40 protein-coding genes (1 of these 40 running past the window's edge) are annotated in these 57671 nt (G+C 73.2%); 18 read left to right on the forward strand and 22 right to left on the reverse strand.

Annotation, left to right across the window (positions count from 1 at the left end; translation table 11 throughout):
* Positions 1-462: 462 nt before the first annotated feature.
* Both ACH4SI_RS35095 and ptsP read left to right on the forward strand, forming a co-directional pair.
* The gene (locus tag ACH4SI_RS35095) at positions 463-912 is read left to right on the forward strand and encodes a PTS glucose transporter subunit IIA (protein WP_398303035.1); all 450 of its coding nucleotides are present in this window, start codon (positions 463-465) and stop codon (positions 910-912) included.
* A 94-nt stretch (positions 913-1006) separates the two neighbouring features.
* Complete coding sequence (gene ptsP, locus ACH4SI_RS35100; protein ID WP_398303037.1) at positions 1007-2677, forward strand: phosphoenolpyruvate--protein phosphotransferase; 1671 nt, start codon at positions 1007-1009, stop codon at positions 2675-2677.
* Positions 2678-2767: 90 nt separating this feature from the next.
* On the opposite strand, the gene ACH4SI_RS35105 is transcribed toward ptsP, so the two are convergent.
* From ACH4SI_RS35105 to ACH4SI_RS35130, 6 genes are all read right to left on the reverse strand, one after another.
* On the reverse strand, positions 2768-3706 hold the full coding sequence (locus ACH4SI_RS35105; protein WP_398303039.1) for a hypothetical protein: 939 nt from the start codon (positions 3704-3706) through the stop codon (positions 2768-2770).
* 85 nt (positions 3707-3791) lie between these two features.
* Positions 3792-5051, reverse strand: coding sequence for an NAD(P)/FAD-dependent oxidoreductase (locus ACH4SI_RS35110; protein WP_398303041.1), 1260 nt, complete (start codon positions 5049-5051; stop codon positions 3792-3794).
* 34 nt (positions 5052-5085) lie between these two features.
* Positions 5086-5946, reverse strand: coding sequence for an amino acid ABC transporter ATP-binding protein (locus tag ACH4SI_RS35115; RefSeq protein WP_398303043.1), 861 nt, complete (start codon positions 5944-5946; stop codon positions 5086-5088).
* The gene (locus ACH4SI_RS35120; protein WP_398303045.1) at positions 5943-6728 is read right to left on the reverse strand and encodes an amino acid ABC transporter permease; all 786 of its coding nucleotides are present in this window, start codon (positions 6726-6728) and stop codon (positions 5943-5945) included. The genes ACH4SI_RS35115 and ACH4SI_RS35120 overlap by 4 nt, the downstream gene beginning before the upstream one ends.
* Before the next feature lie 13 nt (positions 6729-6741).
* Positions 6742-6897: a hypothetical protein gene (locus tag ACH4SI_RS35125; protein WP_398303047.1), complete on the reverse strand. Its 156-nt coding sequence runs from the start codon at positions 6895-6897 to the stop codon at positions 6742-6744.
* Entirely contained in the window at positions 6848-7681 is an 834-nt protein-coding gene (locus ACH4SI_RS35130) for a transporter substrate-binding domain-containing protein (RefSeq protein WP_398303049.1), read from the reverse strand. Before ACH4SI_RS35130 ends, ACH4SI_RS35125 begins: the two co-directional genes overlap by 50 nt.
* A gap of 240 nt (positions 7682-7921) precedes the next feature.
* On the opposite strand from ACH4SI_RS35130, the gene ACH4SI_RS35135 reads away from it, so the two are divergent.
* Positions 7922-9151, forward strand: a complete 1230-nt coding sequence (locus ACH4SI_RS35135) for a CdaR family transcriptional regulator (RefSeq protein WP_398303051.1) — start codon at positions 7922-7924, stop codon at positions 9149-9151.
* Here ACH4SI_RS35135 and ACH4SI_RS35140 read toward each other — a convergent pair.
* A complete protein-coding gene (locus ACH4SI_RS35140; RefSeq protein ID WP_398303053.1) occupies positions 9148-11166 on the reverse strand; it encodes an acetoacetate--CoA ligase in 2019 nt (672 codons plus the stop codon). The two genes, ACH4SI_RS35135 and ACH4SI_RS35140, sit on opposite strands and share 4 nt — an antisense overlap.
* Positions 11167-11363: 197 nt before the next feature.
* Here ACH4SI_RS35140 and ACH4SI_RS35145 point away from each other — a divergent pair, with 197 nt between their 5' ends.
* Entirely contained in the window at positions 11364-13769 is a 2406-nt protein-coding gene (locus tag ACH4SI_RS35145; protein WP_398303055.1) for a glycoside hydrolase family 31 protein, read from the forward strand.
* A gap of 10 nt (positions 13770-13779) precedes the next feature.
* A complete protein-coding gene (locus ACH4SI_RS35150) occupies positions 13780-14583 on the forward strand; it encodes a M15 family metallopeptidase (protein WP_398303057.1) in 804 nt (267 codons plus the stop codon).
* An 18-nt stretch (positions 14584-14601) separates the two neighbouring features.
* Here the strand turns inward: ACH4SI_RS35150 and ACH4SI_RS35155 are convergent, their stop codons facing one another.
* The 4 genes from ACH4SI_RS35155 to ACH4SI_RS35170 all read right to left on the reverse strand — a co-directional run bounded on the left by ACH4SI_RS35155 (position 14602) and on the right by ACH4SI_RS35170 (position 18626).
* Positions 14602-15414 carry an ABC transporter permease gene (locus tag ACH4SI_RS35155; protein WP_398303059.1) on the reverse strand — a complete coding sequence of 271 codons (813 nt, stop codon included), beginning with the start codon at positions 15412-15414 and terminating at the stop codon, positions 14602-14604.
* Positions 15415-15425: 11 nt separating this feature from the next.
* A complete protein-coding gene (locus ACH4SI_RS35160; protein ID WP_398303062.1) occupies positions 15426-16271 on the reverse strand; it encodes an ABC transporter permease in 846 nt (281 codons plus the stop codon).
* A gap of 1 nt (position 16272) precedes the next feature.
* Positions 16273-17454 (reverse strand): ABC transporter substrate-binding protein, encoded by a 1182-nt coding sequence (locus tag ACH4SI_RS35165; RefSeq protein WP_398303064.1) that lies wholly within the window; start codon positions 17452-17454, stop codon positions 16273-16275.
* A gap of 131 nt (positions 17455-17585) precedes the next feature.
* On the reverse strand, positions 17586-18626 hold the full coding sequence (locus ACH4SI_RS35170) for an ABC transporter ATP-binding protein (RefSeq protein ID WP_398303066.1): 1041 nt from the start codon (positions 18624-18626) through the stop codon (positions 17586-17588).
* A gap of 96 nt (positions 18627-18722) precedes the next feature.
* On the opposite strand from ACH4SI_RS35170, the gene ACH4SI_RS35175 reads away from it, so the two are divergent.
* A complete protein-coding gene (locus tag ACH4SI_RS35175; RefSeq protein ID WP_398303069.1) occupies positions 18723-19175 on the forward strand; it encodes a Zn-ribbon domain-containing OB-fold protein in 453 nt (150 codons plus the stop codon).
* On the forward strand, positions 19172-20362 hold the full coding sequence (locus ACH4SI_RS35180) for a lipid-transfer protein (protein ID WP_398303072.1): 1191 nt from the start codon (positions 19172-19174) through the stop codon (positions 20360-20362). The genes ACH4SI_RS35175 and ACH4SI_RS35180 overlap by 4 nt, the downstream gene beginning before the upstream one ends.
* A gap of 77 nt (positions 20363-20439) precedes the next feature.
* Here ACH4SI_RS35180 and ACH4SI_RS35185 read toward each other — a convergent pair whose 3' ends face one another.
* Genes ACH4SI_RS35185 through ACH4SI_RS35200 form a run of 4 tightly spaced genes read right to left on the reverse strand, consistent with a single transcriptional unit; the run spans position 20440 to position 24438 of the window.
* Entirely contained in the window at positions 20440-21033 is a 594-nt protein-coding gene (locus ACH4SI_RS35185; RefSeq protein ID WP_398303074.1) for a GTP-binding protein, read from the reverse strand.
* Positions 21014-21409, reverse strand: a complete 396-nt coding sequence (locus ACH4SI_RS35190; RefSeq protein ID WP_398303076.1) for a DUF742 domain-containing protein — start codon at positions 21407-21409, stop codon at positions 21014-21016. Before ACH4SI_RS35190 ends, ACH4SI_RS35185 begins: the two co-directional genes overlap by 20 nt.
* Positions 21410-21424: 15 nt before the next feature.
* Complete coding sequence (locus ACH4SI_RS35195) at positions 21425-21850, reverse strand: roadblock/LC7 domain-containing protein (RefSeq protein WP_398303079.1); 426 nt, start codon at positions 21848-21850, stop codon at positions 21425-21427.
* Entirely contained in the window at positions 21847-24438 is a 2592-nt protein-coding gene (locus ACH4SI_RS35200) for a nitrate- and nitrite sensing domain-containing protein (RefSeq protein WP_398303081.1), read from the reverse strand. Before ACH4SI_RS35200 ends, ACH4SI_RS35195 begins: the two co-directional genes overlap by 4 nt.
* Before the next feature lie 319 nt (positions 24439-24757).
* Between ACH4SI_RS35200 and ACH4SI_RS35205 the strand changes: the two genes are divergently transcribed.
* On the forward strand, positions 24758-25222 hold the full coding sequence (locus ACH4SI_RS35205; RefSeq protein ID WP_398303083.1) for a hypothetical protein: 465 nt from the start codon (positions 24758-24760) through the stop codon (positions 25220-25222).
* Here ACH4SI_RS35205 and ACH4SI_RS35210 read toward each other — a convergent pair.
* Both ACH4SI_RS35210 and ACH4SI_RS35215 read right to left on the reverse strand, forming a co-directional pair.
* Positions 25170-26393, reverse strand: a complete 1224-nt coding sequence (locus ACH4SI_RS35210; protein WP_398303297.1) for an NAD(P)/FAD-dependent oxidoreductase — start codon at positions 26391-26393, stop codon at positions 25170-25172. The genes ACH4SI_RS35205 and ACH4SI_RS35210 overlap by 53 nt on opposite strands.
* A complete protein-coding gene (locus tag ACH4SI_RS35215; protein WP_398303085.1) occupies positions 26393-26731 on the reverse strand; it encodes a bifunctional 3-phenylpropionate/cinnamic acid dioxygenase ferredoxin subunit in 339 nt (112 codons plus the stop codon). Before ACH4SI_RS35215 ends, ACH4SI_RS35210 begins: the two co-directional genes overlap by 1 nt.
* Before the next feature lie 149 nt (positions 26732-26880).
* Between ACH4SI_RS35215 and ACH4SI_RS35220 the strand changes: the two genes are divergently transcribed.
* From ACH4SI_RS35220 to ACH4SI_RS35245, 6 genes are all read left to right on the forward strand, one after another.
* Positions 26881-27678: an IclR family transcriptional regulator gene (locus ACH4SI_RS35220; protein WP_398303087.1), complete on the forward strand. Its 798-nt coding sequence runs from the start codon at positions 26881-26883 to the stop codon at positions 27676-27678.
* Positions 27679-27985: 307 nt separating this feature from the next.
* Positions 27986-29071, forward strand: a complete 1086-nt coding sequence (locus ACH4SI_RS35225) for an S-(hydroxymethyl)mycothiol dehydrogenase (protein ID WP_398303089.1) — start codon at positions 27986-27988, stop codon at positions 29069-29071.
* Complete coding sequence (locus ACH4SI_RS35230; protein ID WP_398303091.1) at positions 29071-31557, forward strand: FAD-dependent oxidoreductase; 2487 nt, start codon at positions 29071-29073, stop codon at positions 31555-31557. Before ACH4SI_RS35225 ends, ACH4SI_RS35230 begins: the two co-directional genes overlap by 1 nt.
* 84 nt (positions 31558-31641) lie before the next feature.
* A complete protein-coding gene (locus tag ACH4SI_RS35235) occupies positions 31642-32799 on the forward strand; it encodes an aromatic ring-hydroxylating dioxygenase subunit alpha (protein WP_398303093.1) in 1158 nt (385 codons plus the stop codon).
* Entirely contained in the window at positions 32796-34265 is a 1470-nt protein-coding gene (locus ACH4SI_RS35240) for an aldehyde dehydrogenase family protein (protein ID WP_398303095.1), read from the forward strand. The genes ACH4SI_RS35235 and ACH4SI_RS35240 overlap by 4 nt, the downstream gene beginning before the upstream one ends.
* A 429-nt stretch (positions 34266-34694) precedes the next feature.
* The gene (locus tag ACH4SI_RS35245; protein WP_398303097.1) at positions 34695-44243 is read left to right on the forward strand and encodes an Ig-like domain repeat protein; all 9549 of its coding nucleotides are present in this window, start codon (positions 34695-34697) and stop codon (positions 44241-44243) included.
* Here the strand turns inward: ACH4SI_RS35245 and ACH4SI_RS35250 are convergent.
* The 5 genes from ACH4SI_RS35250 to ACH4SI_RS35270 form a co-directional block, all read right to left on the reverse strand.
* Positions 44240-50203, reverse strand: coding sequence for a hypothetical protein (locus ACH4SI_RS35250; protein ID WP_398303099.1), 5964 nt, complete (start codon positions 50201-50203; stop codon positions 44240-44242). The genes ACH4SI_RS35245 and ACH4SI_RS35250 overlap by 4 nt on opposite strands.
* A 47-nt stretch (positions 50204-50250) precedes the next feature.
* Positions 50251-51144 carry a hypothetical protein gene (locus tag ACH4SI_RS35255; protein WP_398303101.1) on the reverse strand — a complete coding sequence of 298 codons (894 nt, stop codon included), beginning with the start codon at positions 51142-51144 and terminating at the stop codon, positions 50251-50253.
* Between the two features lie 56 nt (positions 51145-51200).
* Entirely contained in the window at positions 51201-52736 is a 1536-nt protein-coding gene (locus ACH4SI_RS35260) for a hypothetical protein (protein WP_398303103.1), read from the reverse strand.
* A gap of 176 nt (positions 52737-52912) precedes the next feature.
* Entirely contained in the window at positions 52913-53557 is a 645-nt protein-coding gene (gene pcp / locus ACH4SI_RS35265; protein ID WP_398303105.1) for a pyroglutamyl-peptidase I, read from the reverse strand.
* Positions 53558-53620: 63 nt separating this feature from the next.
* On the reverse strand, positions 53621-54325 hold the full coding sequence (locus tag ACH4SI_RS35270; protein WP_398303107.1) for a GntR family transcriptional regulator: 705 nt from the start codon (positions 54323-54325) through the stop codon (positions 53621-53623).
* Positions 54326-54519: 194 nt separating this feature from the next.
* Between ACH4SI_RS35270 and ACH4SI_RS35275 the strand changes: the two genes are divergently transcribed.
* The 4 genes in view from ACH4SI_RS35275 to pxpB are tightly spaced (at most 50 nt apart) and all read left to right on the forward strand, a layout consistent with a single transcriptional unit that may run on beyond the window.
* The gene (locus tag ACH4SI_RS35275; RefSeq protein ID WP_398303109.1) at positions 54520-55833 is read left to right on the forward strand and encodes an MFS transporter; all 1314 of its coding nucleotides are present in this window, start codon (positions 54520-54522) and stop codon (positions 55831-55833) included.
* Positions 55834-55883: 50 nt separating this feature from the next.
* Positions 55884-56672, forward strand: coding sequence for a putative hydro-lyase (locus ACH4SI_RS35280; protein ID WP_398303111.1), 789 nt, complete (start codon positions 55884-55886; stop codon positions 56670-56672).
* A 34-nt stretch (positions 56673-56706) separates the two neighbouring features.
* The gene (locus ACH4SI_RS35285) at positions 56707-57489 is read left to right on the forward strand and encodes a LamB/YcsF family protein (RefSeq protein ID WP_398303113.1); all 783 of its coding nucleotides are present in this window, start codon (positions 56707-56709) and stop codon (positions 57487-57489) included.
* A protein-coding gene (pxpB, locus tag ACH4SI_RS35290) for a 5-oxoprolinase subunit PxpB (RefSeq protein WP_398303115.1) crosses the window boundary here: on the forward strand, positions 57486-57671 show its 5' end (the start). Its footprint extends 534 nt past the window's final position; only the first 186 of its 720 coding nucleotides appear in the window; the start codon lies at positions 57486-57488; its stop codon lies beyond the right edge, outside the window. Before ACH4SI_RS35285 ends, pxpB begins: the two co-directional genes overlap by 4 nt.

Consider the following 57671-nt stretch of genomic DNA (forward strand, 5'->3'; position numbering starts at 1 on the left):
CACATCAGTGATGTGGACGGGGTATCAACATATCTGGCGTTGACTTTTGGCACGCTGTTGAGTTCTCAAGGAACGGACGCTTCCTTTGAAACCGTGTCACCGGTTTCTCCGGGCGCTTCCCTTCGGTGCTTCACACGCTATCAGACCCTTTTCCGCTTTCCGAATCCGTGTCTTTCACATGGCATGCGAAAGCGGATCCGAGATTTGGATCAAGTGACTGAAGGTGCCGCCCTCACCTGGACGAGGTCGCAGCTGACTGCGATGCTTCATCCGGATGGGCAGGAGTACGACAGTACAGCGCCCCACGCGGCCGTGGCAAATCGATTCGGGGCCCGTGGGGGGTCTCCGGCCTGCGCCGCTTGTACGGAATCCCAAGTTCCTATGACTTACGCTTCTGGGCAGTGCGCTGCCCGGGACAGCCGGTGACAGCACGAGATGGATCTTCACCCCGGGAGGCTTCCCATGACCACCGTGACGTCTCCGCTCGCCGGGCGCGCGATCGGACTGACAGCGGTTCCCGACCCGGTGTTCTCGGGCGCGATGGTCGGTCCGGGGACGGCGATCGACCCGGTGCTCGAGACCTGTGTGGCGGTGGCCCCGGTCGACGGCATCGTCGTCTCGTTGCACCCGCACGCGTTCGTGGTCGTGGACGAGGAAGGGCATGGGGTGCTCACCCACCTCGGGATCGACACCGTGCAGCTGAACGGCGACGGCTTCGAGGTGCTCGTCAACAAGGGGGACACCGTCAAGCGCGGCGACGCGATCGTGCGCTGGGACCCCGCGGTGGCCGTGGCCGCCGGCAAGTCGCCGATCTGTCCGGTCGTGGCCCTGGAGGCCACGGCCGACTCCCTCTCCGCTGTCCGGGACGACGGCGACGTGAAGCCGGGCGACACACTCTTCATCTGGCAGTGACCCCGACGCCGTCCGGAACCGGTCCGGGCGGCGTCGACGGCGAGTACGACATCCATCACGGCGGGTTCCGCCGAATCAACCGGGGACAGGTGACATGGAGACAACGCTGCGAGGCGTCGGCGTGAGCCACGGCGTGGCCATCGGCGAGGTGCGCCACATGGGCACGGCGGTGCTGGAGCCGCCGGCGAAGCAGATTCCGGCCGATGATGCGCCGCGTGAGCAGGGACGGGCGCGCCAAGCGGTGGAGGCCGTGTCGGCGGACCTGATGGCGCGCGGCAATCTCGCGGGCGGCGAGGCGCAGGCCGTGCTCGAGGCACAGGCCATGATGGCGCAGGACCCGGAGCTGATCGCCGACGTCGAGCGGCGTATCGCGGTGGGCAGCACCGCCGAGCGCGCGGTGTACGACGCCTTCGCCGCGTACCGGGCGCTGCTGGCCGGGGCCGGGGAGTACCTGGCCGGCCGGGTGGCCGACCTCGATGACGTACGGAACCGGATCGTGGCGCGGCTGCTGGGTGTGCCCATGCCGGGCGTGCCCGACAGCGACGAGCCGTATGTGCTGATCGCCCGCGATCTCGCCCCGGCCGACACGGCGCTCCTCGACCCGACCCTGGTGCTCGGCTTCGTGACCGAGGAGGGCGGGCCGACGAGTCACAGCGCGATTCTGGCGCGCGCCCTCGGGGTGCCGGCCGTGGTGGCGCTGCCCGGTGCCGGCGAGCTGATCGAGGGCACCATGATCGCCGTGGACGGCAGCACGGGCGAGATCTTCGTGTCGCCGAGCGAGGACAAGCGGGCGGAGCTGACCCGGGCCGCCGAGGAGCGGCGGGCGGCGCTGGCCGCGGCGTCCGGTCCGGGCGCGACCTCCGACGGGCACAAGGTGCCGCTGCTGGCGAACGTCGGCGGTCCGGCTGACGTGCCGGCGGCGGTCGAGGCGGGCGCCGAGGGCGTGGGGCTGTTCCGTACGGAGTTCCTCTTCCTCGACGACAGCACGAAGGCGCCGTCGGAGGAGAAGCAGGCCGACGCCTACCGGCAGGTGCTGGAGGCGTTCCCCGAGGGCCGGGTGGTGGTACGGGTCCTGGACGCGGGCGCGGACAAGCCGCTGGACTTCCTCACCCCGTCCGATGAGCCCAACCCGGCGCTGGGCGTACGCGGGCTGCGCACGCTGCTGGACCACCCCGACGTCTTGCGGACGCAATTGACGGCGCTGTCCAAGGCGGCGGAGGGGCTGCCGGTCTACCTCGAGGTCATGGCGCCGATGGTGGCCGACCGGCTGGACGCCAAGGCGTTCGCGGACGCCTGCCGGGAGGCCGGGCTGCAGGCCAAGTTCGGCGCGATGGTGGAGATTCCGTCGGCGGCGCTGCGGGCCCGCTCGATCCTCCAGGAGGTCGAGTTCCTGTCGCTGGGCACCAATGACCTGGCCCAGTACACCTTCGCCGCCGACCGGCAGGTGGGTGCGGTGTCGCGGCTGCAGGACCCGTGGCAGCCCGCGCTGCTCGACCTGATCGCGGCGTCGGCCGAGGCCGCGCAGGCCGAGGGCAAGAGCTGCGGGGTGTGCGGTGAGGCCGCGTCCGACCCGCTGCTGGCGTGTGTGCTGACCGGCCTGGGCGTCACCAGCCTCTCCATGGGTGCCGCGTCGATTCCGTATGTCCGGGCCACCCTGGCCAAGCACACGCTCGCCCAGTGCGAGCGGGCCGCTTCGGCGGCGCGCGCGGCGGACACCGCCGAGGATGCCCGCCGGGCCGCGCAGGCGGTGCTGTCCGGCGAGTGAGCCGATGAGCTGAAGCAGGGCGAAAGGGTCCGTCCCGCCGCGGTGGCCGCGGCGAGGCGGGCCCTTCGCCGTGTCACCCCCGCTGCCGCCTCACCCCTCCTCGGGCCGGGGCAGCGGGAGGCCCGCCCGGTACTCGACGCCGTGCTCCGGGGGGATCGGCTCGCCGGTCCGCGCATCGGTGCAGTACGCGGTGAAGACCTCGGCCTCGCTCAGCGGGCGCGGCCAGCCGTCGCGCAGCGCCCAGCCGCGGACCGTGTCCGGTGCCCCGGGCAGGCTGGTCCGCAGGACGATGCCGCCGGGGCTTCCCGTGGCGATGCCGCAGGCCAGCACGGTGCGGAAGACGAGCGCGCCGGGCTCGGCGAGCCTCGGCGGCCGCCCTTCCCGCGCGGTGGCGTGCACCACGGCGGCCAGCGGGGTGTCGTCCACCGGGACGCTGCACACCAGGTGGTGCAGGCCCGGCCCCGCCGCGTCGAGCACCGCGTGCAGCGCGGCCGTGGCGCGGTCGAACGCCGCGCGGCCGGTGCCGTCCCCACAGTCGTCGAGGCCGCCGCAGCCGCCCGCCCGGGCGAGCACGGCCGAGGCGTACTCCCAGGTGGCGCGCTCCTCGGCCACGGTGATCAGGCGGGGCAGCAGCTGGTCGATGGGCTGGCCCTCGTAGACGACGGTGGCGCCCGTGGAGGCCACCTCCGCCGTGTAGCGGCTGCGGCTCACGGGGGTGTCGGGGTCGAGCCGGGTGTGCGCGCAGTATTCCTGGTACGCGATCGGGTCGAAGAGGGCGACGGTGGTGTGCACTCCCTGTGACGAGAGCGCCCGCAGCAGCCCCTCCATCCGCCGCAGGTACCGGGCGTGGTCGTCGAAGCCGAAGGACGCATAGCGCCGCATGGCGGTGAAGTCCTCCTCGACCGCCAGCAGCGCCACCACGCTGGGCACTTCCCTGCGCAGGGCCCGGATCGCGGTGGGCTTCCCGCAGTCGCGGCCGTGGTCGCGGCCTGAGCCGCCGGTGTCGGTGCCGGTGTCGGTGTGCGCCATGACTCCCCCTCAGCGCGGACGTTCAATACTCACTCACCGTAACCGTGGGCACTGACAACGCCCCGGCGGACGCGTCATCGGACGGTCAGCCACGGAGCCGGTCGAGGCGGAACGGGGTGAGGGCGGCGGGGCGGCGGCCGGTGACGACGTACGAGGCGAGTTCGCTGCCGGTGACCGGGCCGAGCGTCACGCCCAGCATGCCGTGGCCCGTGGCGGTGAAGGCGTTCCCGGGTCCGGGTACGCGGTCGACGACCGGCAGTCCGTCGGGCAGGAACGGCCGGCCGCCGACCCAGGGGTCGCGGATCAGCGCCACCAGGTCGTCCGGGTCGTCGAACCACTGCCCGAGGTAGTGGCGGCTCGCCCGGGCGACGGCGACGATGCGGCGCCAGTCGAGCCGGTTGTTGTTGCCGCTCAGCTCCATCGTCCCCGCGATGCGGGTGGTGCCGCCGATCAGGGAGGCCACCGCCCGGTGCTCGCCGAAGTACAGCGTGTGCGTCGGCGCGGGGTCGAGGTCGACGGAGAAGCTGTAGCCCTTGCCCGCCTGGAGCGGCAGGCGGTGTCCCAGGTCGCGCAGCAGGTCCGCGGAGCGCACTCCGGCCGCGACGACGACGGCCGAGCACGGGATCTCGCCGGTGTCGGTGACCACCGCGGTGACCCGGTCCCCGGCCGGTCCGCGCCGGAAGCCGGTCGCCGCCACGTTCTCGTGGACCTTCACCCCGGTTGCCGCCAGCCGTTCTTCGAGGGCCCGCGCGAAGGCCACCGGGTCCAGGACGCCTTCGCCGGGGACGAGGTAGGCGGCCCGCACCCCCGGCGCCAGCGAACGGTCCAGGGCCCTGGCCTCGGGGCCGGTGCTGACGTCGTCCGGGAGCGGGTAGCGGCCGTCCGCCATCTGCCGCTGGAGTTGAAGGTGGTGCCGCGCCTTGCCGGGCGACAGAAACGCGTGCACCATGCCCGGGTGGCTCAGGGTGGTCTCGACTCCCGCCTCCCGCAGCCCGTCGAAGAGGGCGAACGTGGTGCGGTTCAGCTCGGCGATCGCCGCGTAGCCGCGCCGGAACGCAGTCGGCGTGCTGCTGCGCCAGAAGCGCCAGAGCCACCGTACGAACGCGGGGTCCGGCAGCGGGCGCAGATAGAGCGGGGAGTCCGGCCGCCCGAGGGAGCGCGCCGCGTACCGCAGGACGCCCGGGGCGGGGACGGGCGTGGAGTGGCTGAGGCAGACCCACCCGGCGTTGCCGCGCGAGACGCCGGAGCCCACGCCGCGCCGTTCCACGATCTCGACCGGCAGCCCGCGCTCGGCCAGGTAGTACGCGGTGCACAGGCAGACCACCCCGCCGCCGACGACCACCACGGGACCGCTGCCGTGCGGTGTGTCCTCGTGTCCCTTATTCGGTGGACTCGTAGGTGGTCAGGAAGGCCCGGGTTCGCGCCTGTCGGGGCCGTCTGAGCACATCGGTGGGCGGGCCCGCCTCGATGATCCGGCCGCCGTCGACGAAGGCGACCCAGTCGGACACCTCGCGGGCGAAGGGGAGTTCGTGGGTGACGAGCATCATCGTCATCCCCTCCTCGGCCAGCTCGCGCATGACCCGGAGCACCTCGCGGGTCGCCTCCGGGTCGAGCGACGAGGTGGGCTCGTCGAAGAGCAGCACCTCGGGCTTGAGCGCGAGCGCCCGCGCGATGGCGACCCGCTGCTGCTCACCGCCGGACATCTGGTCGGGGTGGGCGAGGCCGCGGTGGGCGAGCCCGACCCGGCGCAGCAGCACGACGGCCCACTCCAGGGCCTGCTGTTCGGGGACGCCCGCCTTGACCTGCGCCAGCATGACGTTTTCGACGGCGGTGAGGTGCGGGAAGAGGTGGAACCGCTGGAAGACCATGCCGACCGTGCGGCGCAGCCGGGCGAGGTCGCGGCAGACCGTCCGCCCGTCGCTGTGCACCGCCTCGCCCGCCACCTCGATGGTGCCGCTGTCCGGCCGCTCCAGCAGGTTGACGCAGCGCAGCAACGTCGTCTTCCCGCCGCCGCTCTGCCCGATGACGCTGACGATCCGTCCGCGCGGTACGTCGAGGGAGACGTCGTCGAGGACGCGGCGCCCGTCGAAGGACTTGCCGAGGTCTCTGATGCGTACGACGGCGTCGGTGGGCCGCGGGGCGGTGGCCGCGCTGACGGGCTCGGTGACGGGCTCGGTGACGGGCTCGGTGACGGGCTCGGTGACGGGCTCGGTGACGGGCTCGGTGACGGGCTCGGTCATGCCGTCGCCTCCTTCGGGGACGGTGTGTCGGCCAGGGCGGGCGGCCCGGCGGCGGGCGTCTCGGCGAGCAGGACGCGGGCGGTCCGCAGCCGGCGCCGCCGCCTCGGCGTCAGCGGCTTTCCGGCCCGGATGGCGCGCTCCAGGGCGAGCAGCAGCTGGGACAGCGGGTAGCAGAGGGCGAAGTACACGGCGGAGATGACGAGGTACACCTCCAGCGCCCGGAAGGTGGAGGAGGTGATGAGCCGCGCCTCGGACATCAGCTCGGCGGCGGAGATCGTGACCAGCAGGGAGGTGCCCTTGAGCAGGTCGACCAGCATGGTGTTGGTGCCGGGCAGTGCCAGGCGCAGCGCCTGGGGGAAGATCACGTGGCCGAAGACGCTCAGGCGGCCCAGGCCGAGTGCCTCGCCCGCTTCGGTCTGGCCGTCGTGGATCCCGCTGATGGCCGCGCGGAAGATCTCGGACAGATAGGCGGAGTAGAAGACGATGAGGCTGAGGCATCCGGCCGTGAAGACGTCGAGCCGGATGTCGACCGAGCCCAGGCCGAAGTAGGTCAGGAAGATGATGGCGAGCAGGGGGATGTTCTTGAACAGCTCGGTGTGGACGGCGGCCAGTGCGCGCAGCGGCCATACGCGGCTCAGCCGCAGCAGCGCCACCACCAGGCCGAGGAGGGCCGCGCCCGCGAAGCTCACGGCGGTGTACGACAGCGTCTTCAGCAGGGCGTCCAGCAGATCGGAGCGGTAGTCGGACCAGGGGACCTGGAACAGGCCGGCTGCGGCCGTCACGGCGGTGGCCTCCTCAACTTCCGGCGGTGTCGATGGACGGTGGGTTCCAGTCGGCGGGCCGGTCGACTCCGCGCCGTGCGGGGGCGACGTCGGAGGCGGGCTTCAGGAACTGCGCCGGGTCACCGCCGTACTTCTTGATCAGCTTCGTCAGCTCGCCGTTCTCGTACATGGCGTCGATCTGGGCGGAGATGGCCTTCTCCAGCTTGGTGGCCTTCTTGGGGAGGTAGAAGCCGGTCTGGTACGGGCGGAAGTACTCGTAGGCGGGCTTGGCCTTGACCTGCGCGGCGGTCGGCGGCGTCAGGTATTCGGTCTTGATCTGCTCGGATCGTTCCTTCTCGGCCGCGATGATGATGAGCGGGTCCAGGAAGCCGACGTCGATGCGGCCCGCGGCGAGGTCGTCGAAGACGCCGTTGGCGTCGGGGGTAGGCGCGCAGTTTCGCGCCGGGGACGGCCTTGATGGACTTGACCCAGACGTAGCCCTCGACGGTGCCGAGGCGCAGCCCCTTCAGGTCGTCGATGGTCTTGTACGTCTTGCCGGAGCCGACCGCCATCGCCGGGGGTGAGTAGTAGGGCGGATCCGTGAACAGTCCCTGCTTCTGGCGGTCCTTGGTCCAGGCGACGCCGCCGATGGTGACGTCCACGCGCCGGGACTGGACTCCGGCGAGCATGCCGGCGAAGTCCGTCGTCTCGGGCTGGACGGTGAGGCCGAGCTTCTTGGCGGCGTGACCGAGGATGTCGCCGTCGAGGCCGACGATCTTGCCGTCCTTGACGGTGGTGTAGGGCGCGTAGGGCTGGACGGCGACTTTCAGGACACCGGGGTCGATCGTCCCGAACGCCGCGGTCTTCGCGGAGACCTTCTTCGGGGCCGCGGCGTCGCTGTCCGATCCGCAGGCGGTCAGGGCGAGGAGCGGCATGACGGACAGGGCTGTGAGGAGGATGCGTACACGGGTCATCGGCGTTCGGCCTTCCGTGTCGGGGCTGGGCAGGGCCCGCCGTTCACCGCGTCGTCATCGCGGCGGGAGGGGTGCGAATTGCCCCATACGCTACGAGTGCACCGAGATTCGGTCACTGGTTGCTTCGTACGAATATATGGCGAGAAGCGTTTGCCGCACTGTATGGTGCGTCCCACTTCGCGCCGCCTCCCGCGCCCCTTACGCCCCAGCTCTCGCGCACCTCTCGACGGGGGTCCACGCATGCTCAGCCCGTCACTCGCCCAGGAGATCGCCGGGGACACCTCGGCGGTCATCGGATTCAACGTCCTCATCACCGACAGTGAGGGCACCGTCATCGGCAGCGGTGACCGCAGCCGCATCGGCACCTTCCACGAGGCGTCGGTCGAGGTGCTGCGCACCCAGGAGCCCGCCACGCACACCACCGCGCAGGCCCAGTCCCTGCGGGGCGTGCGCCCCGGTGTCACCCTCCCCCTGGTCCGGGACGGGCACGCGGTCGGCACGGTCGGGATCACCGGCACGCCCGCCCAGGTGGGGCGCTTCGGGCTACTGGTGAAGCGGCAGACGGAGATCCTGATGCGGGAGTCCGTGCTGTTGCGCTCGCGGGTGCTGAGGGAGCGGGTGCTGGAGGACCTGATCGCCGACGTCGCCTCGTACGACGCACAGGTGGTCGAGCCCGACTTCATCGTCTTCCGCGCCGCGGAGCTGGGCTTCGATCTGCGGCTCGCACGGGTCGCGATCGCGATGGAGGTGACGGTGCCGCGCGCGGAGCGCAGGGGCGGCGGACGCGGCCACGGGACCGGCTACGCCGGTGCGCACCGGCCCCGGGACACCGCCCTGGTCCGCCCGGAGCTGCTGCGCACGGTCCGCGAGGCGTTCCCCGATCCGCAGGACATCGTCGCGAGCGCCGCCCCCGGGTGGATCGGGGTGCTGCACCGGCTGCGCGGCGATGCCCTCGACCCCGGGGTGGCCGCCGTCTGCGGCCGGCTCACGGAGGTCGCCGACGCGCGGTACGGCCTGGTGCTCCGCGCCGGGATCGGCGAACCGGCCTCCTCGGTCGGCGGGCTGCACGACTCGTACCAGGACGCGTGCGACGCGCTGCGGCTCGGCGCCCGCGTCACCGCCGGGGCCCCCGACGCCCACGTCCATCTCATCGGCGACCTGCGCGGCCATCAGCTGCTGGCCGCCGTCGGGCAGCACACCCGGACCCGGCTCATCGCCCTGACCACCTCGGACCTGCGCGCGCAGCCGGACTGGCCGGTGCTGCGGGAGACGGTGGTGGCGTGGTGCGAGAACGGCTTCAACCTGGTGCGGGCGTCGGCGGCGCTGCACATCCACCACAACACGCTCGTCTACCGCATCAACAAGATCGAGCACATCAGCGGCCGCTCCCTGCGCGACCGCGGTGCGCTCTCCCTCTATCTGGCCTGCCTGGCCGACCAGTTGGACACCGTGCCCGTCCAGCACGTCTAGTCGGACGGGACGCCCTTCGTCCGGGCCAGGCGCTCGTAGTACCGCAGCAGATCGATGTCGTCCACCGACCCCGGGTTGACCGCCTTGTCCAGGGCCGTGCCCTGGAGGAGACGCTTGACCGGGACCTCGATGCGCTTGCCGGTGAGGGTGTGGGGAACGCCCGGGACCTCGATGACCTCGTCGGGGACGTGGCGCGGGGACAGCTCCGCGCGGATGGTGCTCTTGATGCGGGCCAGCAGCTCCTCATCCAGGGTGGCGCCCGGTGCGAGGTGGACGAAGAGCGGCATCCAGTAGCCGCCGTCGGGCTGTTCGACGCCGATGACGAGGGATTCGCGGATCTCGGGGAGGCGTTCGACCGCCTCGTAGATGTCGGCGGACCCCATCCGTACGCCCTGCCGGTTGAGCGTGGAGTCGGAGCGGCCGTGGATGACGACGGTGCCGCGCGAGGTGAGGGTGATCCAGTCGCCGTGACGCCAGACGCCGGGGAACATCTCGAAGTAGCTGTCGCGGTAGCGGCTGCCGTCGGGGTCGTTCCAGAAGCGGACCGGCATGGACGGCATGGGGCGGGTGACGACCAGCTCGCCGACCTCGTCGACCACCGGCCTGCCCTGCGGGTCCCACGCCTGGAGGTCGGTGCCGAGGGCGGGGGCCTGCAGCTCGCCGATGTGGACGGGGAGGGTCGGCACGGCGCCCGCGAAGCAGCTGCACACATCGGTGCCGCCGCTGACGGAGGCGATCCACATGTCCTCGGCCACCTCGTCGTGAATCCAGCGGAAGCCGTCCGGCGGCAGCGGCGAGCCGGTGGTGGCGACGCACTTCACCCGGGACAGGTCGAAGTCGCGGCCCGGGTGGACCCCGGCCTTGCGGCAGGCCATGACGTACGCGGCGGAGGTGCCGTACAGCGTGGTGCCGGTGCGCTCGGCGATGCGCCACTGGGCGGCGGTGTCCGGGTGGCCGGGGCTGCCGTCGTACAGCACCACGGTGGCGCCGGCCAGCAGCCCGGACACCAGGAAGTTCCACATCATCCAGCCGGTGGAGGTGTACCAGAAGAAGCGGTCCTCGGGGCCGAGGTCGCAGTGCAGGCCCAGCTGCTTGAGGTGCTCCAGCAGGATGCCGCCCTGGGACTGCACGATCGCCTTGGGCAGCCCGGTGGTGCCGGAGGAGTAGAGCACCCACAGGGGGTGGTCGAAGGGGACCTGCTCGAAGACCGGGGCCGTCTCCTCGCGGACGATGTCGTCCCAGTCGAGCGCCCCCTCGGGGGCGGGGGTGCCCAGCAGCGGGATGTGGACGACGGCGCGCACGGTGGGCAGTTCGCGGCGCAGCTCGGCGACGGTCCCGGTGCGGTCGTGCGTCTTGCCGCCGTACACGTAGCCGTCGACCGTGAACAGGACGACCGGCTCGACCTGCTGGAAGCGGTCCAGGACGCTGCGGGCGCCGAAGTCGGGGGCGCAGGAGGTCCACACCCCGCCGACGGCCGCGGTGGCGAGGAAGGCGATGGCGGCCTGCGGGATGTTGGGGAGGTAGCCGCTGACCCGGTCGCCGGGGCGGACGCCGAGCCGGCGCAGCGCGGCGGCGGCCGCGCCGACCTGGGCGCGCAGCTCGGCCCAGGTGACGGGGCGCGGCTCATGGGTCTCGTCGACGTGCAGCAGCGCGGGGTCGTCGGCGCGGGCGGGGTCCTCGCCGGCGCGCAGCGCGTGCTCGGCGTAGTTGAGGGTGGCGCCGGGGAACCAGCGGGCGCCGGGCATGGCGGGGTCGGCGAGCACGGTGTCGTACGGGGTGCCGAAGCGCACCTCGAACCACTCGGCGACCGCCCGCCAGAAGGTCTCCAGCTCCTCCACCGACCAGCGGTGCAGCGCGGCGTAGCTCGCGGCCGGGTCGCCGGGGCGGGCGGCGGGCGCGCTGTGCCGCTCGGCCGCCCAGGCGTGGAAGCGGGTCAGCTGGGCGCGGGCGATCCGGTCCGCGCCGGGCTGCCACAGGGGGCCGGGCAGGTGGTCGGCGTGCGCTGCGGTGTTCATCTGTGTCGGCTCCCGGGAGGTCCGCTTGGTCCGCGTTGTCTGCTGCTTCTGCGTCCGGGCAGGACGATGCCATGTGATCGACTTGTGCACCAGGGGCGCCACTCCACATCCGCTGCGGGTCTCATGTGGGACGACCACGGGTGAACGGCAGTTGAACTATGGCCGCGTCCTGCCTCGTCAATGGCACAGTGATCAGTATGAATGCGCGTGACCTGGTGCGGTCGGTGAAGGTGGTCGGTACGGCGCAGGGTCTGCGCTCCCTGCGCTCGGCGTGGCGGCGCCGCCGTTCGGACGCGACCGGACTGCCGCGCCGGGGCGCGGAGCTGGCGCGGGTGCCGGGTGTGGTGGAGGGCGCGGATCCGCAGCCGGGCGGCGGCGTGGTGCGGTTCGCGCGGTCCTCGCTGCGGGTGCGGGTGGCGGCGGGCGGCGCGGTGTTCTGCGGCTGGGACGGGGCCGGTCCTGAGCCGTCGTACGCGCTGGACGGCGCCTGCCCTGAGGCGGACGAGCGGGCCCAGCTGGAGCCGGACACGGACGGCGGCTGGCGGGTGGTGTCGGAGCGGGTCACGGTCGCGGTGTCGCGCATGGGCGCGGTGGAGGTGCGCACCCCGGGCGGGGTGGTGCTGCGGCGGGATCTGCCGCCGCGCTGGTGGGAGCCGGCCGAGGCGGTGATCGACCGCGGGTGCGAGGGTGGGGGCGGGGCGGCGGGGGTCGCGGGCGCGCGCTGGCACCAGCGGTCGGAGGTGGCGGCGGACGCGCGGTTCTTCGGGCTCGGCGGACGGGCGGGCGGGCCACGGCTGAGGGACGGCTCGTACCGGCTGTGGAACACCGACCCCGGCGAGGGCTTCGGTCCTGGCGACGATCCGCTGTATCTGACCATGCCGGTGCAGCTGGTGGTGGCCGACGCGGGAACCCATCTGGTGTTCCACGACAACTCGTGGGACGGCACGGTGACCCTGCGGGAGGGCGTGGAGGGCGCGGGCTCGGGGCACGACCGGCCTGGCGGCGTCCGGATGCGCATGGAGGGCGGGCCGCTGCGCTACTGGGTGTTCGTGGGCACCCCGGCCCGGGTGCTGCACGGCTGGGCGGCGCTGACCGGCTCCCCCGCGGTGCCGCCGGGCTGGGCGCTGGGCCACCACCACGCGCGCCGGGGGTTCGGCGACGCGAACGAGGTGCGGCGGGTGGTGGCGGGCTACCGGGAGCGCGACCTGCCGCTGTCCGCGCTGCACCTGGACACCGACCACCTGGCCGGGCACCGGAGCTTCACGGTGGACGCGGCACGCTTCCCCGATCTGCCCGGGCTCTCCGCCGAGCTGCGCGAGGACGGGGTGCGGCTGGTGTCGGTCGTGGGCTCCGCGGTGAAGGCGGAGCCGGGCAACGCGGTGTACGACGGCGGGGCGGCGGCGGAGGGGTTCGTGACCGACGCCCGCGGCCGGGAGGTGCGCGGGGTGGTGCGGGCGGGCGAGTCGGTGTTCCCGGACTTCACCGATCCGCGGGTGCGCAAGTGGTGGGGCGGGCTGTACGCGGAGCGGCTGGAGCAGGGCTTCTCCGGGGTGTGGCACGACGGGTGCGAGCCGGTGTCGTTCGCCGCCTTCGGCGAGCCCACGCTGCCGCGCTCGGCCCGGCACGCCCTGGAGGGCCGGGGCGGCGACCACCGGGAGGCGCACAACGTGTACGGGCTGGCCATGGCCCGGGCCGGTTACGAGGGGCTGGGCGAGCTGCGCCCCGACGAGCGGCCGTTCCTGTTCTCCCGCTCCGGCTGGGCGGGGCTCCAGCGGTACGGGGGCAGCTGGTCCGGGGACGTGACGACGGGCTGGCCGGGGCTGCGCGCCTCGCTGGCGCTGGTCATCGGGCTCGGTCTGTCGGGGGTTCCGTACTCCGGCCCGGACATCGGCGGCTTCACCGGCTCCCCGTCGCCGGAGCTGTATCTGCGCTGGTTCCAGCTGGGCGCGTATCTGCCGCTGTTCCGTACGCGTTCGGCGCTCACGGCCGGGCGGCGGGAGCCGTGGGAGTTCGGGGCCGGGGTGCTGGAGCACGCGGCGGCGGTCCTGCGCGAGCGGCAGCGGCTGCTGCCGTACTTCATGACGCTGGCACGGCTGGCGGAGCGTACCGGCGCGCCCTATGTGCGGCCCGTGTGGTGGCGGCAGCCCAAGGACCGCGGCTTGCGCGACTGCGAGGACGCCTTCCTGCTGGGCGACGCGCTGCTGGTGGCGCCGGTGCTGGAGGAGGGCGCGGTGCGGCGGACGGTGCGGCTGCCGCGCGGCCGCTGGTACGACACGGCCACCGGCCGCGCCCACGAGGGCCCCGGGCGGGTTTTGGTCGACGCCCCGCTGTCCCGGATCCCGGTGCTGGCCCGGGCGGGCGCGGTGATACCCGTCGCGTCCCCGGAGGGCGGCGTGGAGCTGGAGGTGTGGCCGCCGTGCCAGGGGCGCAAGGGCGGCGGGGCGCTGGCGGTGGACGCGGGCGACGGCTGGGACAAGGCGGAGCTGGTGCGGTTCGTCTCCCGGCTGCGCGGGGACGAGGTGCGGGTCGAGCGGGAGGGCGGCGTCGAGGCGGGGTATCCGGTGCGGGTGCGGGGTGGTTCGCGGTCCGGCGCGGCTGGGTAGTTGGGTGTTCATGCCAAGAATCACCGCCGCGCTGCGTGCGCTCGCCCTGCCCGTCGCCGCTCTGATGACCCTCGCCTCGCCCACTACGGCGCAGGCCGGGGCCGAGCCCAAGGCGCCGAAGGAGTTCGTGGCGCTGAGCGATGTGGATCCGACGATCCGCCAGGAGATCCGGTACTTCACGCCCCACAACTTCACCGGCCGCCCCGTCGACGGCTATCGCAGGCCGCTGTGCCTGCTGACCCGCCCGGCGGCCAGGGCGCTGCACCGGGTGCAGCGTCAGCTGCTGCGCCGGGGCTACACCCTGAAGGTGTACGACTGCTACCGGCCGCAGCGCGCGGTGAACACGTTCGTCGACTGGGCGAAGGACCTCGACGACCAGCGGATGAAGCGCGAGTTCTACCCGGACGTCGACAAGACCCGGCTGTTCGAGGACGGGTACATCGCCGAGAAGTCGGGGCACAGCCGGGGCAGCACGATGGACCTGACGATCGTGAAGCTGCCCGCGCTGCCGACCCGGCCGTACGTTCCTGGCGAGAAGCTGGTGCCCTGCTACGCGCCGAAGGAGGAGCGCTTCCCCGACAATTCGGTGGACATGGGCACCGGTTACGACTGCTTCGACACCCTCTCGCACACCCTCGATCCGCGCATCAAGGGCCGGCAGCGGGCCAACCGACTGCTGCTCAAGGGCGCGATGGAGGCCCAGGGCTTCGTCAATCTGGCCGAGGAGTGGTGGCACTACACCTACAAGCCGGAGCTGTTCCCGGACACCTACTTCGACTTCCCGGTCTCGCGCCGTTCGGTGTCCGGGCACTGACCCCCTCCTTCACACCGCTCACAGCCGCCCGCCCGCGGTGTCCGAGGACAGCCGCTGCGCGATGGCCACGGGCACCACGGACAGGGCGATGAGCGTCGCGGCGACGACGTTGACGACGGGGGCCTGGTGGGGCCGGGCCAGGTTCTCGTAGATCCAGATGGGCAGGGTGCGGGTGCCGGGCCCTGCGGTGAAGGTCGTCACCACGATCTCGTCGAAGGAGAGCGCGAAGGCGAGCAGCGCGCCCGCGAAGAGCGCCGAGCGCATGGCCGGGAAGGTGACGTGGCGGAACGTCTGCCAGGGGCGCGCCCCGAGGTCCGCGGACGCCTCGGCCATCGAGGGGGCGATACGGCGCAGCCGGGCCGCCACGTTGTTGAAGACGACCACGACGCAGAAGGTGGCGTGCCCGACGACCACCGTGAACAGGCCGAAGCCGATGCCGAGCGGGTCCAGGACGGTGCGGAAGGCGGCGTTGAGGGCGATGCCGCTGACGATGCTGGGCAGCGCGATCGGCAGCACCAGCAGGAAGGACACGGTCCGCCGGCCGAAGAAACGGTGCCGGTGGACGGCGTACGCGGCCATGGTGCCAAGGACCAGGGCGATCCCGGTGGCGGCGAGCCCGGCCTTGAGCGAGGTGAGCAGGGCGTCGCGGGCGCCGGGGTTGTGCAGGGCGGCGCGCCACCACTGGCCCGTGAGGCCGCTGGGCGGCCAGCCGAAGGAGCGGTCGGCGTTGAAGGAGTTGAGCAGGACGAGCAGCAGGGGTGAGTAGACGAGGGCGAGTCCGGCGGCGGTGACGCAGCCGAGGACGATCCGGGCGGTGCGCGAGAGCTTCATGGGACGCCCCCTCAGAGCGCGTCGAGGGCGCCGGCGCGGCGGACGGCGGCCAGGTAGCAGACGATGAGGACGACGGGGACGGCGGAGAGCGCGGCGGCCATCGGCAGGTCGAGGGCGACCTGGGAGGCGATGGCGTTGCCGAGGAGCTGGGTCTTGCCGCCGACGATCTGCACGGTGATGTAGTCGCCGAGGCTGAGCGAGAAGGTGAAGACGGAGCCGGCGAGCAGGGCGGGGCGTACGGCGGGCAGGACGACGGAGCGCAGCGTGCGCCAGGTGCCCGCGCCGAGGTCGGCGGAGGCTTCCAGGGTGCGTTCGGGGAGCCGTTCCAGGGCCGCGTACACCGGGAGGATCATGTACGGGAGCCAGAGGTAGGCGAGGACCAGGACGACGGCGGTGGTGCCATAGCCGGGCCCGTGCAGGCCGAGCGGCGAGAGCGCGGAGTTGACCACGCCGTCCTCGCCGAGCATCACCCGCCAGGCGTACGCCTTGACCAGGTAGCTGGCCCACAGCGGGGTGAGCACGGCCACCAGAAGCGGCCGGCGCCACCGCGGGCCCGCGACGCGCGCCATGCAGAAGGCCATGGGCAGGGCGAGGAGGGCGTCGAGGACGGTGACGGCGACGGCGATGGAAAGGGTGCGCAGCGCGATGGTGCGGTAGACGGGGGTGGTCAGCAGCTCCTGGATGTTGTCGGTGTTCCAGGTGCGGACGACGTCGGAGGTGAAGGAGTCGGTGGTCCAGAAGGCGGAGAGGAGGAGGACGGCGAGCGAGCCGAGGTAGGCCAGGGTCAGCCAGAGCAGGGGCGGTCCGAGGAGCGCGGCCAGGCGCAGCCGCGCTCCCCCGGCCCCGGTGCGATGCATCTCAGCCCTTGACCTCGGTCCAGGCACGGGTCCATTGGGCGTAGTCGGTGCAGGTGGTGTTCTTGCGGCCGTCGAGGCACTGCTTGATGGGCGTGGTCCAGAAGTGGACGCGCTGGAAGTACTTCTCGTCGTCGGCGTGGAAGACGGCGCAGTGGTTCGGGTCGGCTGTCTCGGCGCACGCCTTGCGGTTGGCGGGGGCCTCGCCGAAGTACTCCGCGACCTGGGCGTTGACCTTCGGGGAGACGATCCAGTCGAGCCACTTGTAGGCGCAGTTGGGGTTCTTGGCCTTCGCGGAGACCATCCAGGTGTCGGACCAGCCGGTGGCGCCCTCCTTGGGGAGCACGGCCTTGACGGGCGCCTTCTCGGCCTTGGTGAGGTTCGCGATGACCTGCCAGGTGGTGCCGACGACGCTGTCGCCGCCCTTGAAGGCGGTGATCTCCTTCTGGTAGTCGCTCCAGTACTCGCCGACCGCTTGGTGCTGCTTCTTGAGCAGGGTGACGGCGGCGTCGAGCTGTTTCTTGTCGAGCGCGTACGGGTTCTTGATGCCGAGCGACGGCTTGGCGTGCATGAGGTAGAGCGCGGCGTCGGCGATGTAGATGGGCGAGTCGTACGCGGTGACATGGCCGTTGTGCGTCGCGGCGTCGTCGAAGACGGCGCGCCAGGAGTCGGGGGCGGGCTTGACCTTGTCGGTGCGGTACATGAGGAGGTTGGCGCCGCGGCCGTGCGGGACGCCGTACATCCGGCCGTCCCTCGAGTTGAACGGCTGCTGTTTGAGGGCCGGGAAGATGTCCTTGTAGTTCGGCACCAGCTTGGTGTTGACGGGGGCGGCGTCGCCGGAGGCGATGAGGCGCAGGGTGGCGTCGCCGGAGGCGGAGACCGTGTCGTACTGGCCGGTCTTCATGAGGGACACCATCTCGTCGGAGGTGCCGGCGGTCTTGGTGTTGACCTTGCAGCCCGTCTTCTTCTCGAAGGGGTGCACCCAGTCGGCCTTGGGGTCGTTGGAGCCGTCCTCGGCGTAGCCCGCCCAGGCGATGATGTTGACCTTGCCCTCGCCCTTGCCGAGCTTGTCGGGGGCGTGTGCGGCCTTGCCGCCGCCGTCGTCGGATCCGCAGCCAGCGGCGGTCAGCAGCAGCGCGCACAAGGCCGCCGCGGACCTCCACGCGGATGTCGTCCGTTTCCGCATCCGGTCCTCCCCGTCCCATTCGGCACTCGGAGCCCCGTCAGTATCCGCGCGTCCCGTATGCCGGCGCCAGGGGGCATCGGGCAATCGCCAGGGGCCTTCTCCCCCGCAGATCCGCCAGAAGGGCCCTAGGGTCAACTCGGCACCGGAAAGGCGTCCTTCTCGTCCCAGACCAGCCTGATCTCGGCCTCGGGGCGGGCGGCGGGCGGGAGTTCGGAGAGGTTCTGCCGGTGCACGGTGAGCCGGTCGCCGCACGGAAGCGCGACGGTGAAGCGGGTGTGCGCCCCGGCGTGCACGATGTCGGCGATGCGCCCCGTGACCGTGCGCTCGCCGTCGAGGGGCCCGTCGGTCGGGTCGACGAGCCGGATGCGCTCGGGGCGGATGCTGTACGCGCCGGGGCGGCCGATCACCCGGACCGCGGCCTCGCCACGCAGCAGGTTGGTGGTGCCGACGAAGCCCGCGACGAAGGCGGTGGCGGGGCGTTCGTACACCTCGACGGGCGGGCCGGTCTGTTCGATCCGGCCGCCCGCGACGACGGCCACGCGGTCGCTCATGGTCAGCGCCTCCTCCTGGTCGTGGGTGACCAGGAGGAAGGTGATGCCGGTGGTGCGCTGGAGTTCCTTCAGCTCGGTCTGCATCTCCTGGCGGAGCCTCAGATCGAGGGCGCCCAGCGGTTCGTCGAGGAGCAGGACGGCGGGCCGGTCGACGAGGGCGCGGGCGAGGGCGACGCGCTGGCGCTGGCCGCCGGAGAGCGCGTCGGGGCGGCGGGAGGCGAAGCCGTCGAGGCGGACGGTGGCGAGGGCCTCGCGGGCGCGGGCGGTGCGCTCCGGCTTGCTGACGCCTCGTACGGTGAGCGCGTACGCCACGTTCTGCTCGACGGTCATGTGCGGGAAGAGCGCGTAGTCCTGGAAGACGGTGTGCACGTCACGGCGGTGCGGGGGCAGCGCGGTGACGTCCCGCCCGGCGAGTGCGATACGGCCGCTGGTGGGCCGCTCGAACCCGGCGATCAGGCGCAGCAGGGTGGTCTTGCCGGAGCCGGAGGGGCCGAGAAGCGAGAAGAACTCGCCAACGCGGAGGGTGAGATCGACGGCGTCCAGCGCCCGGACGGTGCCGGCGGTGCCGAACTCCTTGGTGACGCCCGTGCAGCGGACCGCCTCTTCCGTCTCATCCGTCATGTACCTGGGTTACCCGTCGCGCGGTCCCTGTGCAACAATTCTGACGTTCCGTCAGTTATTGCGTGTGCATCGCTGTGTCGTCCGTCAGGAGAGGCCGTGGCGTCTGCGCGTACGCCCGTGATCGCCGGGTGGTTCACCTCCGGTGACGGGGAATTCCGGCTGCTGGGCACCCGCTGCCGGGGCTGTGGCGCGGTGTACTTCCCGCGCGAGGACACCTTCTGCCGGGCGCCCCGGTGCGCCGGTGAGGAACTGGACGAGGTGCCGCTGTCGCGGCGCGGCCGGGTGTGGTCGTACACCGACGGCCGCTACCGCCCGCCCGCCCCGTACCCTGACGATCCCGCGCGCGACTGGGAGCCGTACACCCTGATCGCCGTGGAGCTGGCCGCCGAGCGGATGGTGGTGCTCGGCCAGGGCGCGCCCGGGGTGACGGTGACGGATCTGGCGGTCGGCATGGAGGTCGAGGTGGTGCCGGGGGTGCTGGCCGGGGAGGGCGGGCAGAGCTGGACGACCTGGCACTGGCGGCCCGTAGCCGGGGAGGACCGGTCATGACGGGCGAGGTGGCGGTGGTCGGCGCCGGGATGCACCCGTGGGGCAAATGGGGCCGGAGCTTCGTGGAGTACGGGACGAAGGCGGCTCGGGCGGCGCTCGCGGACGCCGGGCTCGACTGGCCGGACATCGAGTCGGTGGTCGGCGCCAACACCGTGCGCTGCGGCTATCCGGGCCAGGTGGCGGGGGCGACCTTCGCCCGGGCGCTGGGCTGGCAGGGGGCGCGCGTCACCAGCGTGTACGCCGCCTGCGCGTCCGGTGCGCGGGCCATCGACGCCGCCCGTGCCCAGATCCTTTCGGGGATGGCGGAGACCGTGCTGGTGGTGGGCGCGGACGCGGCGCCCAAGGGTTTCTTCGCGCCGTCCGGCGGCGACCGGCCCGACGACCCGGACTGGCTGCGCTTCCGGGTGCTGGGCGCCACCAACCCGGCGTACTTCGCGCTGTGGGCGCGCCGTCGGATCGCGGTGTACGGGGACACGCCCGAGGACTTCGCGGCGGTCAAGGTGAAGAACGCGGCCGCGGGGGCCGCCAACCGCCACGCCCGCTACCGCTCCCCCGTGACCGCCGAGGAGGTGGCCGCGTCGCCCGTGGTGGCCGATCCGCTGCGGCTGCTGGACATCTGCGCGACCTCGGACGGGGCCGCCGCGCTCGTGCTGAGCAGCGTGGAGTTCGCGCGGCGGCACGGGGTGGCGGATCCGGTGCGGATCCGGGCCGTCTCGTCCGTATCGCCCGCCCATCCGCAGGCCGCGCTCGATCTGCCGGACATCGCCACCGACTCCGCCGTGGTGTCCGGCCCGGCGGCCGGTCCGTTCCGCCCGTCGATCGCGCGGGCGGCGTACGAGGAGGCGGGGATCGGGCCGGAGGACCTGTCGCTCGCCGAGGTGTACGACCTGTCCACCGCGCTGGAGCTGGAGTGGTACGAGGACCTGGGACTGTGCGGCGCCGGGGAGGGCGCGAAGCTGCTCCGGGAGGGCGCGACGTCGCTCGGCGGCCGGATCCCGGTCAATCCGAGCGGCGGCCTCGCCTCCTTCGGGGAGGCGGTTCCGGCGCAGGCCATCGCCCAGGTGTGCGAGCTGACCCAGCAGCTGCGGGGGCGGGCGGGCGACCGTCAGGTGGCGGGGGCGCGGGTGGGGATCACCGCGAACCAGGGGCTGTTCGGCCATGGCTCGTCGGTGATCGCGGTGCGCTGAGGTGATCGCGCTGCGCCGCGTACGCACGGCACCGGGCCGGGCTCCGCCGCGGGCGACGCACGCGGCGGAGCGGCCGGTCAGCGGGTGGTCGCGGTGGCGAGCATCGCGTGTTCCACGACCGATATCAGCACACGCTTGACGGATTCGCGCTCGCGGGCGTCGCACAGCACCACCGGGGTGCCGGGGTCGAGGTCCAGCGCCTCGCGCACCGTCTCCTCCGGGTAGCTCTCGGCGTCCTCGAAGCAGTTGACGGCCACCGTGAAGGCGATGCCACGCCGCTCGAAGTAGTCGATGGCGGCGAAGCAGTCCTCCAGCCGACGGGTGTCGGCCAGCACCACCGCGCCCAGCGCGCCGGTCGCCAGCTCGTCCCACAGGAACCAGAAGCGGTCCTGCCCCGGGGTACCGAAGAGGTACAGCACCAGGTCCTCGCGGAGCGTGATGCGCCCGAAGTCCATCGCGACGGTGGTGGTCTTCTTGCCTTCCACCCCCGCGATGTTGTCGACCGGCCGGCCCGCCTCGGTGAGCAGTTCCTCCGTGCGCAGCGGCCTGATCTCGCTGACCGCGCCCACCAACGTCGTCTTTCCCGCACCGAACCCGCCCGCCACCAGAATCTTGAGCGTCACGGGTTCGATGATGGGGGAGCGGCCCGGGTCAGAGTGCCCGTAGACCATTGATCACCTCGCGCAGAATCCTCTCGTCCGGCAGTTCCGCCGGAGGTACGGGCCGGGACACTCGGACGAGTGCCGCGTGAAGCAGGTCGCCGATCAGTACGCGGACCACGCCGACCGGAAGGTCCAGCTCGGCCGCCAGCTCGGCGACGGACTGCGGGGTGTCGCGGCTGAGTTCGACGATGTCGATGTGCTCCGGTGACAACGTCTCATCCGCGACGGTCCCCGGGCCCACTCTGTCGGCGACGACGACGGCGATCAGATCGAGTTTGTCCTCGGCGCCGCTGCGGGTGCGGCCCCGCGTCATCGCATAGGGCCGGACCACCGGTCCGGCGGCGTCGTCGAACCAGCGGTCGTCGGTCGCACCGTCTCCGGTCATCTCCCCCCGCCTCCGTCACCCACCGGATCGCGAAGGGGAGCTCAGATGCGCGCCCACCCGCTTGACCAGCAGCGTCATCTCATAGGCTACCTGCCCGACGTCCGAGTCGGCATCGGCGAGCACGGCGAGGCAGCTGCCGTCACCGGCGGAGGTGACGAACAGGAAGGCGTCGTCGAGTTCGACGACGGTCTGCCGGACACGGCCGACGTCGAAGTGGCGGCCGACCCCCTTGGCCAGGCTGTGGAATCCCGAGGCCACGGCGGCCAGGTGCTCGCCGTCCTCCCGGGACAGATCCCGTGAACCACCGGTGGGCAGTCCGTCGCCGGAGAGCACCATCGCCTTGCGGATGCTGCCGACCCGGCCGACCAGATCGTCGAGCAGCCAGTTCAACTCCCCCGACGGTGCCGATCCGTTGCGTGCCGCTGCGTTCGAGGCGGTCATCGCCCGTCCCCCTCATCTCTCGTTCCTGGTGCCGTGTCCGAGCCGCCGGGGCCGGTGGCCGTCTGCCGCCGACCGCGCTGCCATCCCCGTTGCAGCGAGGCCATGGTGGCCCTCGCCTGCTCGGCGTCGCGTTCGGGATCGGTGTCGGGAGCGTACGGTTCCGTCTCCACCGGTGGCTCGGGATCGTTCTTCAACTGCGGGGCGAGGCTCGCCTGCCGTACCCGCTTGGGGAGCCCGGAGGCGGCCCCGCGCGGCGGCGTCGGACGCTCCGGGGCCGGCGCCTGGTCCTGGCGCCGGTCCTCGCCGTCGTGTTCCCCGTTTTCTTCGTGTTGCTCGTGTTGCTCGTGTTCCTCGTCGCGTTCGTGGTTCCGGGTCCGGTCCGCGTCCGCGTCGGGGCTCTGCTCCCGCCGCTCGGCCCAGGAGGGCGGGGTGTGCCGTCCGGCCGCGCCGCCGTCGACCGGGTGGCCGTGGTCGGATACCAGCACCGGCGGCACGCGGCGGGGCAGCGGCGCGGGGCCGCCGTCGCGGGCACCGGACCGGCTGTCGGACGCCTGCTGGTGCTGTTCGGCGGAGGGCGCGCTCACCACGGACGGGGACGGGCCGCGGGGCCTGCGCTGCTTCGGCAGGGCCGCGCCGGGCTGCCGCGTCCGCTGACGGCCGGTGTCGGCGTCCCCGCCCGCGCCGGGACCGGATTCGGTGAGCAGATCGCCCGGGATCAGCACGACGGCGGTGGTGCCGCCGTACGCCGACGGCTGGAGCGAGACCCGTACGCCCTGCCGCTGCGCGAGTCGGCTGACCACGAACAGGCCGAGCCGGTCGGTGTCGGACAGCTCGAACTCCGGGGTCTCGGCGAGCCGGAGGTTGGCCTCCGTCAGGGCGTCGGCCATCATACCGAGGCCCCGGTCGTGGATCTCCAGGGTGAAGCCCTTGGCGACCCGTTCCCCGTGCACCTGGACGGCGGTGTGCGGCGGGGAGAAGACGGTGGCGTTCTCCAGGAGTTCGGCGATGAGATGGGTGAGGTCGGCGACGGCGGGGCCGTTCACGGCGACCCTGGGCAGCCTGCGGATCTCGATCCGCTCGTAGTCCTCGACCTCGGCGACGGCGGCGCGCACGACGTCCATCAGCTGGATGGGTTTGCGCCACTGCCGGGCGGGGGCCGCGCCCGAGAGGATGACCAGGCCCTCGGCGTGCCGCCGCATACGGGTGGTCATGTGGTCCAGCCGGAACAGGTCGGCGAGTTCGTCGGTGTCCTCGGTGCGCCGCTCCATCGCGTCGAGCAGGGTCAGCTGGCGGTGCAGCAGCACCTGGTTGCGGCGGGCGAGGTTGACGAAGACATCGGAGACGCCCCGGCGCAGTTCGGCCTGTTTGACGGCGGCCTCGACGGCGGCCCGCTGGAGGGTGTTGAGGGCCTGGCCCACCTGGCCCATCTCGTCGGGGCCGTGCCGGAGGCGGGGCGCCTCCTGATCGATGTCGACCTGCTCGCCCGCGCCGAGGCGGCGCATCAGGCCCGGCAGCCGGACGCTGGACGCCTCCTGGGCGTCGTCGCGCAGCCGGGACAGGTCGCGGACCAGGCCGCGGCCGATCCGGACGGAGACGACGACCGAGGCGACGAAGGCGAGGAGACCGAGGATGGCGGCGGCGCCCGCCTTGAGCAGAACGTCGTCGGCCACCGGCTCGATGCGCTTCTGGAGGCGGTCGGTGGCCTCGTCGCCCAGCCGGTCGTAGTCATTGAGGACAGGCCCGGCCGCGTTCTCCCAGTGTTCCCGGTCCAGGGCGCCGATCGCCTGGCGCGGCTCCATGGTGGCCAGGATCTTGCCCTCGGCGATGCGCAGCGCCGCGGGGGCGGCGTTGGTGCGCCGATAGTCGGCGAAGACCTTCTGCTCGGAGGCGGGCAGGATCGGCAGGTTGGTGTTGTAGAGCAGGGTGCGCTCGGCGATGAGGTCGGACATCGACTTGAGGTCGTTCAGCGTCAGCTTCCGTGCCGTCAGCGCGGAGACGTACAGGGCGTCCTCCCGGGAAAGGGCTTCCCGGGCGCGGATCATGGCGACCAGCGCGCGGCCCTGCTTGTCCAGGTCGGTGTCGGGTACGGCGTGCAGCGAACTGCGGAAGGCGTAACAGAGGTCGACGAGTTTGTTGTAATACTCATAGGCGGCGGTCCGCGACGTACCGTTGTCCTCGACCTTCCGGCGCAGACTGTCGAGACCTTCGGACGCCTTGAGGACGTCGTCGAGCAGGTCCTCGGATTCGCTGTTCATCCGGCTGTGCACGGTGCTGTCCGACTCGGCGTCGCGCAGCCGTCCGATGGCCTCGTCGGTCTTGCGCTGCTGAGTGTGGAGCAGGGGCAGCGCGTCGGACTGGCGTGGATCCGCGAGCAGGATCAGGGTCTGCCGGCGCTCCCGCTGCACGGCGTGCACGGCGTCCTCGGCGGGCTGACCGGCCTTGTCGATGATGGCGGAGGCGTCGAGCAGTTGCAGTGCCTCCCGGCCGGTGACCACTGTCGCGAAGGCCCATATCGCCGTCAGCGAGACAAGTGGCACCAGCAACAGCGCCACGATCTTCCTGCGGATGGACTTCCCGCGAAAGCGCATGGCCTCCCCAACGTCGTCCCCGGGGGCCGGGGCGGTGACTGATGTTCTGTCGACAACGAGCGGCGCGAGCCTACTACTGCGGATTGACCATCCTTAAGGCTCGTCATACAGCTTCCGGGAACTCTCCACATTCGATGATCACCAGTTGTCGGGTGATTATCGGACTTAACCCCCGTGGCATGGCACACCGACCGCCGGTAACAGTGCGCGCAGGACCGGACACCGTTGGCCGGATTTCCTCTCCCCACGGGAACCACCGATCGCTGCCATTCGTGATCCAACAAGGCACACTAGGGGTGCATACGACCCAAGTCCCGCCATGTGTGACCGACCGGACCGGGGCAGCGCCGAAAGGGGTGGGAACGTCATGGACGCCATGGACAAGGATCGCGACATCTCGGCACAACAAGCCCGCCAGCTATGGACCGAGGAGTCCGCCCGCAGGCGGCGGCTGCCCGATCCGGTGCGCGCCTCGGCGGTGCGGGCGGTCATCATCGTGGCGGTGACGCTGGTGCTGGCGATGGTGGCGGTGCTGTGCGCTTTCGCCGGTTCCTGGTTCGCCTTCCCCGCCGTGCTCATCGCGGTGGCGAGCACGGTGGCGGCGACCTGGGGGGTGCTGGACGTATGGGTGACCCGGCAGGTGTGGAACCAGCGTTACGGGGTGGTCTCCCGGCCCAGCAGCACGGCGCGGGAGATGCGCCGGCAGCGCAGGCGGGCCCGTAAGGAGGCGGTCAGCGCACGGCGAGCCGGGGAGCGCGGGCGAGCTCGCGGCGCAGCCGCGTGAACGGCTTGGGGCGGTTGACGGCGAGGACGGCGGTGGGGATCGCGCCGCGTTCGTAGACGGCGAGGAAGCTGCTCCCAGGACCCTCGGCGCCGTCATCGGCGTTGCCCTCGGCGATCCGGACGGTGTCGCCCGGCTCGCGCCGCCCGGCGAACTGGATGCGCGCGCCGTACTGGTCGGACCAGAAGTAGGGCAGCGCCTCGAAGGGCTGGACCGTGGCCCCGGCGAGCAGGTTGCGGGCGGCGACCGCGCCCTGTTCGGCGGCGCTGGTCCAGTGCTCGGCCCGTACGGTGCCCCCCGTACCCGGCCGGGCCAGACGGGCCACATCGCCGACGGCGACGACACCCGGCAGCGCGGTGACACAGCCCTCGTCGCACAGCACCCCGTCGTCCAGGGCCAGCCCGGAGCCTTCCAGCCATCCGGTGACCGGGCGCACCCCGACTCCGACGACCACCACGTCGGCGGGCAGCACCCGGCCGTCGGCCAGTTCGACGCCGGTGACGCGATCGGTGCCGCGCAGGCCGGCGACGCCCGTGCCGCACAGCAGGGTCACGCCGTGCGCAGCGTGCAGAGCGGCGCACGCCTGGGCCATGCGCTCCCCCAGTTGCGGGACGAGCGGCAGCGGCGCGGCCTCCACCACGGTGACGTCGAGCCCGAGGGCGGCGCAGGACGAGGCGACCTCGGCGCCGATGAATCCGGCGCCGATGACGACGACCCGGGCCGCCCCCGTCCGCAGTTCGGCACGGAGCCGCCGGGCGTCGTCGAGGGTGCGCAGGGTGTGCACCCCGGGCAGGGCGGCGGCGCGCAGCGTCCGGGGCGCGGCCCCGGTGGCGATGACGACGCCGTCGGTGCGCAGGGTGCGGCCGTCGGCGAGCCCGACCGCGCCCGCCGCGGGGTCCAGCCGGTCGGCCCGGACGCCGAGCAGCCACTCGGCGTCCAGTTCGGCCTCGTCCTCGGCGTCGGTGAGGGCGAGCGGGCCGAGGCCGCCGTCCGGCTCGTCCTCCCCGGTCAGCCCCTCACCGGTCAGAAAGCCCTTCGACAGCGGGGGCCGGTCGTACGGGCGGTGGCGCTCCTCGCCGACGATCACCAGCCGCCCGTCGTAGCCCTGGTCGCGCAGGCCCCGCGCCGCGTGCAGTCCCGCGAGCGAGGCCCCGACGACGGTCACCGTCCGCATCATGCGACGGCTTCTTCCTGCACAGCGGGCACCAAGGGGTGGACATAGAGCATTCCGTCCACCACCGTGACCGCATGCGTCCGTACCGGTTTGCGGGCGGGCAGACAGGTGGGCATGCCGGAGCGCAGGTCGAACAGGGCGGCGTGCAGCGGGCATTCGACGTAGCAGCCTTCGAGCCAGCCTTCGGAGAGGGAGGCGTCCTGGTGGCTGCAGGTGTCGTCGACGGCGTAGAACGCGCCCTCGGAGTGGAACACCGCGATGGCCGCGTGGCCGTCGCCGGCCTCGATGCGCAGCGACTCGCCTTCGGGCAGATCTTCGATACGGCCGACGGGAATCATTGGCCCCCCTCACGTTGATCGGTATCATGCGTTGTTAATGGTGCATCGAAATGCGTGATGCGCAACAGAATCCAGATGATGAGGGCAGCCGTCAAGAGTTGCCCGTCGAGAGGCCCCACTCGGAGCCGCCGGATGGTGAGATCTAACCCATGACGAACACGACCGAGGACCGGGCCGAGGACAAGCGGGGGGCCGCCGGGGCAGTGCAATCGGTGGACAGGGCGGTCAGCGTCCTGGAGATCCTTGCCAGACTCGGCGAGGCCGGAGTGACCGAGATCGCCGACGAACTGGGAGTGCACAAGTCGACCGCCTTCCGACTGCTGGGCGTGCTGGAGAACCGCGGCCTCGTCGACCAGGAGCGCGAGCGCGGGAAGTACTACCTGGGCGCCGGGGTGCTGAGACTGGCGGGCGCGGCCGCCATCCGGCTCGACATCTCGCAGGAGGGCGCCCCGGTGTGCCGGGCGCTGGCCGACGAGACCGGCGAGACGGCCAACATCGCGGTGCTGGACGGCGACGCCGCGGTCAACATCATGCAGGCGCGCGGGGCCGCCGCGGTGACGGCCTACAACTGGCTGGGACGGCGCACCGCGCTGCACGCGACCGCCAGCGGCAAGATGCTGCTGGCCCATCTGAGCGGCGAGCGGCGGGAGCGGCTGGTGACGCGGAAGCTGCCGCGGTTCACCGAGCACACCATCACCACCTCGGCGGAGCTGCGGCAGCAGCTGGAGACCGCCGCCGAGCGCGGCTTCGCCTACTCGTGCGAGGAACTGGAGATCGGGCTGAACGCGGTCGCCGCACCGGTGCACGGCCACGACGGCGCGGTCATCGGGGCGATCGGCGTCTCGGGCCCGGTGTACCGGATGGCCCAGAGCCAGCTGCTGGATCTCGCCGAGCACGCCATGAAGACCGCCGCGGAGCTGTCCCGTCGCATGGGCTTCCCCGGCTGACCGAAAACCCTCCCCCACCCACCCGAAGGGGCCGGATCCGTTCCGGCCCCTTCGTCGTGTCCTGGGTGGGAAACCCGGGGTCAGCGCTGCTTTACGGACGGTTTGCGCGGTACCTCTTGACGCGTCGTGGACGCGGCTTTCAGGATGTCCCTCATCGCGCAACACGCCGCGCATTACGCAACTGGGGGGTAACCAGCGGCCGTTTCAACCGGCTTGGCTTCCCCGCTTCTTCCGAACACCTCATGCCAGCTCGTGCCAGCTCCCACGCACCGGTCCCTGCCGGCGCAGGAGAACAGAGGAGTGAGCCATGCCGCAAGAAGTCCGCGCCGTTGTCGCGCTGAAAAAGGGCGCACCCGTGGAGGTGCTGCCGGTCATCGTGCCCGATCCCGGACCCGGCGAGGTGCTGGTGGGCGTCCAGGCGTGTGGGGTGTGCCACACCGATCTGCACTACCGGGACGGCGCGGTCGGCGACGAGTTCCCGTATCTGCTCGGGCACGAGGCGGCCGGAATCGTCGAGGCCGTGGGCCCGGGGGTCACCGGGGCGGCCCCCGGCGACTACGTGGTGCTGGCCTGGCGCGCGCCCTGCGGCGGCTGCCGCTCCTGTCGCCGCGGCCGCCCCTGGTACTGCTTCGAGAGCCGCAATGCCGCCCAGCCCATGACTCTCACCGACGGCACCCCGCTGACCCCGGCGCTCGGCATCGGTGCCTTCGCCGAGAAGACGCTGGTCGCGGCGGGGCAGGCGGTGAAGATCGACCCGTCGGCCCGTCCCGAGGCGGCGGGGCTGATCGGCTGCGGCGTGATGGCCGGTTACGGCGCGGCCGTGCACACCGGCGGGGTGTCCAACGGCGACACCGTCGCGGTGATCGGCTGCGGCGGGGTCGGCAACGCGGCGATCGCCGCGTCCTCGCTGGCCGGGGCGCGCCGGGTGATCGCCGTGGACATCGACGACGCCAAGCTGGACGCGGCCACCCGCTTCGGCGCGACCGACACCGTCAACTCCCGGGGTACGGACCCGGTCGAGGCGGTCCGCGAGCTGACCGGGGGGCTGGGCGCCGACATCGTCATCGACGCGGTGGGCCGCCCCGAGACCTACCGCCAGGGCTTCTACATGCGCGATCTGGCCGGGACGCTGGTGCAGGTCGGTGTGCCGGACCCGGAGATGCGGATCGACCTGCCGCTGATCGACGTGTTCGGGCGGGGCGGTGCGCTCAAGGCGTCCTGGTACGGGGACTGTCTGCCCAGCCGGGACTTCCCGGTCCTGATCGATCTCCACCTCAGCCGCAAGCTCGACCTGGACGCGTTCGTCAGCGAGACGATCGCGCTGGACGAGGTGGAGCCCGCGTTCACCAAGATGCAGCGCGGCGAGGTCCTGCGTTCCGTGGTGGTGCTGTGATGGCCGGGGAGCGGAGCCGACGCGTCGTCATCGTCGGTGCCGGGATCGTCGGCTGCTCGCTCGCCGACGAGCTGACCGCCCGCGGCTGGACCGGGGTCACGGTCCTGGAGCAGGGACCGCTGCCCGCCCCCGGCGGCTCGACGTCGCACGCGCCCGGGCTGGTGTTCCGGACCAGCCCGTCCAAGACGCTCACCGAGTTCGCCGTCTACACCGTGGAGAAGTTCTCCGCGCTGGAGGCCGACGGGCTGTCCTGCTTCAACCCGGTCGGCGGTCTGGAGATCGCCACCAGCGAGGAGCGCTGGGCCGATCTGCACCGCAAGGCGGGGCTCGCCGCGTCCTGGGGCATCAGGGGCGAACTGCTCTCCCCGGCGCGGTGCGCCGAGTTGTGGCCGCTGCTCGACCCGGGGAAGATCCTCGGCGGCTTCCACACCCCGGAGGACGGGCTGGCCCGCGCGCTGCTCGCCTGCCGTGCCCAGATGGAGCGGGCCACCGCGCGCGGCGCCCGGTTCCTGGAGCGGCACACCGTCACCGGTATCGAGCAGGAGGGCGGCCGGGTCACCGCGGTCGTCACCGACCGGGGCACCTTCCCGGCCGACATCGTGGTCTCGGCGGCCGGGTTCTGGGGTCCGCTGATCGGTGCGATGGCGGGCGTCCGCGTCCCCCTGCTGCCGCTCGCCCACCAGTACGCGAAGACGGCGCCGCTGCCCGAGCTGGCCGGGGTGAACGACCCGCGCACCGAGGCGAGCCGGCCGCTGCTGCGCTTCCAGGACCGCGACCTGTACTACCGCGAGCACACCGACCGCATCGGCATCGGCAGTTACGCACACCGCCCGATGCCGGTCGACCCGGCCGCCCTGCCGGGGTACGACGACGCGCCGGTGATGCCGTCCTCGCTGCCGTTCACGGAGGAGGACTTCGCGCCCGCTTGGGAGGACAGCATCGGCCTGATCCCGGCACTCGGCGGGAGCCGCGTCGAGGAGGGGTTCAACGGGGTCTTCTCCTTCACGCCGGACGGGATGCCGGTCATCGGCGAGTCCCGTGAGGTGCGCGGCTTCTGGCTGGCCGAGGCGGTGTGGGTGACCCACTCCGCGGGCGTCGCCAAGGCCGTCGCCGAGTGGATGACCGACGGACGGCCGTCTTGGGACGTCCACGAGTGCGATCCGTACCGCTTCGAGGACGCCCAGACCTCCTCCGCGTACATCGCCGAGCGCGGCGCGCAGAGCTTCACCGAGGTGTACGACGTCATCCATCCGCTCCAGCCCGTGGAGCAGCCGCGCCCGCTGCGGGTCAGCCCCTTCTACGGGCGCCAGCGGGAGCTGGGCGCGTACTTCCTGGAGGGCGGGGGCTGGGAGCGGCCGCACTGGTACGAGGCCAACGCCGCGCTCGCCGAAGGGCTCGAACTGCCCGAGCGCGACGCCTGGTCGGCCCGCTACTGGTCGCCGATCGCCGCCGCCGAGGCCCGGGCCACCCGGGAACGGGTCGCGCTGTACGACATGACCCCGCTCAAGCGGCTGGAGGTCACCGGCCCCGGCGCCCTGGACTTCCTCCAGCGCATGACCACCAACCAGCTCGCGAAGAAGCCGGGTGCGGTCACCTACACCCTGCTGCTCGACGAGGCCGGGGGCGTACGCAGCGACCTGACCGTCGCCCGTCTCGCGGAGAATTGCTTCCAAGTCGGCGCGAACAGCGGCCTCGACCTGGACTGGCTGCTGCGCCACGCGCCCGGAGGGGGCACCTCCCGGTCGAAGACCGGGGGAGTCCACATCGCCGACATCACGCCCGGCACCTGCTGCGTCGGGGTGTGGGGCCCACTCGCCCGGGAGCTGGTCCAGCCGCTCACCCCGGACGACTTCTCGCACAAGGCGTTCGGCTACTTCAAGGCCCGGCACACCTACATCGGCCATGTCCCGGTGACCGCGATGAGGCTGAGCTACGTCGGTGAGCTGGGCTGGGAGCTGTACACCACCGCCGACCTGGGCCTGCGGCTGTGGGACACGCTGTGGGAGGCCGGGCAGCGGCACGGGGTGATCGCCGCCGGCCGCTCCGCCTTCAACAGCCTGCGGCTGGAGAAGGGTTACCGGGCCTGGGGCCACGACATGACCACCGAGCACGATCCGTACGAGGCGGGTGTCGGCTTCGCCGTCCGGATGGACAAGGGCGACTTCCTGGGGCGCCCGGCCCTGGAGGGCCGCGGCGAGGAGACGGCGCGGCGCAGGCTGGCCTGTCTCACCCTGGACGACCCGGCCGCGATCGTCCTGGGCAAGGAACCGGTGTACGCGGTCGGCGAGGCCGGGCTCCCCGCGGGCTATGTCACCAGCGCCTCGTACGGCTACACCATCGGCCGCACCGTCGCCTACGCCTGGCTGCCCGCCGAGGTGGCCGTCCCCGGAACCGCCGTCCATATCGAGTACTTCGGCGAGAAGGTCCCCGCGACCGTCGCCACCGAACCCCTCTTCGACCCGGGCATGGAACGCATCCGCCGCTGACGTGCCGCTGATGCTCCGCGCCCTTTTCGCCTCTTCGACCCCCGCCCGGCCGACCGCCGCCGCGCCCGATTTACGGAGAACCCCATGACCGTGGCTCCCGAGTCCCCCGCCGCCACGTCCCCCAGCCTGATCACCACCCTCCCCGGCCACTGGTACACCTCCCCCTCGGTCTTCCGGCGGGAGCAGGAACACCTGTTCGAGGCGATGTGGTTCTGCGCGGTCCGCAGCGCCGATCTGGACCGGCCGGGCGCCTTCCGCACCGTGCAGGTGGGCCGTGAGAGCGTGCTGATCACCCGCAACCGCGGCGGTGAGCTACGCGCGTTCCTCAACGTCTGCCGCCACCGCGGCGCCCGGCTGTGCACCGAGGAGTCGGGCACGGTACGGCGCTCGCTCCAGTGCCCGTACCACGCCTGGACGTACGACCTGGACGGCCGGCTCACCGCCGCCCCGAACCTCCAGCGGATGCCCGATGTGGACCGGACCGAGCGCGGGCTGGTGCCGGTGCGGCTGCGCGAGTGGTTGGGCTACGCCTGGGTGTGCCTGGCCGATGAGCCGCCGTCGTTCGAGGAGACCGTCGTCGGGGCGGTCGCCGAGCGGCTCGGCGACACCGAGGCCGTGGAGCGGTACGGCGTGGCGGGGCTGTCGCTCGGCCGCCGGATCGAGTACGACATCCAGGCCAACTGGAAGCTGATCATCGAGAACTTCATGGAGTGCTACCACTGCGCCACGATCCATCCCGAACTCACCGAGGTGCTGCCGGAGTTCGCCGACGGCCTGGCGGCGCAGTACTTCGTGGGGCACGGTGCCGAGTTCGCCGAGGAGGCCCAGGGGTTCACGGTGGACGGCAGCGCGGGCTTCGACCGGTTCAGCGGCATCGCCGACGAACAGGACCGCCGCTACTACGCGATCACCGTGCGGCCGCAGGTCTTCGTCAACCTGGTCCCCGACCATGTGATCGTCCACCGGATGTTCCCGCTCGCCGCCGACCGCACGCTGATCACCTGCGACTGGTTGTACGCGCCGGACGTGGTGGCGTCGGAGCGGGACCTGTCCAAGTCGGTCGAGCTGTTCCACCGGGTCAACGTCCAGGACTTCGACGCCTGTGAGCGCACCCAGCCCGCCATGGACTCGCGCGCGTACCGCCACGGCGGGGTGCTCGTGCCCAGCGAGCACCACATCGGCGCCTTCCACCGATGGGTGACCGACCATGTCCCCGCCCCGGAAGTGGAGGAATGCCCGTGAGTGATCTCTTCATAGGAGGCGAGTGGACCGAGGCGATCGACGGACGCACCCGGGAGATCAGGTGCCCGGCCGACGGCACGCTGGTGGCCGTCGTCGACGAGGGCGGCGCCAAGGACGTGGCCGAGGCGGTGGCCGCCGCCCGGCAGGCGTTCGACGACGGCCCGTGGCCGGGCACCCCGGCCGCCGCCCGCGGGGATCTGCTGCTGCGGGTCGCCGATCTGCTGGCCCGCGACAAGGCGGCCCTGGCCCGCGCGGAGTCCCTGGACACCGGGAAGCGGCTGGCGGAGAGCCACCGGGACGTCGACGATGTGATCGCGTGCTTCCGCTACTACGGGCAGCTGGTGCGCACCGAGGCGGACCGGATCGTGGAGACCGGTACCGAGGACGCCGTCAGCCGGGTCGTCCACGAACCGGTCGGGGTCTGCGCGCTGATCACCCCGTGGAACTACCCCCTGCTGCAGACCGCGTGGAAGGTGGTGCCGGCGCTCGCCGCGGGCAACACCTTCGTGCTGAAACCCAGCGAGCTGACCCCGTCCACGGCCATCGCGCTGATGCGGCTGCTGGCGGAGGCGGGGCTGCCGGACGGGGTGGCCAATCTGGTGCTGGGGCCGGGCGCCGAGGCGGGCGCCCCGCTCACCGACAACCCCGATGTGGACCTGGTGTCCTTCACCGGCGGCCTGCGGACCGGGCGCCGCGTCATGGCCGCGGCCTCCGGCACGGTCAAGCGGACCTTTCTGGAGCTGGGCGGCAAGAACCCCAACATCGTGTTCGCGGACGCGGACTTCGAGACCGCCGTCGACTACGCGCTCACCGCCGTCTTCCACCACTCCGGGCAGGTCTGCTCGGCGGGCGCCCGGCTGCTGGTGCAGGACCCGGTGCACGACGCCTTCGTGGACGAGGTGGTGCGCCGGGCCCGCGCGATCCGGCTCGGCGGGCCGTTCGACGAGCGGGCCCAGACCGGTCCGCTGATCTCGGCCGCGCACCGGGCCAAGGTCGAGGCGTACGTGGCAACCGGGCTCGCGGAGGGCGCCCGGCTGCGCTGCGGCGGCGCCCGCCCGGACGATCCGGAGCTACGGGACGGCTTCTACTACCGGCCGACGGTGCTGGACTCCTGCCGCAGCGGGATGTCGGTACTGGCCGACGAGTCCTTCGGGCCGGTGCTCACGGTGGAACGTTTCGCCTCCGAGGAGGAGGCGATACGGCTCGCCAACGACACGGTGTACGGGCTCGCGGGGGCGGTGTGGTCCGGCGACGAGGAGCGGGCGCGGAGGGTCGCGTCCCGGCTGCGGCTGGGCACCGTATGGATCAACGACTACCTCCACCCGACGCTGCCGCAGGCGGAGTGGGGCGGGTTCAAGCAGTCGGGGACGGGGCGGGAACTGGGGCCGAGCGGGCTCGCCGAGTACCGGCAGGCGAAGCACATCTGGTGCAACACCCGCCCCAGGCCGCAGGGTTGGTTCACCTGACCCGCGCAGGGCCGCCCCGCCCGACATGGGAGTGTCCACCGTGTCCGCTTCGCAGGATGACGCCGAACTCACCGAGTTCGGCTACCGCCCCGAACTGAAGAGAACCCTTGGCAGCTTCCACACCTCTTCGTGGGGACGGTCGCGCTCGGCGGCTTCGCCTACTACGGGTTCGTCCAGCGCCACCGTACGGGCGTGCTGGCCGAGCACGCGGCGGTGGACACCATGACCTCGACGCCGACGAAGGTCTGACCGGGGGCGGGCGGAGCGCGGAGGGGGCGGCGGACCGGCCGTGGCGCCGCTCCCTCCGCGCTCCGCCGTTCGGGTGATGCACGGTGGGCGGCGTTGTCTTCGCCTCACCGGAATGGGTTACTGGATCCCTCGGATTCCGGCGGGCCGCCCATCCTTCCCGGAGGAGTGGAAGGCGCCGTCATGCTGATTCCGTATGACCCGGGCGGGCTCATCGTCCTCACCGACCGCTACGGGAAGCGCGTCGCGGTCATCGACCCGGTGACCCGCCGCGTCGTCCGCATGGCCGGGCTCGGGGCGCCGGGTCTCTCAGTCCGTCTGGCGATCCCCACCGGTGTGGTCGCGGCCGCGCCCTTCGGCGAACTGGACCTCCTCAACCGCTTCTCCGGCGTCTTCCCCGACCAGGGCCCGTACACCGGCGGCACCGTGGTGACCCTCATCGGCCACCACTTCACCGGCGCCACGGACGTGCGCTTCGGTCTCCGTCCGGCGGTCGGCTTCGCCGTGCTGGACGACGCGACCATCATGGCCGTGACCCCCGCAGGGAACGGGGCGGTGCCGGTCACCGTCACCACCCCCGGCGGCACCGCCCGCATCGGCTACTTCTTCTACATCCGCTGGCCCACTCTGCGCACCATCCTTCCCGCCGCCGGCCCGATCGGCGGCGGCAACATCGTCGAGCTCGGCGGCGCCAACCTCTCCACGGCGCTGCTGGTGAACTTCGGCGCCGCCGCCGCACACCCCACCGCCGTCTCCGACCAGCAACTCATCGTGGCCGCTCCGCCGGCCGTGGGGCCGGGCACCGTCCCGGTCTGGGTCACCACGACCGGCGGACTCAGCAACCGGCTGCTCTACACCTACGTGGCCGTGCCCACCGTCACCGGTGTCTCCCCGGCAACGGGCCCGATCGCGGGCGGTACCACGGTCCTCGTGACCGGCACCGCACTCTCCCGCGTCACCGCCGTCACGGTCGGCGGCGCCCCCGCGGCGTCCTTCCGCGCGTTCTCCGACACCCTGCTCGTCGTGGTGACGCCGCCGGGCACCGCAGGGCCCGCCGACCTCACCCTCACCACCCCCGGGGGCACCGTCACGGTCCCCGGCGTCTTCGGCTACCAGGCGTCCACGGGAACGACGGTCACCTCGGCACCCGACCCCTCCGTGGTCGGCCAGCCGGTGACCTTCACCGCCACCGTGACACCGGTGCCGCCGGGCTCGGGCACCCCGACCGGCACCGTCACCTTCGACTTCGGCGACGGCACGCCCGCCGTGACGGCTCGGCTCACCGGCGGCACGGCCACGGCCGACCACGCCTACGCCGACCCGTCCGGCACCCCGTACACCGTCACCGCCACCTACGGCGGCGACACCCTCTTCACTGCCTCCAGCGGGACGGACACCCAGACCGTCCGGCAGGCCGACACCACCACCACGGTGACCGCCTCGCCCGACCCGTCCCTGGCCGGGCAGCCGGTCACCGTCGTCGCCCTCGTCCTGCCGGTGGCACCGGGGGCCGGTGCGCCGACCGGCACCGTGACGTTCGACTTCGGCGACGGAACTCCCCCGGCCACGCTGCCGCTGTCGGGCGCCGGTGCGACCGTGACCCACACCTATCCGGACACCGGCGGAAGCCCGTACACCATCACCGCCACTTACAGCGGCGACACCGACTTCACCGCTTCCACGGGGACTGACAACCAGACCGTCCAACAGGCCGCCACCGCCACCGCGGTGAGCCTCACGCCGAATCCCTCGGTGGTGGGACAGCCGGTGGCCGTCTCGGCGACGGTCACGGCCGTGCCGCCCGGCGCGGGCACCCCCACCGGGACCGTCACCCTCGACTTCGGCGACGGCACCCCCACCGTCACCACGCCCCTCACCGGCGGCGCCACGAACACCACCCACACCTACACGGACACCACCGGCAGCCCGTACACGGTCACCGCCACCTACAACGGCGACACCAACTTCACCACCTCCGCGGGGACGGGCAGCCAGGTGGTGGGGCCGTCCCTGACGACGACCACCGTGACCTCCGCGCCCGACCCGTCCGCGGTGGGCGAACCGGCCACCTTCACCGCCACCGTCACGGCCGTACCACCCGGCGCGGGCACCCCCACCGGCACCGTCACCCTCGACTTCGACGACGGCACGACCCCCGTCACCGTGCCACTGACGGCCGGTGTGGCGACGGCCACGCACACCTTCACGGACACCGTCGGCAGTCCCTACGCGGTCATCGCCACCTACAGCGGCGACGCCGACTTCACCACCTCCAGCGGCACCGACACCCACACCGTCCAGGCAGCCGACACCACCACCGCCGTCACCTCCGCGCCCGATCCGTCCGTGGTCGGCGAACCCGCCACCTTCACCGCCACCGTCACGGCCGTACCACCCGGCGCGGGCACCCCCACCGGCACCGTCACCCTCGACTTCGGCGACGGCACCCCCACCGTCACCGCACACCTCACCGGCGGCGCCACGAACACCACCCACACCTACACCGGCACCACCGGCAGCCCGTACACGGTCACCGCCACCTACAACGGCGACACCAACTTCACCACCTCCAGCGGCACCGACACCCACACCGTCCAGGCAGCCGACACCACCACCGCCGTCACCTCCACCCCCGACCCGTCCAGGGTGGGGCAGTCGACGACGTTCGTGGCGCAGGTCATCCCCGACGCCCCTGCGTCCGGCGCGCCGACGGGGACCGTGACCTTCGCGTTCAGCGACACCCCCACACCCGTCACGGTGCCCGTCGTGGGCGGTACGGCGACGGTCGGCCACACCAATCCGGAGGTGGCGGACAGCCCGTACACCGTCGCGGCCACCTACAGCGGCGACGCCAACTTCAACGCCTCGGTCGGCGCGGACACCCACGACGTCGTGCAGGGGGTGTCGACGACGGTGGTGACCTGCACGCCGTCCCCCTCGGTGACAGGCCAGACGGTCACCTTCACCGCGACCGTCGCGGCCGTGCCGCCCGCCTCCGGCACCCCCACCGGCACGGTCATCTTCGACTTCGGCGACGGCACCACGCCCGTCACCGCATCGCTCACGGGCGGCACCGTCGACGTCCCCCACGCCTACGCCCACGCGGCGCTCCTCCCGTACCAGGTCACCGTCACCTACAGCGGAGACGCCAACTTCCTGACGTCCGTGGGCACCGACGTCCACAGCGTCGAGCCGGCCGCGACCACCACCACGGTCTCCGCCGCGCCCGACCCGTCGGTGACGGGCGAGACGGTGACGGTCACCGTGACGCCCGACGCACCCGCGTCCGGCATCCCCACCGGGTCCGCCACGTTCGACTTCGGCGACGGCTCCCCGATCGTCACCGCGCAACTCGTGGCGGGCTCGGCGACCGTGACCCACGCGTACGCCAGCGCGGCGGGCAGCCCGTACACCATCACCGCCGAGTACAGCGGCGACTCCGACTTCGACCCGTCCGAGGACACCATCGTCCACACCGTCGCACCGGCCGCGACCACCACCACGGTGACCTCGACGGCGGAGCCCTCGGCGGTGGGCCAGACGGTGACCCTGATCGCGCGCGTAACCCCGGTGCCGCCGGGCGCGGGCAACCCGACCGGCACCGTCACCTTCGACTTCGGCGACGGCACGCCGACCGCCACCGCGCCGGTCTCGGGCAACCTGGCCATGGTGACGCACGCGTACACCGGCACCGCGGGCAGCCCGTACACCGTCACCGCCGCCTACAGCGGCGACCCCGACTTCGCCGCCTCCACCGGAACCACCGCGCAGCGCGTGGAGATGAGCGTCTCGGCCACCTCGACCACGGTCGGCTCCGCGCCGGACCCGTCCGTCGTCGGCGAAGAGGTGACGGTCACCGCGACCGTCGCGGCCGTGCCGCCCGCCTCGGGCACCCCGACCGGGACCGTCACCTTCGAGTTCGGCGACGGCACCGCGCCCGTCGCCGCGACCCTGTCGGGCGGTACGGCGACGGCGGCCCACACGTACACCGGCGTGGCCGGCAGCCCCTACTCGATCACCGCCGTCTACAGCGGTGACGTCGACTTCTCCGGCTCGGCGGGACTCGACAGCCAGACGGTCACCCTGGCCACGTCCACGACGACGGTGACCACCACGCCGGATCCCTCCATGACCGGCGAACCGGTCACCGTCACCGCGACCGTCGCACCGGTGGACGCGGGCGCCGGCACCCCGACCGGCACCGTCACCCTCGACTTCGGCGACGGCACCGCACCGGTCGTCGCGCCCCTCGCCGCAGGGGTCGCGACCGCCGTCCACGCGTACGCGCACACGGCGGGCAGCCCGTACACCGTGACCGCCACGTACAACGGGGACGCGAGCTTCAGCGGTTCCACGGACACCGACAGCCAGAGCGTGAACCCGGCGGACACTTCCACCACTCTCTTCTCGCGGCCGGACCCGTCCACGGTCGGCGGACCCGTGACCTTCATCGCCGGTGTCGCGACCGTTTCCCCGGCGACGGGCACTCCGCTCGGCACGGTCGTCTTCGACTTCGGCGACGGCACCCCGACCGTCACCGCCGACGCCGTGGGCGGACTGGCGACGGTCACGCACGCCTACACCGGCACGGCCGGCAGCCCCTACACCGTCACGGCCGCCTACAGCGGCGGCCCCGACTTCACCGCGTCGGCGGGCACCGATCCCCACACCGTGCACCAGGCCGCGACCACCACCACGGTGACCGCCGCGCCGGACCCGTCGGTGGTGGGCGAGCCGGTGACGGTCACCGCGACGGTGGCGCCGGTGCCGCCGGGCGCCGGGGTGCCCACCGGTACCGTCACCGTCGACTTCGGCGACGGTACGGCACCCACCACGGCGCCCCTGACCGGTGGGGCGGTCATCCTCACGCATCTGTACGCCACCTCCCTCGGCGACCCCTTCACGGTCACCGCCACCTACAGCGGCAGCGCCGACTTCACCGCGTCGGTGGGCACCGAGGCCCAGACGGTCGTGCAGGCCGCGACCACCACGACGGTGGCTTCCGCGCCGGATCCGTCCGTCACCGGCCGGCCGGTCACCTTCACGGCGGCCGTGGCCCCGGTGGCGCCGGGCGGAGGCTCGCCGACGGGCACGGTGACGTTCGACTTCGGCGACGGCACGACCCCGGCCGCGGTGCCGGTCGTCGCCGGGGTGGCGACGGTCGGCCACACCTACGCCGGTACGTCCGGCAGCCCGTACCCGGTCACCGTCGCCTACGGCGGTGACGTGGACTTCACCGGTTCCAGCGCCACCACCACGCAGACCGTGGTCCAGGCCCCGACCACGACCGCGGTGTCCTCCTCGCCCGATCCCTCGGTGGCGGGCCAGCCGGTCACGGTCACCGCCACCGTCTCGGCCGCCGCCCCGGGAGCCGGGACCCCGACCGGGACCGTCACCTTCGGCTTCGACGACGGCACGGCCCCCGTCACGGTGCCGCTGGCGGCCGGGGTGGCGACGGCCACGCACATCTGGAACGACACCTCGGGGAGCCCGTACGCCATCACGGCCGACTACGGCGGCGACGCCGACTTCACCGCCTCCACCGGCACCGACACCCACACCGTCGCCGCGGCCGCGGACACCACCACCGTGGTCTCCTCACCCGATCCCTCGGTGGTGGGCCAGCCGGTCACCGTCACCGCCACGGTCCTCCCGATCGCGCCGGGGTCAGGAACCCCGGACGGCACGGTCACCTTCGACTTCGGCGACGGGACGCCCACCGTCACCGAATCCCTGAGCGGCGGCACGACCACCGCCACCCACACCTACGCCACGGCGACCGGCAGCCCGTACGCCATCACGGCCACCTACAACGGCGAGGCGGACTTCACCGCCTCCGTGGGTACGGACACCCACACCGTCGGCCGGGCCGCGACCACCACCACCGTCGGCGGACTGCCGGAGCCTTCGGTGACGGGCCGGCCGGTGACGTTCATCGCCCAGGTGGTGCCGGACGCCCCGGGGGACGGTGCGCCGACCGGCACGGTGACGTACGACTTCGGCGACGGCAGCGCACCGGTCGTCGTATCGGTGACGGACGGCACGGCCACGGCCACCCACGCCTACGCCACCGCGGCGGGCAGCCCGTTCACGGTGACCAGCACCTACAGCGGCGACGGCGACTTCATCGGATCCGTGGGGACCGACAACCACACGGTGGAGCCCGCGTCGTCGACGACGGTGGTCAGCTCGTCGCCCGATCCCTCGGTCGCGGGCGGACCGGTGACCGTCACCGCCACCGTCACGGCGGCGGCCCCGGGAGCCGGCACCCCGACGGGCACCGTCGTCCTCACCTTCGGGGACGGCACTCCCCCGGTCACGGCGCCCCTGGTGGGCGGCGGCGCCACCCACACCCACGTCTGGGCCGACACCTCGGGCAGCCCGTACGCGATCACCGCCACCTACAGCGGGGACGCGGGGTTCACCGCCTCCACGGGCACCGACACCCAGACCGTCGGCCCCGCCGCGACCACCACCACCGTGGTCACCTCACCCGACCCGTCGGTGACGGGGCAGCCCGTGACCGTCACCGCCACCGTCTCGGCCGTCGCACCGGGAGCCGGTACCCCGACGGGGACGGTGACCTTCGACTTCGGCGACGGCACCCCCGCGGTCACCGCCACGGTCACCGCGGGCGCGGCGGCCGTCATCCACACCTGGGCGAGCACCTCCGGCGGCCCGTACACCATCACGGCCGGCTACCACGGGGACCCGGACTTCACCACATCCACCGGCACCGGCACCCACACCGTCGCCCCCGCCTCCACCAGGCTGACCCTGGTCTCCTCCCCGGATCCGTCCGTGGACGGGCAGTCGGTCACCTTCACCGCCCGGGTGTCGGCCGCCGCTCCCGGCGCGGGCGCCCCCACCGGGACCGTCACCTTCGACTTCGGCGACGGCACGCCCACCGTCACGGCACCGGTCTCCGGAGGGGTCGCGGTCATCACCCACGTGTACGCGAGCGCGGCGGGCAGCCCCTACACGGCCACCGCCACCTACAGCGGAGACGCCGACTTCGGCACCTCCACCGCGACCGATCTCCACACGGTGTCGCCCAGCGCCACCACCACGTCGACCACGGTCGCCTCCTCCCCGGATCCCTCGGTCACCGGCCAGCCGGTGACCTTCACCGCGACCGTGGCACCGAACCCGCCCGGACCCGGGGTGCCGACCGGCACCGTCACCTTCCACTTCGGCGACGGCACGGCGCCCCTCACCGCGCGGCTCTCCGGCGGCGTGGCGACAGCCACCCACGCGTACGCGAGCGCGACGGGCAGCCCGTACACGGTCACCGCCACCTACAGCGGCGACGCCAACTTCAGTTCCTCGTCCGGCGCGGACACCCATACGGTCGGCCCGGCGCAGACCACCACGACGACGGTCTCCTCCCCGGATCCGTCGGTGGCCGGCCAGCCGGTGACGTTCACCGCGACCGTGGCAGCGGTCGCCCCTGGCGCCGGAGTGCCGACCGGCACCGTCACCTTCGACTTCGGGGACGGCACCCCGGCCACGTCGGCGGCGGTCTCCGGCGGCATCGCCAGGATCACCCATACGTACCCGAGCGCGGCCGGTCCGTACACGGTGACCGCGACGTACAACGGGGACGCAAGCTTCGGGTCGTCCAGCGGTACCGACACCCAGACCGTGAACAAAGCCGCAACCACCACCGCCGTCGTCTCCTCCCCCGACCCCTCGGTGGTCGGCCAGCCGGTGACCCTCACCGCCACGGTCTCCTCCGTCGCCCCCGGATCCGGCACCCCGACCGGCACCCTCACCTTCGACTTCGGCGACGGCACCGCCACGGTCACCGCCCCCGTCAGCAACGGGCTGGCGACGGTCACGCACACCTACACCGGGACAGCGGGCAGCCCGTACACCATCACGGGCAGCTACAACGGGGGCACCGACTACGCCGCGTCCAGCGGCACCGACGCCCAGACCGTGAACAGGGCGGCCACCACCACCGCCGTGGTCTCCTCCCCCGACCCCACTGTGGTGGGCCAGTCCACCACCATCACGGCCACCGTGGCCTCCGTCGCACCGGGCTCGGGGACCCCGGCCGGGACCGTCACCTTCACGTTCGGCGACGGCACGTCGCCGGTCACGGCGCCCCTGTCCGGCGGGGTGGCGACCGTCTCCCACGCGTACGCCGCCACGTCCGGCACGTCGTACCCCATCACCGCCACCTACAACGGGAACACCGGCTACGCCTCGTCGAGCGGCACCGACACCCAGACCGTGAACAAAGCCGCCACCACCACCGCCGTGGTCACCTCACCCGATCCGTCGGTCGCGGGACAGCCGGTGGCGCTCACCGCCACGGTCTCCTCCGTCGCCCCCGGATCCGGCACCCCGACCGGCACCGTCACCTTCAGCTTCGGGGACGGGACGGGATCGGCGTCCGGCACCCTCTCCGGCGGCGTCGCGACCGTGACCCATGTCTTCGGCGGGACGTCCGGCAGCCCCTTGTCCGTCACGGCCACCTACAACGGGGACTCCAACTTCACCACCTCCAGCGGCACCGACACCCAGACCGTGAACAAGGCCGCCACCAGTACCTCCGTGGCGTCCTCCCCCGACCCCTCGGTGGTCGGCCAGCCGGTGACCCTCACCGCCACGGTCTCCTCGGTCGCCCCCGGGTCGGGTGTCCCGACCGGGACCGTCACCTTCGCCTTCGGCGACGGCACCACCGCCGCCACCGCCACGCTGTCCGGCGGCATCGCCACCGTCACCCACCCCTACACCACCAGAACCGGCAGCCCCTTCGCCATCACCGCCACCTACAACGGCGACACCAACTTCACCACCTCCAGCGGCACCGACACCCAGACCGTGAACAAGGCCACCACCACCACCGCCGTGGTCTCCTCCCCCGACCCCTCGTCGGTCGGGCAGTCGGTGACGTTCACGGCGACCGTGGCACCGGTCTCGCCGGGTGCCGGAGTGCCGACCGGCACCGTCACCTTCGCCTTCGGCGACGGCACCACCGCCGCCACCGCCACCCTGACCGGCGGCATCGCCACCGTCACCCACCCCTACACCACCAGAACCGGCAGCCCCTTCGCCATCACCGCCACCTACAACGGCGACACCAACTTCACCACCTCCAGCGGCACCGACACCCAGACCCTCAACAAGAACACGACCACCACCACGGTCACATCGACCCCCGATCCGTCGGTGGTCGGCCAATCGGTGACCATCAGCGCGACCGTCTCCTCCGGCTCCGGCACGCCGACCGGGACGGTCACCTTCGCCTTCGGCGACGGGACCAACTCCGCCGTGGCCACGCTGTCCGGCGGTGTCGCCATCGTCACCCACACCTACACCACGACCACGGGGAGCCCGTTCACCATCACCGCCACCTACGGCGGAGACAACAGCTACGCCGGCTCCAGCGGCACCGACACCCAGACGCTGAGCAGGGCGGCCACCACCACAGCCGTGGTATCCACACCGAACCCGTCGACGACGGGCGACCCGGTGACCGTCACCGCGACCGTGGCCCCCGTCGCCCCCGGTACGGGGACGCCCACCGGGACCGTCACCCTGGCCATCCCGGGGCGCACCCCGCAGACGGTGACCCTCGTGAACGGCACGGCCTCCGCGACGTTCAACCCGTTGCCGAAGGGTACGTACACCGTCACCGCCAACTACAACGGGTCCGTCAACTACGCGCCCTCCGCCGGAACCACGACCCAGGTCGTGACGACGCCGGGCGGGACCCTCTAGTCTGCCGGGCCGGTGGCCTGGGCCGGCGCGTCCCCCTCGGGCCGCTTGTACATCCGTGTCGCCGTGATCTGGCCGTGCACCTGCTCCCCTTCCGGGTCCTGCGCCGGCAGGCCGGGCCGCAGATGCTCCTCGACGCTGATGTACTTGAGCCCGGCCCGCAGGTCCGCGTCGTTCCGCAGCCGGATCACCAGCGGGAACTCGGCCAGCGCCGTCGTGTCGAACAGCCCCGTCGTGTAGAGCAGCTGGACGCCCAGCGCGTCCGCGACCGCCCGCTGGAGCTCCAGCAGATACGTCGCGTTGGCACGGCCGATCGGGTTGTCGAGGAACAGCGTGCCCGCGTGGCGGTGCTTGTCGCGGCCCCGGTCGTTGCTGCGCAGCGCGGCCATCGTGCAGTACAGGGCGATGGCGGCGGTCAGCAGCTGGCCGCCGGAGAAGACGTCGCCCATCTGCCCCACCGGCACCCGCTCCGCGCGCAGCACCGCGTCCGGCTTCAGGATCTCCACGGCCACCCCGCGTGGCTGGAGCGCCGCCGAGACGCCGCGCAGCAGCAGGGACATGCCGTCCCGGCGCAGGTCGGAATTCTTCTTCACCGCCGAGCGGGTCGCCTCGTCGATGACCTCGCCCAGCCGCTCCGTGAGCGTCGCCTGGTCCGGGTCGTCGAACCGGATCCGCAGGAACTCCTGCCCCGACCACTCGCCAAGACCCTCCGGCAGCCGGGAGAGCCGCTGCGCCGAACGGAGCGTGGCCAGGCAGGACTCGACCAGGCCGCGCAGCCGGTCGACGATGGAGTCGCGGTTGCGCTCGAGCTGCTCCAGCTCGTCGGTCAGCACCCGCAGCCGGGGCGCGAACGCGTCGGCCCAGGCGGCGGCGTGCTCGGGCAGCGCGGCCGCCGGCAGTTCGCGGATCTGCTGGCGGGCGGGGGTGCGGACCTGCTCGTAGCGGGTGGAGTTGGCGTGCCGTACGAGGACGTCGCTCGCCTCCCGGACCGCCGACTCGGCGCCCGACAGATCGGCCGCGCAGCCGCGCAGCGAGCGGCGGGCCTCGGTGGCCGCCTGCCGGGCCTCGGCCAGGCCGCCCGCGTACGCGTCGGGGCGCTCGCCGTCGTCCTCGGCGCCCGGGCCCTCGCGCAGCAGGTCCCGCAGCAGGGCGGCCGTCTCGTCGAAGCCGCCCGCCGCGTCCTCCGCGGAGCGGTGGGAGCGCAGCAGGTCGGCGTGGGCGGTGCGGGCGGTGTCCAGCGCGTCCGTCCGGGCGGCCAGTTCGGCGTTGGCCGTGCGCAGCAGCTCCTTCGCCTGCTCCGCATCGGCCGGAACCGTCTCCTCCGGCAGTGCGGTGTGCGCGTCGCCGTCTGCCGGGGCCAGCCGCTCGGCCTCGCCGCGCAGCCGTCCGAGCTGCTCGCTGGCCGCCGACGCGCGGGTCTCCAGCATCTGGACGAGCGACTCGGCGCGGGCCGCCGCGGCCTGCCGGGACGGGCCGTCCGCGCCGTCGGTGCCCTCCAGGAGCTGGGCGGCGCGGGTGCGGACCTTGTTGGTGAGCCGGTCGAGGCTGGCGAGCGCCGCGCTCTCGTCGCTCTCCGCGCGGGCCTGTTCGGCGCGCAGGTCGGCGCCGACGCCGACCTTCTCGTAGACCTGGGAGGCCGCGCGGTACGCCTCGCGGAGCGCGGGCAGCGACGCGGTGGGCGGCTCGGTGTCGTCGCCCAGGTCGTCGGGCGCCCCGGCGATCTCCGCCCGCTCGGCGCGCAGGGCGCGCGCGGTGCGGTGCGCGTCGTCGGCCGCGCGCTGGGCCGCGCGCCGGTCCTCGTCTGCGGCGCGCGCCCGGTCCACGCAGGCGGCGGCCCGCTCCTCGGCCTCGGCCGCCTCGTCGGCGAGTTCGCGCAGCCGGGTCTGCCAGTTGGCCCGTTCGCGCAGCCGGTACGCCAGCCCCGCCAGCGCGTCCGCCACCCGGCGGGCCCGCTGCGCGGCCTCCTGCCGCTCGTCCCGCACCCGGGCCGCCTCGGTGGCGGCCTCGTCCGCCTCGGCCCGGGCCGTACGCGCCTCCGTCAGCTCCCGCTGCGCCGTCTCGGCCGCCTCCGCGGCGCCTTCGGCGGCGGTCGCCAGCTCGGCGAGCCGCCCGGCCGGGCAGCCGCCGCGCCACGACGACAGCCGGGCCGCCAGCGCCCGGTCCCCGGACAGCCGGGCGGCCAGCGCCCGGATCTCCTCGTCCCGGGCCGCGGCCCGGCCGCGCAGCCCGCGCCGCTCGTCGTCCGCGGCGCGCTCGTCGTGCATCGCCGGGTTCGGCGGGACGAGGAACACCCCGCTCTCCTCGGCCGCGTCGGGCGCGGGCGTCGGCGCCAGCAGCGCGGCAGCCGTCCCGACCGCGACGGCCGAACGCGGCAGCAGCGACGCCTGCCCCAGCACCGCGCGGGCGCGGGCGTGGGTGTCGGGGTCCGTGATGACGACGCCGTCCACCAGCTCGGGGCGGGCCGCGAGCACGGCCGCGTGGTCGACGGGGTCGACGGCCTGGGCCAGATAACGCCAGCCGGGCAGGGCGGGGATGCCGTGCTCGCCCAGGTACTCGACGGCGGCCAGCACGTCGGGGCTGGGCGGCAGCAGCCCGCCGTCGCCGAGCGCGGCGAGAATGCGCGAGTCCTCGGCGGCGGCGGTCCGCAGGTCGAACAGCTGCCGCTCGGCGGAGGCCACGCTCTCCTCCAGCAGCTCCCGCAGCGCGTCGACGTTCCGATCCAGCTCCTCGGCGCTCAACGGCCCGTCCCCGACGGGCCGCTGCCGCGGCGCGGGGGCGGCAGCAGGTGCGGCGGTGTCGTTGCCGGACGCGCCGGCCGAGTCGCCCGCCGCGGGCGTGTCACCGTCGCCGACCTCGGGGGCCCAGCAGTCCTGCTCGTCGTCGGCAGCATGCGCCTGCCCGGGCTCCGGCACGGCGCTGCCGTCCGCGATCCCGCTCCCGTCAGGCTGCTCGGACACAGGCGCGGCGTCGGCGGACGCACTGGCCGAATCGGCCGCGGCGGGCGCGGCGGACGCGGCATCGTTGCCGCCCTCGGCGGCATCCCCGGACGCGTCGGCCGCCGGATGCGGCTGCCCGGAGTCCAGCGCCTGCTCGGGCACGGGCCCGGCGCCGCCGTCCGCGTCGGCGGAAGCCCGGTCGTCACCGTCCCCGTCGTCCCCGACCCGGGCCGTCACCCGCCCGGGCGGCGGCGAATCGGCCGCGTACACGCGCACGGCGGCCACGTTGCCGCGGGCGCCGTGCGCAGCGCCCGATACGGCGGTCTCGTCCGCTTCGCCGGTCTGCGGCCGCTCCTCCCCGGCTCGGGCCGCGCCCCGGCCCGTCGGCTGTGGCTCGGCGGCGGACGCACCGCCCTCGCCCGACTGCTCCGCCGCCGCGGGCTTGCCCGAGCGCCGGTCCTCTGCCACGCCAACGGCGGCCACCGCGCCCCCGCCATCTGGGGCGGCGCCGTGGCCCGCAGCGGGTGAGGCCGGGCACTGCGCACCGGCCGACGACGCCACGCCGCTCTCGTCCGCAGCGCCGCCGGCCCGCGTACGGCCGGTGCCGGTGCTCACGGCGCTGCACTGCGGGCGCTGCTCCTCCGCGCAGGGTGTGTTCCGGCCCGCCGGGCGGGACCCGGCGGCGGGCGGCGCGCCGGTGTCGCGGGCGCCGCGCTCGGCCGACGGCGGCATGGCACCGTCCCCGGCGCCGGTCTGCGGCCGCTCCTTCGCGGCGGCGGGGGCGCCGCCTCCGTCCTCCGGGGCCTCGACGCGGACCGTCACCCGGCCCTGGGGGCGTGAGTCGGCCGCGTGGGTGCGGCCGGGGCGGGCTTCGGCGTCGCCGGGCCCGGACGCGGCGCGCGGGGTGCCGTCTTCGGGCGTGTCCGGACGCTCCTCGTCGTCGTCCGCGCGTGGGCCCCGCGCTGCGGTGCCGTGGGCCTCGTCGGGGGCGTACGTGTGGTCGGGGTCCGCGGCGTGCCCGTCGTGCGTGCCGGTGGTGGGGTCCGCGCGGAAGGCGGCGGGGAGTTGGGACAGGCCCAGCATGTCGTCCGCGTCCGGGTCGTCGTCCACCCGGACGGTGATCCAGCCCGTACGGGACGACTCGGCCGCGGAGGAGCGGGCGGCGGGGATCGTGGGGGCGGGCTGGGGGAGGCCCAGCAGCTCGATGAGGCGCGGCTCGGCGCCGAGCGCCTCGGCGGCGCGCCGCTCCGCGTCGTACGCCGACTCCGCCGCCCGCGCCGCGTCGACCGCGCGGGCGGCGGCCAGTTCGGCGCGGGCCTGCTCGGCGGCGGACGCCCTCGCGTGGTCGGCGGTGCGGTCGGCCGTCTCGCGGGCGGCCTCCCAGGCCGCGGCGGTCGTCTTCTCGGCATCGCTGGCGGCGAGCGCGGCCCGGGCCGGGTCGGCGTCGGGGGCGGAGTCGTCGAGCCATCCGGCGCGCACGGCCTCGGCGGTCTCCTGCTCGACCTCGGCGAGCCGCTGCCGCAGGTGCTCGGCGTCGCTGCGGGCGCGCTGCGCGGCGGTGGCGGCTGAGGTGGCGTCGCGGTGGGCGGCCTCGCCGGTCTCCTGGAGGGCGGCGGAGCGCTCCTCCTCCTCGTTGGCGTGCCGTTCGCCGTCCTCCGCCGCCGCGTGGAGGGCGCGTACGAGGTCGGCGGCGGCCTTGGCGCGGGCGGCGAGCGCGGGGGCCGCGTCCCGCTCGGCCTCGCGGATGGCGGCGGCCACGCGCGCGGAGCGGTCGGCGGCGGCGCGGTGGCGGAGCACCGTCTCGGCGGCCTGCCAGGCGGAGTGCAGGGTGCGGGCGTCGTTGAGCTCGCGGCGCTGGGCGGCGGCGCCCTTCTCGGCGGCGGCGAGGGCCAGTGAGGCGTGGCGGTAGGCGAGTTCGGCGGCCACCAGGTCGCTGCGTCCACGCGCGGTCTCCGCCTCGGTGACGGCGTGCGCGGCGGCGGCGACCTGCTGGGCGAGTTCGCCGGCGCGGCCCCGCTCCTCGGCGCCGCGCGCGGAGAGCCGCCGGGCGAGCGTACGGGTGCGGCGCTCGGCGCCCGCGTGCACTCCGCGCGCCTGCTCGCGGCGCTCGGCGGCGTCGGCGATGCGCTGGAGCAGGTCCAGCGAACCGGCCGTGAAGTCGCGCTCGGCGGTCAGCTCGGCGCGGCGGCCGAGCTTGTGCGCGAAGCCGTGGACGAGGTCGGCGAGCCCGTCGGTGTCGCGGGTGTCGGTGACGGCCCGCAGCAGCAGATCGGTGAAGTCGGAGTCGTTCTTGACGGCGAAGAGCCCGGCCGCCTCGCCCTCGTCGGCGTTCATCTCGCGCTGGTAGCGGAAGAGTTCGGGATCGAGGCCCAGCTCGCCGAGGTGTTCGTTCCAGCGCTCGTGGATTTCCACCCAGGCGACGTCCAGGTGCGGGTACGCCTTGCCCGCCTCGGTGAGGGCGTCCCGGAACCCCTTCATGGTGCGGCGCCGGCCGCGGGCGGTGGAGGCGCCTTCCCCGGCGGGGCGGACCGCCGCGGCCTCGGCGACCGGCAGCGAGTCGAGGCTGAGCCCGGGGCCGGGGCGGAAGGAGTACCACGCCTCGGCGAACTTCCGCGGGTCGTTGGAGACCTGGCGGCCGCGCCACTCGCTGACCTTGCCGACCACGACCGACTCGCCGGTGACCGTGTGCTGCCACTCCAGGGCCACATGCCCGCAGTCGTCGGCGAGCAGGAACTTGCGCAGCACCCCGGAGCTGGCGCCGCCGAGGGTGTTGCGGTGGCCGGGCAGCATGACCGAGAAGATCAGCTTGAGGAGGACGGACTTGCCGCCGCCGTTCTCCAGGAAGAGCACCCCGGCGGGGGCCGGGCGGCGCGGCGGGCCGACCGGCTCGTCCTCGAAGAACTCCGCTTGGGTCGGCGCGGGGCTGGGCACCGGATCGCCGACTCCGCGCAGGTCCAGCACGGTGTCGGCATAGCGCGCACCGGCCGGCCCGATGGAGTAGAGGCGGATCCGGGACAGCTCGTACATGGCGGCGGACTCTCGTTGTCGGAAGGGGTCGGAAGGAGGTGTGACGGTCAGGAGTGGAAGGGCAGACCGGCGTCGGCGACGAGGTCGAGGTCATCGCCCTCCTGCGGCGGCAGCAGCGTCGCGCTGCCGTCGGCGACCGGCACGACGCCGAGCGCCAGCAGCTCGGACATGGCGGCACCGGCCGCCATGTCGCGCACCTGGAGCTGGTAGCGGGCGGTGGTGCGGTACGTGCCGCCGGACTCGTCCCCGGTGCGCTGGAGGAAACCGGAATCGACGAGGAAGGCGACGGCCTTGCCGATGATGCCGGTCGTCGAACCGGCCAGCCGGCGCGCGTCCTTGGTCGCCCCGGTGGCGCTGCGCCGCGCGTACACCCGCCAGGCGGCCTCCAGTCCGGGCGCGTCGGTGGCCGGGTCGGTGTTCTCGCCCTGCTCCTCGGCCCGTTCCTCCAGGCGGGTGCAGGCCTGCCGTACGAAGGCGTCGACGCCGTTGACGGTGACCCGGCCGATGTACCCGTCGTCGGCCAGGTCCTCGGGGCGCGGAAAGGCCATGGCAGCGACCGCGAGATGGGCGAGCCCGTGCAGGAAGCGGTCGGCGGAGTCGCTGGCGGCGCGGCGGGCGTAGTCGCCCATGCGGACGGCGAAGACGGAATCCTCGGCGGCGGTCACGGCCATCCCGGCGCGGGCGGACACCTCCAGCACGATCAGCCCGAGCCCGGCGGCGACGGCGTCGGCGAGGCGGGCGAAGGCCGGTTCGTCGCGGTAGCGGCGCAGCAGCTCGGCGTACTCCACGTCCCGGGCGGGCAGCAGCTTGGGCTGCAGCCCGAAGGACACCAGCCGCGCCGCGTCGGCCGCGTCGGCGGGCGTGACCCCGCCCGCCGGTCCACCCGGCGCGGCGGTCGGCTCTGGCTGTGCCGCGTCGTCGGCGGCGTCGTACTCGGTCACGGGTGAAGCTCCTTGCGCGGGGCGTGTCCACGGTCTGCGGCGCGTCGGGGTCGCATCTACGCCACCTCCGTCCGGTCCGCCGCCATGCCCGCGGCGTCCAGGAGGGCGGTGCCCACTATGAGGTCGGCGCCGCCGAACTCGTGGTCCTCCAGCTCGGTGCCGTCGTCCACGGCGAACAGCAGCCGCTGTTCACCCTGGCGGTAGGCGGTGCCGACCGGGGGACTGGCCGCGTGGACGGCCAGGAGGGCGATCAGGTAGGGCAGGTCGGGGTCGCGGCGGCGGGCTTCGGCGAGGAGGCCGGAGAGGCGGCGCGGGGCGTCGGCGGGGAGGTCGAGCAGCTCCATGGCGACCGCGAGCTGCTCCTCGCTGAAGCGGCTGTCGTCGGGGGTCGCGATGAGGTCCGGCTCGGGCATCTCCGCGCCGAGGTGTTCGCGCTCGACGGGCGGGGTGAGGAGCATGTCGACCAGGTCGCCGACGCGGACGGAGGTGGGCGTCCGCATCCCCGTGCCGCGGGCGAAGAACCCGTCGGTGACCCGGCCCGCCTGCTCGACGGGGAGCGGCAGGACCGGGGCCAGGAGCTGTCCGTACAGGTCGAGTCCGGCGCGCGCGGCGGGCGGGGCGAACGCCTGGCGGTCCTGCTCGGCGCGGAACAGCGGCCCGGCCTCCAGCAGCCGGGACTGGAGCTGGGTGTGGCGCCGGATGCAGTCCTTGACGATGTCGACCAGCTCGGCGGCGCGCCGCTTGTGCTCGGCGCCCTCGGCCTCGTCACGCGCCTTGCGGATGTTGGTGAGGATCGCGTTCTCGTGGCGGTAGCGGTCGGCGACGTGGTCCAGCGCTTCGTTGATCATCTCGGGGACGGTGCGCAGCCAGTCGACCGCGCGGACGTTGCGCCGGGTCGCGTCCAGCGTGCGGCGCAGCGTCTCCGAGTACTGGACGGTGCGGTAGCGGGCCTGCTCGGCGGCGAGTTGGGCGTCGGCGAGGCGACCGCGGCTGATGAGGACCTCCAGCTTGACCTCGGCGGCGATCTGGGCGCTGGTGACGTCCGTGTCGAGGGCGCCGACCAGGACGTTGACCGCCTCGTCGGTGGTGCGCAGATAGACGCTGCCGCCGGGCCCCGGCACTTCCTCGATCAGCTTGAAGTCGTAGTCGCGCCGGACATACGCGCCGTCGGCGCCGAACGTGCCGTACACGGCGCGGAAGCCGCGGTCCACGCTGCCGACATTGATCAGGTTCTCCAGCACCCAGCGGGCGACGCGCTCGTGCTCGGCGGCGGGCCGCCCGGGGGCCTGGGCGCCGACGCGGGGCAGCAGCCTGGCCACTATCTGTTCGTGGTCGGCGCCGGTGTCGAAGTCCATGTTGAGCGTGACCAGGTCGATGGCGGCGAGGGCGACCTCGGCCATCGCGTACACCCCGTACTCCCCCGCGAGGTTGGCCTTGCGGGTGTCCAGGTCATGGAGCGGCGCGGTGCACGCGAGCGCGCGCAGCCGCCGGGCCAGGCCCTCGTCGGCGGCCGGTCCCGGCGCCGGGCGGGCTGCCCCGTCATGGCCGTTGAGCTGGGGCGCGGTGGTGGCCCCGGGGGGTGGAGATGTCACGTCGCACAGATTAGGCGGTCGCACCGACAACGCACGAAACGGCACGAGATCCCGCTATGTCAGGGTGCGTCGTGCCCGTACGCACCGCGCCGTACACCGGCGCGTCTCCCGTCGCTCACCGACCCGTCAGTCTACGGCTTCGCGGGAGTTCCCCGGGCTGCCCGGCGAACCGTCGGTCAGTGGATCGCGCCTTCGGCGGCGCGCACATCCGTCCCGGTGCTCGCCGCCGTGGTGACGATGGCGCGGAGCGCCTCGGCGACCGTGGCGGCGGGCAGGGACGGTTCGGGCCGGTCCACGACCTGTTCGGGCGCGTAAGGGACGTGGACGAATCCGCCGCGTACGCCGGGCCGCTCGGTGGCGATCAGATGGGCCAGGCCGTAGAAGACGTGGTTGCACACGAAGGTCCCGGCGGTCTGCGAGACGGAGGCGGGTATCCCGGCGGCGCGTACGGCGGCGACGCAACGCTTGATGGGCAGGGTCGCGAAGTACGCGGCGGGGCCGCCCTCGACGACGGGGCCGTCGAGGGGCTGCTGTCCCGCGTTGTCCGGTATGCGGGCGTCGTTGACGTTGATGGCGACCCGCTCGACGGTGACGCCGGGGCGGCCGCCGGCCTCGCCCACGCACACCACCACCTCGGGGTCGCTCCGGTCCACCGCGGCCCGCAGCTCGTCCACGGCCGTGCCGAAGACACAGCTCAGGCGGGCGGTGGTCACGGTCAGACCGGGCGGCGGGTCGGCGGCGACCAGGGAGACGGCCTGCCATGAGGGGTTGACGACCGACCCACCGAAGGGGTGGAAGCCGGTGAGCAGCACTCGGGTCACGGGGTGGCCTCCTCAGAAGGCGAAGAGCGGGATGATGGCGCGGGTGGCCCGCCGGCCCGGAGGTCAGCCGATCCGCTGGGCGTACGCCTCGGAGAGCTGGGCCAGCGAGTCGTCCAGATAGGCGGCGAGCAGGTGCTCGGCGCGCGGCGCGTCGCCGTCCTCCAGCGCCCGCAGCATCTGCCGGTTGCGGTCGAGGTAGGGCTCGTGGAAGCGCCGGGGGTCGTCCATCGTATGAAAGACGAGGCGGAGTTCGGCCAGCACGCCCCGCATCAGCTCGTCGGTGCGCGGGCTGCCCGCCAGCGCGACGATCCCCTGGTGGAAACGGATGTTGGCGGTGCCGAGATCCCGCCAGGCGGCGTCACGGTCGGCCTGCTCGCCCGCCGCCACGGCCTGGCGCAGCGCGTCGAGCGGATAGGGCGGCTCGCCGAGCCCGCGCAGGGCCGCGCATTCGACGAGGTGCCGCACCCGGTAGATGTCCACGACGTCTTCGACCGCGAGCACCCGGACGAAGACCCCGCGGTTGAGTTCGTGGACGAGCAGGCGTTCGTGCGTGAGCAGCCGGAACGCCTCGCGCAGGGTGTTGCGGGAAATGCCGAGCGCGCCGCCGATGCTGTCCTCCGACAGCCGTGAGCCGGGCAGGATGAACCCGTCCGTGATGCGGGTGCGCAGGATGTCGGCCACCCGCTCGGCGGTGCTGGTGCGCCCCAGCAGGGCACGGTCGTCCGCCAGCCCGGCGAACGCCGCCTCCCCGGCTCCGTTCTTCCCCACGTGCCCTCTTCTCTTCTCGCCCCGCGCCCTCTGCCTGCGCCAGTCAACCGCAGAAACAGGAACGAAACAACATGGGTATTGCCGGATCGTTCAACGATCCCCTACGTTGACCGGCAAGCCCGACGCCCCGACCGCCTTCACTCTCGGGGCGACGTCCCCCTCCTCTGCCACACATCCCTCTCTGCGAGGTGGCCATGAGCACGTCCCCGACAACACCCTCGAACCGGCCGAACGAGGCGACTCCGGCATCCCGCCCCACCGCCCAGGGCACCGAGGACAACGGCGCCTTCGCCTGGCGCCGCGATCTCGGACCCCGTGGCCGCCGCGCCTTCAACGGGGCCTTCGGCGGCTACGCCCTGGACTCGTACGACTTCTTCGCCCTGCCACTGAGCATGGTCGCCATCGCGGCGTACTACGGGCTCAGCAGCGACCAGACCGGGCTGCTCGCCACGGTCACCCTCGTGGTCTCCGCCGTGGGCGGCGCGCTCGCCGGGATCCTGGCCGACCGGATCGGCCGGGTGAAGGCGCTGATGATCACGGTGATCACCTACGCGGTCTTCACCGTGGCCTGCGGCTTCGCGCCCAATTACGAATCGCTGCTGGTCCTGCGCGCCTTCCAGGGGCTCGGGTTCGGCGGTGAGTGGGCGGTCGGCGCGATCCTCGTGGCCGAGTACGCCTCCGCCAGGCACCGCGGCCGCACGCTCGCCTTCATCCAGAGCTCCTGGGCGGTCGGCTGGGCCCTCGCCGTGGTCGTCTACACCCTCGTCTTCCAATTCGTCGACGAGGACATCGCCTGGCGCGTGATGTTCTGGACCGGCGCCCTCCCCGCCCTGCTCGTGTTCTACATCCGCAGGAACGTCACCGACGCGCCCCGGGCCGCCGAGCAGCGTGCCAACAGCACCAGGCGCGGCTCGTTCGCCGAGATCTTCCGCCCGGAACTGCTCAAGACCACGGTCTTCGCCTCGCTGCTCGCCACCGGCGTCCAGGGCGGCTACTACACGCTCGCCACCTGGGTCCCGACGTTCCTCAAGGAGGAGCGGGGCCTCACGGTCGTCGGCACCGGCGGCTATCTGACGTCGCTGATCTCGGGCGCCTTCACCGGCTACCTCACCGGCGGCTACCTCACCGACCGGCTGGGACGGAAGAAGACCATCGCGCTGTTCGCCTTCCTCTCCGCCGGCTGCATCCTCGTCTACACCCACATCCCGAGCGGCGCGAACACCCTGCTGCTGGTTCTCGGCTTCCCGCTGGGTTTCTGCATGTCGGCCATCTTCAGCGGCTTCGGCTCGTTCCTCAGTGAGCTGTACCCCACGGCCGTCCGCGGCACCGGGCAGGGCTTCACCTACAACACCGGCCGCGCCGTGGGCGCGTTCTTCCCGACCCTCGTCGGATTCCTCGCCGGCAGCTGGGGCGTCGGCGGAGCGCTGGTGTTCGGCGCCGTGGGCTACGGCCTCGCCGTCGTCGCTCTCCTCGGCCTGCCCGAGACCCGCGGCCGTGAACTGCTGTGACGGCGGACGGTTCGACGAAGGAAGCGAAAGAGAGCGAAAGGGAAAATGACATGAGCGTCACCACACCTCCCGTGGACCCCGCCCGCGCGCGCGAGATGTTCCGGTCCGGCCTCTCCTCGCCGACGGCCGGATGGGCCCCGGGCTACGCCCAGGCCAACCTCATCGCCGTCCCGGCCGACTGGGCGGAGGACGTACGGCTCTTCTGCCGCCGCAACCCGGCGCCCTGTCCGGTCCTCGACGAGACCGGGCCCGGTTCCGTGGCCACCCGGCTGGCCGACGGCGCCGACCTGCGCACCGACTTTCCCGGCTACCGCGTCTGGGAACACGGCGAACTCGTCGCCGAACCTGCCGAGGTGACCGCCCACTGGCGGGACGACCTGGTCGCCTTCCTCATCGGGTGCAGCTTCACCTTCGAGACGGCGCTCGCCGCCGCGGGCGTGCCGCTGCGCCACATCGAGCAGGGCCGGAACGTGCCCATGTACGTGACGAACCGCCAGTGCCGTCCGGCGGGGCGGCTCTCGGGCCCGATGGTGGTCACCATGCGGCCGATACCCTCACGTCTGGTCCCCACCGCGCGCGAGGTGAGCGGGACGATGCCCGCCGTGCACGGCGCCCCCGTGCACGAGGGTGACCCGGCCCAACTCGGCATCCGCGACCTCTCCCGGCCCGACTTCGGCGACTCGGTAGAGTTCCGGACGGGCGACATTCCGGTGTTCTGGGCTTGCGGAGTGACCCCGCAGGCGGCCGTCATGGCCTCCCGCCCGCCCTTCGCGATCACCCACTCACCGGGCCGGATGCTCGTGACGGACGTACGGGACGAGGAGTACCGCACGTCATGACTCCCCACCCGCACCACCGACCTCCGGAGGAGCGATGACCGACGCACCGTTCGGCGCGCCGATCGACCTCAACGCCGACCTCGGCGAGGGCTTCGGCCACTGGCGGCTCACCGACGACGAGGCGCTGCTGTCCGTCGTCACCAGTGCCAATGTCGCGTGCGGCTTCCACGCCGGCGATCCGTCCACCATGCGGCGGGTGTGCGACCTGGCCGCCGAGCGCGGGGTCCGCGTCGGCGCCCAGGTCTCGTACCGGGACCTGGCCGGCTTCGGGCGGCGCGCCATGGACGTGGAGCCGCGCGAGCTGGCCGACGAGATCGCCTACCAGATCGGCGCGTTGGAGGTGTTCGCCCGCTCGGCGGGCATCCGCGTCACCTACGTCAAACCGCACGGGGCGCTCTACAACCGCTGCGTGCACGACGCCGAGCAGGCCGCGGCCGTCGTCGAGGGCGTGCGCCTGGCGGTCGGGGAAACGGCGCTGCCGGTCCTGGGCCTGCCAGGATCACGGCTGCACGAGGCGGCCGGCGCGGCCGGGCTGCCGGTCGTCGCCGAGGCCTTCGCCGACCGCGCGTACACGGCCGAAGGGACGCTCGTGCCGCGTCGCGAGCCCGGTGCCGTCGTCACCGACGCCGGCACCGTCGTGAAGCGCTCCCTGATGATCGCCCGCGACAGGGCGGTGACCTCGATCGACGGGCAGCGGGTCGAGGTCGCCGCGCGGTCGCTGTGCCTGCACGGCGACACCCCGGGCGCCGTCGACCTCGCCCGGCGCGTACGGAGCGAACTCGAGGCCGCGGGCGCACGGGTGGAGGCGTTCACATGACCGGCGGTGCCACGACAGTACGGGCGGCGGGAGCAGGCGGCGGGGCCGGGGCCCCGCCGCCCGGCCCGCGCGTCCTGCCCGTCGGCGAGCACGGGCTGCTCATCGAACTCGACAGCGGCGAGGCGGCCGAGGCGCTGCACGCCGAGATCCTGCGCCGCGCGGCGGCCCGCGAACTGCCCGCC

It is taken from the genome of Streptomyces sp. NPDC021212 (genome assembly GCF_044332925.1).
Classification (GTDB): domain Bacteria; phylum Actinomycetota; class Actinomycetes; order Streptomycetales; family Streptomycetaceae; genus Streptomyces.

Bases quoted from the DNA above. Each gene is read 5' to 3' on its own strand.
- ACH4SI_RS35200 (WP_398303081.1), bottom strand. From the start codon at position 24,438: ATGCGCTTTCGCGGGAAGTCCATCCGCAGGAAGATCGTGGCGCTGTTG.
- ACH4SI_RS35095 (WP_398303035.1), top strand. From the start codon at position 463: ATGACCACCGTGACGTCTCCGCTCGCCGGGCGCGCGATCGGACTGACA.
- ACH4SI_RS35150 (WP_398303057.1), top strand. From the start codon at position 13,780: ATGCCAAGAATCACCGCCGCGCTGCGTGCGCTCGCCCTGCCCGTCGCC.
- ACH4SI_RS35235 (WP_398303093.1), top strand. From the start codon at position 31,642: ATGACCGTGGCTCCCGAGTCCCCCGCCGCCACGTCCCCCAGCCTGATC.
- ACH4SI_RS35145 (WP_398303055.1), top strand. From the start codon at position 11,364: ATGAATGCGCGTGACCTGGTGCGGTCGGTGAAGGTGGTCGGTACGGCG.
- ACH4SI_RS35135 (WP_398303051.1), top strand. From the start codon at position 7,922: ATGCTCAGCCCGTCACTCGCCCAGGAGATCGCCGGGGACACCTCGGCG.
- ACH4SI_RS35165 (WP_398303064.1), bottom strand. From the start codon at position 17,454: ATGCGGAAACGGACGACATCCGCGTGGAGGTCCGCGGCGGCCTTGTGC.
- ACH4SI_RS35285 (WP_398303113.1), top strand. From the start codon at position 56,707: ATGACCGACGCACCGTTCGGCGCGCCGATCGACCTCAACGCCGACCTC.
- ACH4SI_RS35160 (WP_398303062.1), bottom strand. From the start codon at position 16,271: ATGCATCGCACCGGGGCCGGGGGAGCGCGGCTGCGCCTGGCCGCGCTC.
- ACH4SI_RS35125 (WP_398303047.1), bottom strand. From the start codon at position 6,897: ATGTACGAGAACGGCGAGCTGACGAAGCTGATCAAGAAGTACGGCGGT.
- ACH4SI_RS35205 (WP_398303083.1), top strand. From the start codon at position 24,758: ATGTGTGACCGACCGGACCGGGGCAGCGCCGAAAGGGGTGGGAACGTC.
- ACH4SI_RS35225 (WP_398303089.1), top strand. From the start codon at position 27,986: ATGCCGCAAGAAGTCCGCGCCGTTGTCGCGCTGAAAAAGGGCGCACCC.
- ACH4SI_RS35245 (WP_398303097.1), top strand. From the start codon at position 34,695: ATGCTGATTCCGTATGACCCGGGCGGGCTCATCGTCCTCACCGACCGC.
- ACH4SI_RS35190 (WP_398303076.1), bottom strand. From the start codon at position 21,409: ATGACCGGAGACGGTGCGACCGACGACCGCTGGTTCGACGACGCCGCC.
- ACH4SI_RS35215 (WP_398303085.1), bottom strand. From the start codon at position 26,731: ATGATTCCCGTCGGCCGTATCGAAGATCTGCCCGAAGGCGAGTCGCTG.
- ACH4SI_RS35280 (WP_398303111.1), top strand. From the start codon at position 55,884: ATGAGCGTCACCACACCTCCCGTGGACCCCGCCCGCGCGCGCGAGATG.
- ACH4SI_RS35230 (WP_398303091.1), top strand. From the start codon at position 29,071: ATGGCCGGGGAGCGGAGCCGACGCGTCGTCATCGTCGGTGCCGGGATC.
- ACH4SI_RS35105 (WP_398303039.1), bottom strand. From the start codon at position 3,706: ATGGCGCACACCGACACCGGCACCGACACCGGCGGCTCAGGCCGCGAC.
- ptsP (WP_398303037.1), top strand. From the start codon at position 1,007: ATGGAGACAACGCTGCGAGGCGTCGGCGTGAGCCACGGCGTGGCCATC.
- ACH4SI_RS35130 (WP_398303049.1), bottom strand. From the start codon at position 7,681: ATGACCCGTGTACGCATCCTCCTCACAGCCCTGTCCGTCATGCCGCTC.
- ACH4SI_RS35185 (WP_398303074.1), bottom strand. From the start codon at position 21,033: ATGGTCTACGGGCACTCTGACCCGGGCCGCTCCCCCATCATCGAACCC.
- ACH4SI_RS35140 (WP_398303053.1), bottom strand. From the start codon at position 11,166: ATGAACACCGCAGCGCACGCCGACCACCTGCCCGGCCCCCTGTGGCAG.
- ACH4SI_RS35210 (WP_398303297.1), bottom strand. From the start codon at position 26,393: ATGCGGACGGTGACCGTCGTCGGGGCCTCGCTCGCGGGACTGCACGCG.
- ACH4SI_RS35250 (WP_398303099.1), bottom strand. From the start codon at position 50,203: ATGTACGAGCTGTCCCGGATCCGCCTCTACTCCATCGGGCCGGCCGGT.
- ACH4SI_RS35170 (WP_398303066.1), bottom strand. From the start codon at position 18,626: ATGACGGATGAGACGGAAGAGGCGGTCCGCTGCACGGGCGTCACCAAG.
- ACH4SI_RS35115 (WP_398303043.1), bottom strand. From the start codon at position 5,946: ATGACCGAGCCCGTCACCGAGCCCGTCACCGAGCCCGTCACCGAGCCC.
- ACH4SI_RS35155 (WP_398303059.1), bottom strand. From the start codon at position 15,414: ATGAAGCTCTCGCGCACCGCCCGGATCGTCCTCGGCTGCGTCACCGCC.
- ACH4SI_RS35195 (WP_398303079.1), bottom strand. From the start codon at position 21,850: ATGACCGCCTCGAACGCAGCGGCACGCAACGGATCGGCACCGTCGGGG.
- ACH4SI_RS35180 (WP_398303072.1), top strand. From the start codon at position 19,172: ATGACGGGCGAGGTGGCGGTGGTCGGCGCCGGGATGCACCCGTGGGGC.
- ACH4SI_RS35275 (WP_398303109.1), top strand. From the start codon at position 54,520: ATGAGCACGTCCCCGACAACACCCTCGAACCGGCCGAACGAGGCGACT.
- ACH4SI_RS35220 (WP_398303087.1), top strand. From the start codon at position 26,881: ATGACGAACACGACCGAGGACCGGGCCGAGGACAAGCGGGGGGCCGCC.